The organism is Klebsiella michiganensis (assembly GCF_002925905.1).
In the GTDB taxonomy this organism is placed as follows: Bacteria; Pseudomonadota; Gammaproteobacteria; order Enterobacterales; family Enterobacteriaceae; genus Klebsiella; species Klebsiella michiganensis.
Genome location: NZ_PRDB01000003.1, coordinates 1 through 45606, shown reverse-complemented (window position 1 = coordinate 45606; position 45606 = coordinate 1). Strand labels below are relative to the sequence as shown.

37 protein-coding genes and 5 pseudogenes are annotated in these 45606 nt (G+C 52.5%); 9 read left to right on the top strand and 33 right to left on the bottom strand.

Annotated features, from left to right (window positions below; translation table 11 throughout):
• Both CDA56_RS10820 and CDA56_RS10815 read left to right on the top strand, forming a co-directional pair.
• Positions 1 to 581 (top strand): fimbrial protein (locus CDA56_RS10820; RefSeq protein ID WP_139536119.1); only part of this gene is annotated, 581 nt, incomplete at its 5' end.
• Between the two features lie 45 nt (positions 582 to 626).
• Entirely contained in the window at positions 627 to 1154 is a 528-nt protein-coding gene (locus tag CDA56_RS10815) for a fimbrial protein (protein ID WP_104011360.1), read from the top strand.
• 37 nt (positions 1155 to 1191) lie between these two features.
• Here the strand turns inward: CDA56_RS10815 and CDA56_RS10810 are convergent, their stop codons facing one another.
• Positions 1192 to 1743 carry a tyrosine-type DNA invertase gene (locus CDA56_RS10810; RefSeq protein WP_014838689.1) on the bottom strand — a complete coding sequence of 184 codons (552 nt, stop codon included), beginning with the start codon at positions 1741 to 1743 and terminating at the stop codon, positions 1192 to 1194.
• Between the two features lie 404 nt (positions 1744 to 2147).
• Here CDA56_RS10810 and CDA56_RS10805 point away from each other — a divergent pair, with 404 nt between their 5' ends.
• Positions 2148 to 2819, top strand: coding sequence for a helix-turn-helix domain-containing protein (locus tag CDA56_RS10805; protein WP_102803303.1), 672 nt, complete (start codon positions 2148 to 2150; stop codon positions 2817 to 2819).
• A gap of 115 nt (positions 2820 to 2934) precedes the next feature.
• Here the strand turns inward: CDA56_RS10805 and CDA56_RS10800 are convergent, their stop codons facing one another.
• Positions 2935 to 3843, bottom strand: a complete 909-nt coding sequence (locus CDA56_RS10800) for a DUF535 family protein (protein ID WP_025105876.1) — start codon at positions 3841 to 3843, stop codon at positions 2935 to 2937.
• A gap of 315 nt (positions 3844 to 4158) precedes the next feature.
• On the opposite strand from CDA56_RS10800, the gene CDA56_RS10795 reads away from it, so the two are divergent.
• Entirely contained in the window at positions 4159 to 4299 is a 141-nt protein-coding gene (locus tag CDA56_RS10795; protein ID WP_004851627.1) for a hypothetical protein, read from the top strand.
• A gap of 121 nt (positions 4300 to 4420) precedes the next feature.
• Here CDA56_RS10795 and CDA56_RS10790 read toward each other — a convergent pair whose 3' ends face one another.
• Positions 4421 to 5839, bottom strand: a complete 1419-nt coding sequence (locus tag CDA56_RS10790) for a Na+/H+ antiporter NhaC family protein (protein ID WP_049083747.1) — start codon at positions 5837 to 5839, stop codon at positions 4421 to 4423.
• Positions 5832 to 7019, bottom strand: a complete 1188-nt coding sequence (locus CDA56_RS10785) for a trans-sulfuration enzyme family protein (RefSeq protein ID WP_064377213.1) — start codon at positions 7017 to 7019, stop codon at positions 5832 to 5834. The genes CDA56_RS10790 and CDA56_RS10785 overlap by 8 nt, the downstream gene beginning before the upstream one ends.
• Positions 7020 to 7483: 464 nt before the next feature.
• Between CDA56_RS10785 and CDA56_RS31240 the strand changes: the two genes are divergently transcribed.
• Positions 7484 to 7654: a YnfU family zinc-binding protein gene (locus CDA56_RS31240; protein ID WP_213220741.1), complete on the top strand. Its 171-nt coding sequence runs from the start codon at positions 7484 to 7486 to the stop codon at positions 7652 to 7654.
• 170 nt (positions 7655 to 7824) lie between these two features.
• Positions 7825 to 8037, top strand: coding sequence for a cold shock-like protein CspF (cspF, locus tag CDA56_RS10780; RefSeq protein WP_004136705.1), 213 nt, complete (start codon positions 7825 to 7827; stop codon positions 8035 to 8037).
• A 28-nt stretch (positions 8038 to 8065) separates the two neighbouring features.
• Here cspF and CDA56_RS10775 read toward each other — a convergent pair whose 3' ends face one another.
• Entirely contained in the window at positions 8066 to 8938 is an 873-nt protein-coding gene (locus CDA56_RS10775) for a LysR family transcriptional regulator (RefSeq protein ID WP_014229640.1), read from the bottom strand.
• Between the two features lie 106 nt (positions 8939 to 9044).
• On the opposite strand from CDA56_RS10775, the gene budA reads away from it, so the two are divergent.
• The 3 genes from budA to CDA56_RS10760 are packed head-to-tail and all read left to right on the top strand — an operon-like array spanning position 9045 to position 12308.
• Positions 9045 to 9824, top strand: a complete 780-nt coding sequence (gene budA / locus CDA56_RS10770; protein WP_004851637.1) for an acetolactate decarboxylase — start codon at positions 9045 to 9047, stop codon at positions 9822 to 9824.
• A 10-nt stretch (positions 9825 to 9834) separates the two neighbouring features.
• Positions 9835 to 11514 (top strand): acetolactate synthase AlsS, encoded by a 1680-nt coding sequence (gene alsS, locus CDA56_RS10765; protein ID WP_014838692.1) that lies wholly within the window; start codon positions 9835 to 9837, stop codon positions 11512 to 11514.
• 23 nt (positions 11515 to 11537) lie between these two features.
• Positions 11538 to 12308, top strand: coding sequence for a (S)-acetoin forming diacetyl reductase (locus CDA56_RS10760; protein WP_102803304.1), 771 nt, complete (start codon positions 11538 to 11540; stop codon positions 12306 to 12308).
• A gap of 56 nt (positions 12309 to 12364) precedes the next feature.
• Here the strand turns inward: CDA56_RS10760 and CDA56_RS10755 are convergent, their stop codons facing one another.
• From CDA56_RS10755 to tssC, 28 genes and pseudogenes are all read right to left on the bottom strand, one after another.
• Positions 12365 to 13435 (bottom strand): ABC transporter ATP-binding protein, encoded by a 1071-nt coding sequence (locus tag CDA56_RS10755; protein ID WP_032692928.1) that lies wholly within the window; start codon positions 13433 to 13435, stop codon positions 12365 to 12367.
• Positions 13428 to 15196, bottom strand: a pseudogene (locus tag CDA56_RS10750) (ABC transporter permease). The gene CDA56_RS10755 and the pseudogene CDA56_RS10750 overlap by 8 nt, the downstream one beginning before the upstream one ends.
• Positions 15197 to 15267: 71 nt before the next feature.
• Entirely contained in the window at positions 15268 to 16356 is a 1089-nt protein-coding gene (locus CDA56_RS10745) for an ABC transporter substrate-binding protein (protein ID WP_004851647.1), read from the bottom strand.
• Positions 16357 to 16858: 502 nt separating this feature from the next.
• Complete coding sequence (gene tssJ / locus CDA56_RS10740; RefSeq protein ID WP_032749789.1) at positions 16859 to 17404, bottom strand: type VI secretion system lipoprotein TssJ; 546 nt, start codon at positions 17402 to 17404, stop codon at positions 16859 to 16861.
• Complete coding sequence (gene tssG, locus CDA56_RS10735; RefSeq protein WP_102803305.1) at positions 17382 to 18467, bottom strand: type VI secretion system baseplate subunit TssG; 1086 nt, start codon at positions 18465 to 18467, stop codon at positions 17382 to 17384. Before tssG ends, tssJ begins: the two co-directional genes overlap by 23 nt.
• Entirely contained in the window at positions 18431 to 20185 is a 1755-nt protein-coding gene (gene tssF, locus CDA56_RS10730) for a type VI secretion system baseplate subunit TssF (protein ID WP_047723689.1), read from the bottom strand. The genes tssG and tssF overlap by 37 nt, the downstream gene beginning before the upstream one ends.
• A gap of 469 nt (positions 20186 to 20654) precedes the next feature.
• Entirely contained in the window at positions 20655 to 21038 is a 384-nt protein-coding gene (locus CDA56_RS10725; RefSeq protein ID WP_228148415.1) for a DUF1240 domain-containing protein, read from the bottom strand.
• Between the two features lie 49 nt (positions 21039 to 21087).
• Positions 21088 to 22362, bottom strand: coding sequence for a PAAR domain-containing protein (locus CDA56_RS10720; protein WP_102803306.1), 1275 nt, complete (start codon positions 22360 to 22362; stop codon positions 21088 to 21090).
• Positions 22363 to 22450: 88 nt separating this feature from the next.
• A pseudogene (locus CDA56_RS10715) lies at positions 22451 to 23031 on the bottom strand (type VI secretion system domain-containing protein); the annotation flags it as partial.
• An 84-nt stretch (positions 23032 to 23115) separates the two neighbouring features.
• Complete coding sequence (locus CDA56_RS10710) at positions 23116 to 26103, bottom strand: ImcF-related family protein (RefSeq protein WP_103814356.1); 2988 nt, start codon at positions 26101 to 26103, stop codon at positions 23116 to 23118.
• A pseudogene (locus CDA56_RS10705) lies at positions 26100 to 26612 on the bottom strand (hypothetical protein); the annotation flags it as partial. The pseudogene CDA56_RS10705 and the gene CDA56_RS10710, both read right to left, overlap by 4 nt.
• Before the next feature lie 55 nt (positions 26613 to 26667).
• Positions 26668 to 27636: an IS5 family transposase gene (locus CDA56_RS10700; protein ID WP_023279773.1), complete on the bottom strand. Its 969-nt coding sequence runs from the start codon at positions 27634 to 27636 to the stop codon at positions 26668 to 26670.
• 21 nt (positions 27637 to 27657) lie between these two features.
• Entirely contained in the window at positions 27658 to 28374 is a 717-nt protein-coding gene (locus CDA56_RS10690; protein WP_228276623.1) for a hypothetical protein, read from the bottom strand.
• Between the two features lie 550 nt (positions 28375 to 28924).
• Positions 28925 to 29212 (bottom strand): annotated as a pseudogene (locus CDA56_RS10680) (ISAs1 family transposase); the annotation flags it as partial.
• A gap of 156 nt (positions 29213 to 29368) precedes the next feature.
• Positions 29369 to 29890 carry a sugar ABC transporter permease gene (locus tag CDA56_RS10675; RefSeq protein WP_227633253.1) on the bottom strand — a complete coding sequence of 174 codons (522 nt, stop codon included), beginning with the start codon at positions 29888 to 29890 and terminating at the stop codon, positions 29369 to 29371.
• Between the two features lie 53 nt (positions 29891 to 29943).
• Complete coding sequence (locus CDA56_RS10670) at positions 29944 to 31785, bottom strand: TIGR02594 family protein (protein WP_102803310.1); 1842 nt, start codon at positions 31783 to 31785, stop codon at positions 29944 to 29946.
• 18 nt (positions 31786 to 31803) lie between these two features.
• The gene (locus tag CDA56_RS10665) at positions 31804 to 32220 is read right to left on the bottom strand and encodes a DUF4431 domain-containing protein (protein ID WP_102803311.1); all 417 of its coding nucleotides are present in this window, start codon (positions 32218 to 32220) and stop codon (positions 31804 to 31806) included.
• Between the two features lie 3 nt (positions 32221 to 32223).
• Entirely contained in the window at positions 32224 to 34923 is a 2700-nt protein-coding gene (locus CDA56_RS10660) for a type VI secretion system Vgr family protein (protein ID WP_104011359.1), read from the bottom strand.
• Positions 34924 to 34988: 65 nt separating this feature from the next.
• Entirely contained in the window at positions 34989 to 35378 is a 390-nt protein-coding gene (locus CDA56_RS10655) for a hypothetical protein (protein ID WP_104011358.1), read from the bottom strand.
• Between the two features lie 176 nt (positions 35379 to 35554).
• A complete protein-coding gene (locus CDA56_RS10650; protein ID WP_102804080.1) occupies positions 35555 to 35953 on the bottom strand; it encodes a hypothetical protein in 399 nt (132 codons plus the stop codon).
• A gap of 2 nt (positions 35954 to 35955) precedes the next feature.
• The gene (locus CDA56_RS10645) at positions 35956 to 37170 is read right to left on the bottom strand and encodes a hypothetical protein (protein ID WP_102804081.1); all 1215 of its coding nucleotides are present in this window, start codon (positions 37168 to 37170) and stop codon (positions 35956 to 35958) included.
• On the bottom strand, positions 37163 to 39682 hold the full coding sequence (locus CDA56_RS10640) for a type VI secretion system Vgr family protein (RefSeq protein WP_103815585.1): 2520 nt from the start codon (positions 39680 to 39682) through the stop codon (positions 37163 to 37165). The genes CDA56_RS10645 and CDA56_RS10640 overlap by 8 nt, the downstream gene beginning before the upstream one ends.
• A 32-nt stretch (positions 39683 to 39714) precedes the next feature.
• Positions 39715 to 40044: pseudogene (locus CDA56_RS10635) on the bottom strand (Clp protease); the annotation flags it as partial.
• A 286-nt stretch (positions 40045 to 40330) separates the two neighbouring features.
• Positions 40331 to 40822 (bottom strand): type VI secretion system effector Hcp, encoded by a 492-nt coding sequence (gene hcp, locus CDA56_RS10630; RefSeq protein WP_014839086.1) that lies wholly within the window; start codon positions 40820 to 40822, stop codon positions 40331 to 40333.
• 4 nt (positions 40823 to 40826) lie between these two features.
• The gene (locus tag CDA56_RS10625) at positions 40827 to 42539 is read right to left on the bottom strand and encodes an OmpA family protein (RefSeq protein WP_102804076.1); all 1713 of its coding nucleotides are present in this window, start codon (positions 42537 to 42539) and stop codon (positions 40827 to 40829) included.
• On the bottom strand, positions 42536 to 43228 hold the full coding sequence (tssL, locus tag CDA56_RS10620) for a type VI secretion system protein TssL, short form (RefSeq protein ID WP_103815587.1): 693 nt from the start codon (positions 43226 to 43228) through the stop codon (positions 42536 to 42538). The genes CDA56_RS10625 and tssL overlap by 4 nt, the downstream gene beginning before the upstream one ends.
• Complete coding sequence (gene tssK / locus CDA56_RS10615) at positions 43225 to 44565, bottom strand: type VI secretion system baseplate subunit TssK (protein ID WP_103815589.1); 1341 nt, start codon at positions 44563 to 44565, stop codon at positions 43225 to 43227. Before tssK ends, tssL begins: the two co-directional genes overlap by 4 nt.
• Positions 44566 to 44585: 20 nt before the next feature.
• Positions 44586 to 45606, bottom strand: a 1021-nt coding sequence (gene tssC, locus CDA56_RS10610; protein ID WP_104011357.1) for a type VI secretion system contractile sheath large subunit, incomplete at its 5' end; no start/stop codon positions are given.

Sequence of the window (45606 nt, the reverse complement as noted above, 5' to 3'; positions counted from 1 at the left end):
CCTTTGGATATACGGTCACACTAACGCTGGTAAAAACGGGGGATACGGCAACGAGCGGCACTCTCGATGTCGCGCAAACCAAATTTGGTATGGGGGTCTATGATACCGGTCTGGGCATCGGCAGCCAGGGGCAGCAAAACTATATCGGCTATGCCGGAGATATTGTTTATAAAGCGGTAAGCTGCACCGTCCCCTCGACGTTAACTGTCAACATGGGTGCTGTTCCGGTGGGCCAATTCTCTGGTCCGGGCAGCACCAGCGGCGAGCAGAGTTTGTCAATTCCGGTGCGGTGCGACGATAAGGTCGCCGTGAATACGTCAATAAGCAGTCAAGGTTATCTCTCCCCGACGCTCGGCGTAGTGGCCTTAAGCAATGAAACCGGCGTAGCCCAGGGGGTCGGCGTTCAGGTGCTTTATAACGGCTCGCCCGTCCAGTTCGATCGTTTTTTCCCGGTCGGCACCATCCCTGAGGCTGGCGCATCGATAACCCTGCCGCTCACCTTTCGCTATTACCAGAACACGCCGGAGATCCATCCCGGCCACGCCAACGCGGTGGCTACCTTAACGATGATGTACAACTGAGTTTATCCCGCTCTCGTTTCTCACTGCTTACTTAAGGAGTCGATAATGAGAATTATCGCCAGCCCGGCCGTCATAACGTTATTTACGGCGATTTCGTCGTCATTACCCGCTTATGCTGCGGATGTCACTCTTTATATCAACGCCGATATTGTTGCGTCTTCCTGCACCGTCGAAAACAACGGTATTTATAATATCGATCTCGGACAAAATATTCCCAGCCGCCGGCTTAGCGCGGCCAACTCTTACTCCGAGTGGAAAGAATTTTACGTCACGCTGAGCCACTGCCCTGTAGGAACATCAAGCGTTACCGCTCACTTTACAGGCCCTGTCGACGGAGTTGACCCTGATTTATATGCCAACGTGAGCAGCCCGGACAGTTCACGCAATGTCGCGATAGAACTTCAGCGTATAACCGGTTCAATTAATGCAGGCAGCGGAAAATCTATTGCCGTCGACGTCGATAATAACCGTCAGGCCATATTCGATATGCGCGCGCGCATATTTAGCGTCGCAGGGGGCGCCACCGCGGGTCATATCAGCGCGATGGTCGTTATGAACTTTACCTATAACTAAAGGGTATCTGGCTCTTATCGAGCCAGATACTCCGGCTTCAGAGGGTAATCGAGCTAAAGCGCGCCGGATTGCTCGCCGTATACAAGACGGTATGCTGGATATTGCGATGGCCGAGATAATCCTGAATCAGGCGTGTATCAACGCCCTCCTCCGCAAGCGCATAACCGCAGGCGTGGCGCAGCATATGCGGGTGTACCGGAACGGCAATGCCGGCCTGCACGCCATAATTTCGCATCATAACGTGAATGTGCTGTCGGGAAAGCGGAGTGCCTTTTCGCGACAGGAACAGCCAGGGAAGATCGGCGTTTAAACAGCTCGTGCGCTTAACCAGCCACTGGCTTAACGCCAGCTGTTCACGGGGCTGAAGAGGATGAATGGTTGAAAAGCCATTTTTTAAACGCCGAATGGCGATCCGCTGGCTGGATAAATCAATATCGCTCACTTTTAAAAAACGTAATTCACTTACGCGCAGTCCGTGAATAAAACACATGAGGAGCATGCAATAATCGCGCAGCGAGCCATCCTGCTGCTGCGAAGCATCAATTAATGCCTGCACCTCTTTTTTACTTAAATATTTTCGTTTTTTCATAGCCAACCTGACGGTTTCTTCAATGGAGCCCCTGAGATTCGGCTCCTGTATTGACTCTGCTCATGGCTACTGGCAATCCACTGTCGAGCAATCCTTGATAACTGCAAGTCCTGAACACTGTTAATAGTCATAAACGCTACCGCCCAATAATATCAAATATCAGGAATAGCCCAAATGCCACATCGATAAAATTAAAACCAAATAGATTTAGCTGTTATGTAAATAAGGAGATTTATAAGCTTATGCTATTAATATTTATCTTAAGTCTGATGAGGCGGCAAGTTTTTTTAAGTCTATGTGTAGACTCATTGGGGGTTTATTCGCCCCCTCAGCGTCATCGATAATGTTCTGGCTACAGTTTGCTGTTTTTTGGGAGTTCTCTTTTTTATAAGGAAATCATAAGCATGGAAACAATCCCTCGTGTGCAACATGACACAGATCTGCTCCGAACCATCACCAAACCCATAGACGACATTGATAAACTCATTCGCTGCCTGGCACCCAAATGTAACCAAATGTTAATGAATGGAAGACGAAACATCGGCATAGTAAAAGAAAACCAGCATCAATGCTTGGTTTTGTTCCGTGGCACGATGTCTTTATATCGCAACAACGATGGACTCATCATCAACTCCGAAACGAGTCCATTCATCTTTGGCATGAATAGTCAGCTACGTTATTCTCGGCATATTTACCTGCGCACCCAGGAAACATCTTCTATTGGTCTGATATCAATTAACGAGGCGCATAAGATCATCGCCGAACAGCAATTATGGGAAAATGTCTCACGACTTCTGGAATATTCGTCGGCCAAAGTCTACGCCCACTGCTTTAAGGTTTCTAAACTTTCCTGTTATGAAATTATCGTTCATCAGCTTATAGAATTAAACAATGAACCGGAAGCGATCAAAAATAAAATCACCGCCGCCAATTATATTCTGTCGCGAACCTTTTTGTCGCGCAGTGGGGTCATGAGAACCCTGGCCAAATTAAAACAGCTGGGCGCTATTCAGCTCCATCGAGGGATTCTGGTGACGATGAATCAACTGCCTCCCAGCCTAAAGCTTAGTGAATAACGTCTTTCGCCGAGCGGCCACCGCGATGAAGGCGCCGGCCGCATTCAGCTTGCGTTGACTCCGCCATTGCCGGTGGGCAGCCCCCTGCCCACCGGCAAATGCGAAACGAGGATAATCAGCAGTGACGATCCACGCTAATGTCGCGTAGCGCGGCGGCCATATCCAGCTGGGCCAGCTCTTTCAAGCCTTCTCGCTTGATAAACTGGCTCCGGTGCTTGCTTTTAACCTCTTCCAGGCTTTTCTTTATCTCGTTCGCCGGTAATTTATACCAGCCGCGACGATGCTTCTCACCGCCAATTTCCAGCCAAAGCTCAGAATAGCTGGTTTTTACTCTGTCGCTTTTAACATGGTAATGGCTGTCGATCGCATAGATCTCCTTGATATTGAAATGCGACAAAAAACCGTACAGCAGCGTGATAATTAAGTTCTTAGGTCGGATGCCGTAAAGCTCCTTGGTCAGCGCTTTCACTTCTTCATTATCAATGTCTTTCCCACCCTGGATGCCGCCAATCCAGGCCCGGCCATCTTCGGTGCAGGAAAAACAGATACTGTAGACGCGTTTATCACCCAGGAACATTAATAGCATCAGCTCCCCCTCCTCCTGAAAAGGCGATGCCAGCAGCTTCACATCAATGCAGGTACCGTTTTTCAGCGGAATAGTGATTAGCGAACGACCAAATGCTTTCATATCGTACAGCTGCGGCAACGCCTCGGGAAGAAAGGTTTTCTCTATAAAATTCAAAGCGCCATGAGCAATATTGAGCTTCGCTCTTTTTGACATCTTTTTATTTAAATAGGCCTTAAAGGGTTTATCTTCAAAGTTAACCAGCCCCTCGGTTGCTCCTGTTAGTTTTGCGCAAGCGTAATTTTCACATAACGTCTGATATTCCTTATATTTTCCTCCGATTAAAGATATTTCTCTGCATTTCCGCAATACCTTTTTATAGTTGAGTTTAACGTGACAAATAAATTTATTAGTTTTCCGCCATTCTTTGATAGCGGCTACTGCTGTTGTCGAGACCATTGACCATAATCCATAGATACATCCATAAGCCGGTCAATATTAGCATATTTTATACAAGTCAATGTCTAACCCAGCGCTCGTTGTCGATTCGTTTAATAAATAATTTGATCGCGACTATAATAATCACCGGCAGGTTATAAAACATGCTTTCAACTATTATTATTAGTAGGATCCCGACCCGCGCTCGCTCCCGACAGCACGCAATAACACACCCGCACTTATCGCTATGTGCTACACGGGTTCACACCGGGTGCATCCCCCCGGCGTTTTGCCTATACTTGCTCACGGTCAAAACTGAACTTAAGTGGGTAACGCATGGAAATTGATCTCGATAACCTCGTCTTTAGCGGGCTGGAAGAAGCGCAAGAGCGCAACGCTGAGCGCCTTGAAGAGGCCGATAAAAAAGCGCAGGCCGTTGTTGCCGACGATGACTGCGGCGACGCCTGTAAGATCTAACGACGAAACCGGCAGCTCTGCCGGTTTTTTTACCTGCCTCTCTCCAGGGACGGATATAAAAACGCCTTCAACGCGCCCATTTTACCGGTCGGGCGCCGCCCTGCGTCCTTAAATCTGTAGGTTAAAGCGTAAAACCGACAATTAAATAAACAACGAGCGCCAGGCTACCCGTCACCAGCGCATAAGGCATTTGGGTACGAATATGCTCAATATGGTCGCAGCTGGTCGCCATCGAGGCCACGATGGCATCGCTGGAGATAGGGGAAGTCATGTCGCCAAAAATTGAACCGGAAATCGCCGCGCCGATCATAAAGTGCGGGTCGATACCTATTGAGACGCCCAGCTGAACGCCAATCGGAATCATAATGGCGAAGGTCCCCCATGAGGTGCCCGTGGCCAGCGACATCACCGCGGCAATCAGAAAGATAAAGCCGATCGCGAAACCGGATGGAATAACGCCGGAGGTAATGGAGGCGATATACTGCCCGGTATTCAGTTCCGCTGAAATATGCCCCATCAGGAAAGCCAGGATCATGATTGAGCTAATTTTAACCATGCTGGCGTAGCCGATATACAGCTCTTTGAAAAAGTTCTCAACGTTCAGAATACCGCGCGCGCGGAACCAGATAAAAGAGACGACGGTACCAAACATAACGCCGGAGTAGACCGACATCGAGCCGCTGCCTTTTGAGAATTGTCCGTCGCCGGTAATATACAGAACAACCGGAACCATTAACACAGTGGAAAGAATGGGAATAAAGAAGTTCAGCAATGAATTGCAGGCCGGATGGTCAATTACCGAGTCCGCCTCCTCTTCGCCATGCTCTTGTTCTATTTCGGTCTGGATCGTTTCAAACTTCACCTCCGCCTTTTTCATCGGCCCCCAGCTGCAGCCGGAGAGAATATAAAACAGCACCGAGGCTAATGAAAACCAGGCCATCGTGTTCCAGATCATTGAGCTTGCCAGGACTTCAAATGGCCCGCCGGTCAGGTACCCCTGCGCAATCTGTACGCCGATAACGCCCATCATCGCCGCCCCCCAGCCGTTGATCATCACCGATGAGCAGACGGAGACGCAGGATGTCTGGATAATATAGGACATCTTTTCCGGTGAGACTTTATAGCGTCGGGCAAGGTTTTTCGTCGATGCCCCGGCGATCAGCTGGTTTATCGAGCTCTCGATAAAAATCAACGATGTCACCAGCATCGCCAGCAGCTGGACCGATTTTTTATTGGTGACGAAATCGTTTTTTTCCGACAGAAACTGCACCAGTTTCCGCACGCCGCCGGTCACCACAATCAGCCGCATAATACCGCCGATCATCACCATAAAAACAATCGTTCGCGCATTACCGGCGGAAGCGAAGGTTTCGATAATCCCGTTCAGGGTAGCGCCAACGCCCTGGATAATACTGTGGTTAATCACCGCGTAGCCAACGAAAATGCCGGTGAGCAGGGAAAGGATCACCTGGCGAGTCAGGATAGCCAGAATAATGGTGACCAGCGGGGTAATAATCGTCCAGATGCCATAGTCATGCATGATGATTATCCTGTGCGATGCCCATCGCGGCGAAGGCGCTGTCAAGGTCTTGCAGCAAATCATCGATATGTTCAATACCGACGGAGAAACGTAGCGTCGTGTCGTAAATCCCAATAGCCTCCCGCTCTTCTTTTGACATCGACCCGTGGGACATAGAAGCCGAATGGTTGATCATGCTCTCCACCCCGCCAAGCGATTCCGCCAGCACAAAATAGTGCAGACCGCCGATGAAGCGTTTCAGACTCTGGATATCCCCCTTCAGCGTTGCGGTTACCACCGCGCCGCCTGAACGCATTTGCTTTCTGCACAGCGCATGCTGCGGGTGCGACGGCAGGCCGGGATAATAGACGCTGGCAATCGCCGGATGGTTTTCCAGATATTCAGCCACCCGCAGCGCATTGCCGCACTGACGCGCCATGCGTAGATCCAGCGTTTTCATACCGCGCAGGGCAAGATAGGCATCGAATGGCGAGGCAATGGAACCGATGGTGGTTTTAATAAAGTCGAGCTTCGACGCCAGCGTTTCATTATTGGTGATTACCGCGCCGCCAATTAAATCTGAATGTCCGCCGACATATTTACTGGTAGAGAGCATGACCATATCCGCGCCCATTTCAAGCGGCTTATGATTCCAGGCGCTGGCAAAGGTATTATCGACGCAGGTAGTAATGGCGCGTGCTTTAGCAATACGGCACACTTTCGCGATATCGACCAGTTCCAGTAAGGGATTGGTCGGTGTTTCAATCCAGATTAAAGCGGTATTTTCCTGAATAGCGGCCATCAGGCTTTGCTCATCATTCAAATCGATATAGGAAATCGTGGCGCCGGTGGTATGCGTTTTTAATTTTTCGAACAGCCGCCAGGTTCCGCCATAGACGCCTTTCATGGCGATAATATGGGCATCTTTGGGCAAGAGTTCCATCACGATATTGGTGGCCGCCATTCCCGATGCGGTGGCGGTGGCGTAAATGCCGCCTTCCAGCTCGGCAAGCGCCGATTCATAAGCCTGACGCGTTGGATTAGAGACCCGGGAATAACAAAAATCGCCGCCTTCATAAAGGTTAGGTTGAATAAATGAGCTGGCCGTGACGATCGGCGTAAATATAGCGTTAGTTACCGGATCGGATTGATTTCCAGCGTGTACCGCCAGGGTTGCAATATCTTTAGTTTTGGTTTTCATAGAGTACACTCAAATTATTATTAGACATAAAGGTCGTGATTTTTTATTGACGCCTTCGGCGGAGCTGGCGAATAAAACAACAGCCAAAACTCCGTTTAATAGCCAAAAAGGAATAGCTATTTCATCATTAACAGCGTGATTTGCGTCCTTCAATCACTATTAAAATGTATATCAGACGAGGAAGAAAATTTTGCCTATTTTCACTCTATTCCGGGAAAAATGGAGAAAAATGTTCTCTACACGCCAAAATCGATGATCGCTAATTAATTGATATAAATTGATTTTATTTTAAAGAGTGATGTTAATCACAAAAAATAGGGGAAAAATCCTCTCCTGCACGCTTCCGCTGGATCTTTTTTTTCGTCCTGCCGCTCACAGCCTGAACCACCGCTGCGAAGAATGAGTTAGAGCTATTTTCTGTAGAATGCTGTATGGTCATACGCTCTTAAATCAGGAAATATCATATGTCAGAACGCAAAGACGCTAAAACTCGCCGTAATTATCTCGTTAAATGCTCCTGCCCTAACTGCTCCCAGGATTCAGAACACAGCTTCAGCCGAGTCCAAAAAGGTGCGCAACTCATTTGTCCCTACTGCCATAAACTCTTTCAGTCCTCATCACGACCCGCTGCATAATTTTCTCTTGCCAGATGCCGATTGCCGCGCATGGTTGAGCAATAATCAGCCAGCGCCGATCTCTTTTGGCGAAAAAAAGCCCGCCAGCGCGGGTTTTATTTTGATTTGAATAGACTTCCCGCGCGCTTACTGTATAGTCGTGCCGGTTTTCATATTTAAAAGGTATTTCGTTGTTCCAAAAAATGACAGGTATTGTCAAAGCATTTGATAATAAAACAGGCAAAGGCCTGATAATCCCCTCCGATGGTCGTAAAGACGTTCAGGTTCATATTTCCGCATTATCGCCCGGCGAACCCACCACAATCAGCCCAGGAATCCGCGTTGAATTTCGTCGCGTTAACGGACTGCGAGGGCCAACCGCCGCCAATGTCTATCTTTCATAAACACCGGCTCCAGGCGCTACCGAGCGGATTAAAACATGGCCAGAAAACGCTTCACCGTGCGCGAGCGCTCGTAGCGTCGCCAGGCGATAGCAATATCGGTTTTTAGCGGCGTGCCCGACAAAGGGTGATAGCTGACGTTAGGCAGCGTGATGCAGGTCATGGACTGCGGCACCAGCGCAAACCCGAATCCGGCCTCCACCATGCTTAACGACGACGATATTTGCGATGACTGATACGTTCGTTGCATATCAATACCGGCGCGCAGATAGCTGTTATACACCAGCTCATACAGCCCCGGAGCCACTTCCCGCGGGAAAAGAATCGGCGCCACGTCCGTTAACTGCTCCAGCGTCAGCTCGCTATGGGACGACAGCGGATGCGAACGCGCCAGCGCAATCACCATCGGCTCCTGGTCGATAATTCGCAGGTTGAACGCTTTACTGCTTTCACAGGGCAGGCGCACAAAAGCGATATCCAGCTCCGCTTCGCCAAGCGCCCCCATCAGCGTCGCCATATTGCCCTCGACCTGATGTAACGTGACTCCCGGGTGACTGTGCTGAAACTGCTGGAGCAGGCTAAAGATCTGCGGATGAAAGGCATCAGAACTGGTAATGCCCAGCGAGAGTCGGCCGTTCAACCCGCGGGCGATCCCCTTGGTCTTTTCCAGCGCCGCGTCGCTTAATGCCAGGATCTGGCAGGCATCCTCATAGAAAGACTCCCCCGCTTCCGTCAGCTCGACGCCGCGGGTTAAACGGCGGAAAAGCGGCGTGCCAATTTCCCGTTCAAGTCTCTGTATTTGCTGGCTTAATGGCGGCTGGGAGATGCCAAGTTCTTTTGCCGCTTTAGTGAAGTGTCGCGCCTCAGCGACGGCGACGAAGTAGCGCAGATAACGAAGTTCCATATCGAAAACGTCTCAAACAATCATAGATTCTATATTGGAACTGTGAGCTGAATCGCGTCAACATTTATTTAACCTTTCTGATATTCGTTGAACGAGGAAGCGGGTAATGAACCATTCTGCTGAATGCTCTTGCGAAGAGAGCCTGTGTGAAACTCTACGAGGATTTTCCGCGCAACATCCCGATAGCGTCATCTACCAGACTTCTCTGATGAGCGCGCTGTTGAGCGGCGTTTATGAGGGCAATACCACCATCGCCGATTTGCTCACCCACGGCGATTTCGGCCTGGGCACCTTTAATGAACTGGACGGCGAGCTGATCGCGTTTAGCAGCGAGGTTTACCAGCTGCGCGCCGACGGCAGCGCCCGCAAAGCCCGCATGGAGCAGCGTACGCCCTTCGCGGTGATGACCTGGTTTCAGCCGCAGTACCGCAAAACGTTTGATAAACCGGTCAGCCGCGAACAGCTGCACGACATTATCGACCGGCAAATCCCCTCCGATAATCTGTTCTGCGCCCTGCGTATCAACGGCCATTTTCGCCACGCCCATACCCGCACCGTACCGCGCCAGACGCCGCCCTACCGGGCGATGACCGACGTGCTCGACGACCAGCCCGTTTTCCGCTTCAACCAGCGCGAAGGGGTACTGGTGGGGTTTCGCACGCCGCAGCATATGCAGGGCATTAACGTTGCCGGCTACCACGAACACTTCATCACCGATGACCGCCAGGGCGGCGGCCATCTGCTCGATTATCAGCTCGACCACGGCGTGCTGACCTTTGGTGAGATCCACAAATTGATGATTGACCTTCCTGCCGATAGCGCCTTCCTGCAGGCGGATCTGCATCCTGACAATCTTGATGCCGCCATTCGCTCAGTCGAAAACTAAGGAGATTCTCGTGGATAATCAACATCAACCGCGCCAGTGGGCGCACGGCGCCGACCTTATCGTCAGCCAGCTTGAGGCGCAGGGCGTACAACAGGTGTTCGGCATTCCAGGGGCCAAAATCGATAAAGTCTTCGATTCGCTGCTGGACTCCTCCATTCGCATTATTCCGGTACGCCACGAAGCCAACGCCGCGTTTATGGCCGCCGCGGTTGGCCGCATCACCGGGAAAGCGGGCGTCGCGCTGGTCACGTCCGGCCCCGGCTGCTCCAACCTGATTACCGGCATGGCCACCGCAAACAGCGAAGGCGACCCGGTGGTGGCGCTGGGCGGTGCGGTAAAACGCGCCGACAAGGCCAAACAGGTGCACCAGAGTATGGATACGGTGGCGATGTTTAGTCCGGTAACCAAATACTCGGTGGAAGTCACCGCCGCGGAAGCGCTGGCGGAAGTGGTTTCCAACGCGTTTCGCGCCGCCGAGCAGGGACGTCCCGGCAGCGCCTTCGTCAGCCTGCCGCAGGACGTGGTCGACGGGCCGGTCCACGCCAGGGTTCTGCCCGCCAGCGATGCGCCGCAGACCGGCGCGGCGCCGGACGAAGCCATTGAGCGAGTCGCGAAGATGATTGCCGGCGCTAAAAATCCAATATTCCTGCTCGGCCTGATGGCCAGCCAGGCGGAAAACAGCGCGGCGCTGCGTGAATTGCTGAAAAAAAGCCATATCCCGGTTACCAGCACCTATCAGGCCGCCGGCGCGGTGAATCAGGACCACTTTACCCGCTTCGCCGGGCGGGTTGGGCTGTTCAATAACCAGGCGGGGGATCGACTCCTGCATCTCGCCGACCTGGTCATCTGCATCGGCTATAGCCCGGTGGAGTACGAACCGGCCATGTGGAATAACGGCAACGCCACGCTGGTGCATATCGACGTGCTGCCGGCTTACGAAGAGCGCAACTATACCCCGGACATCGAGCTGGTCGGCAATATTGCCGCCACTCTAAACAAACTCTCTCAGCGTATCGACCACCAGCTGGTGCTGTCGCCGCAGGCCGCCGAGATCCTGGTTGACCGCCAGCATCAGCGGGAGCTGCTCGACCGCCGCGGCGCGCAGCTGAACCAGTTTGCCCTTCATCCGCTGCGCATCGTTCGCGCCATGCAGGACATCGTCAACAGCGACGTAACGCTGACCGTCGATATGGGGAGCTTTCACATCTGGATCGCCCGCTATCTCTACAGCTTCCGCGCCCGTCAGGTCATGATTTCCAACGGCCAGCAGACCATGGGGGTGGCGCTGCCGTGGGCGATTGGCGCCTGGCTGGTGAACCCGCAGCGCAAAGTGGTTTCGGTTTCCGGCGACGGCGGCTTCCTGCAATCCAGTATGGAGCTGGAGACCGCCGTACGGCTAAAAGCTAACGTCCTGCATATCATCTGGGTCGATAACGGCTACAACATGGTGGCGATTCAGGAAGAGAAAAAATACCAGCGGCTCTCCGGCGTTGAGTTCGGTCCGGTGGACTTTAAAGCCTACGCCGAAGCCTTCGGCGCCAAAGGGTTTGCGGTAGAGAGCGCTGCCGCCCTTGAGCCGACGCTGCGGGCGGCGATGGACGTCGACGGCCCCGCCGTGGTCGCCATCCCCGTTGATTACAGCGACAACCCGCTGCTGATGGGCCAGCTTCATCTCAGTCAAATACTTTGAGTTACTACAGAAGGAATCCAGCAATGAAAAAAGTCGCACTCGTGACCGGCGCGGGCCAGGGCATCGGGAAAGCTATCGCCCTTCGCCTGGTTAAAGATGGTTTTGCCGTGGCTATCGCCGATTACAATGACGCCACCGCACAGGCGGTCGCCGATGAAATTAACCGCGGCGGCGGTCAGGCGCTGGCGGTGAAGGTGGATGTCTCTAAACGCGACCAGGTTTTTGCCGCCGTAGAACAGGCGCGGAAGGGCCTGGGCGGTTTTGACGTGATTGTGAACAACGCCGGGGTGGCCCCCTCCACGCCTATCGAAGAGATTCGCGAGGACGTGATCGATAAAGTCTATAATATCAACGTCAAAGGCGTTATCTGGGGTATCCAGGCCGCGGTAGAGGCGTTTAAAAAAGAGGGCCACGGCGGCAAAATCATCAACGCCTGCTCCCAGGCGGGCCACGTGGGTAACCCGGAACTGGCGGTCTATAGCTCAAGTAAGTTTGCCGTGCGCGGCCTGACGCAAACCGCCGCCCGCGATCTGGCGCATCTGGGAATTACCGTTAACGGCTACTGCCCGGGGATCGTTAAAACCCCAATGTGGGCGGAAATCGACCGTCAGGTTTCCGAAGCGGCGGGTAAACCGCTGGGCTACGGGACCCAGGAGTTTGCCAAACGCATTACCCTTGGACGGCTTTCCGAGCCGGAAGACGTCGCGGCCTGCGTCTCTTATCTCGCCAGTCCGGACTCCAACTATATGACCGGCCAATCGCTGCTGATCGATGGCGGCATGGTATTTAGCTAATAATAAATAAGCTCTGACATGGTTTGCCCCGGCTTCAGCGCCGGGGCTTTTTTATCTCACCCTTTAGGGAAGATCCACAGGTCGCTGACGGGCAAGGCCAGATGGCAGCGCTCGGCATCGCGCAGCGCGCTGCCGTAGGCGCGAATGGCGAAATCATCGCCCTCGGTGCGAAACAGGTACTCCCAGCGGTCGCCGAGATACATACTGGTCAGCAGCGGCAATGCCAGCATATTCTCCTCAGGCGCTGAGGCGATGCGCAGGCGTTCAACGCGGATCACCGCCGTCGCCTCTTCCCCCACCTTGACCCCCTCCCCGACCATCCCCCACAGCGCCCAGCTGGCGCCCTCAATTCGCGCCCGACCATTATCCAGAGCGGTGACGGTGCCATGCAGCCGGTTATTGCTGCCCATAAACTCGGCGGCAAATAGCGTTCTCGGGCTACCGTACATCTCCTGCGGCGTTCCCTGCTGCTCGATCACCCCGTTATTGAGCAGCAGAATGCGATCGGAAATCGCCATCGCCTCGTTCTGATCGTGCGTGACCATCAGCGCCGACAGCCCCAGCTTGACGATCAGCTCGCGCAAAAAGACCCGCGCCTCTTCCCGCAGCTTGGCGTCAAGGTTCGACAGCGGCTCATCCAGCAGAATTACCGGCGGGTTGTAAACCAGCGCCCGGCCGATGGCCACGCGCTGCTGCTGCCCTCCGGAGAGCTGGTGCGGATGGCGATTGCCAAGATGCCCCAGACCCAGCTGTTCAAGCACGGTCTGCACCCGCTGCTTGATCTCCGCGGCGGCAACCTTACGCAGCTTCAGCGGATACGCCACGTTTTCAAACACCGTTTTATGCGGCCACAGCGCGTAGGACTGAAATACCAGCCCCAGGTTGCGCGCCTCCGCCGGGATTTCGCTACGCGGGTTGCCGTCATAAACGCGGGTTTTACCAATGGTGATAATGCCGCTGGTCGGCTTCTCCAGCCCGGCGACCGCCCGCAGCAGCGTGGTTTTTCCGCTGCCCGATGGCCCGAGCAGCGAGACCACCTCACCCCGCTTCAGTTCCATTGACACGCCCTTGAGCACCGGATTATCACCGTAGGTCAGATGCAGGTTTTCTACCGATAATTCAATCATGTAATTTCACTCCAAAGCGCAGGGCGATACCCAGGCCCACGACCACCAGCAGAATATTAATAAAGGAGAGCGCGGCAACGATATCGATAGCCCCGCCGCCCACAGCGACACCAGCATCGAACCGATGGTTTCGGTGCCCGGAGAGAGCAGATAAACCCCGGTGGAATATTCGCGCTCGAAGATAAGAAACATCAGCAGCCAGGAGCCGATTAAGCCGTAGCGCGACAGCGGAACCGTGACGTGGCGGGTGATCTGCCCGCGCGATGCGCCGGTACTGCGTGCGGCCTCCTCCAGCTCCGGCGCTACCTGCAGCAGCGTCGAGGAGATGAGCCGCAGCCCGTAAGCCATCCATACGACGGTATAGGCCAGCCAGACGCTAAAAATGGTGTTACGCAGCGCGCGCAGCTGAACGATCAGATGTTCACGCAGCCAGTCTGCCACCGGCAGCGCCGAGAGCCAGCCGTTTTTCAGCGACTGATCGAGCCACATCGGCAGAAACAGAAATACCCACAGAAACGCCAGCCCGGCCAGCAGCCCGGGCACCGCGCGCGGCACCAGCACGCTATAGTCCAGAAAGCGCGTGACGTTATCCGGTTTGCGGTGCATCGCGATGCCCACGAACAGATAGCAGACCACCGCCAGCGCGCCGCCAATCACCCCAATCGCCATGGAGTTAACGATGGCGCGCAGCAGATTCGGCTGCTGCCAGATGTTACGGAACGTCGCCAGCGAGAGTTCATCCCACAGCGAAACGCCCACGCCCCAGTTTGAAATAAAGGCCCGCAGCGCCACGCCGATCAGCGGCACCCCAATGGTGACCGTCAGCCATGCCACCACCACAATCCCGGCGACCCAGCGCCATTTCCCCAGCGGCAGCGCGCGGGCCTGGGACGCTTTTCCCTTCATGGTGACAAAGCGGTTGGCGGTGCGCATCAGGCGGCGCTGGAGCATCACCAGCGGAACGGTGATGCAGATCAGGACCACCGCCACCGCCGCCATCAGGTGATAAGAAGGCGTACCGAGCTTGTTGGTGAGCTTATAGAGATAGGTCGCCAGCACCATGTTGCCTTCCGGATCGCCCAGCACCAGCATCAGGCCAAATACCTCCAGGCCGAGGAAAAACAGCAGTACGCAGGCGTAGAGTATCGACGGTCGCACCATCGGCAGGCTCACCGAGGTCATCACCTGCAGCGGCGATGCGCCCACCGTCCGCGCGGCCTCCTCGACATCCGATCCGACGCTGCGCAGCGCGGAAGAGATATAGAGATAGGCATGCGGAACGTGCGTCAGCCCGGCAATTACCACGATGCTGAACATCGAGTAAATATTCCACGGCACGAAGCCGATCAGCTGCTCGGCCCACTGCGAAAAGAAGCCCACCGGCCCGGCCGCCACCACGTAACCAAAGCCCAGTACCATCGGCGAAACGAAAATCGGTACCAGAATCAGCGGCTCGATAAACCGCCGCCCGGGTAAATCGGTACGTACCATTAAAAAGGCGAGGATCCCGCCGAGGGGGATGGCAATCGCCACCAGACCAAACGCCAGAATAAACCCGGACTTGAGCGCCAGATAAAAATCCGGGTCGCTAAAGATGAAGGCGAAGGCTTCGAGGCTGAACGATTTCGTGCGGGCAAAAAAAGGCGCCGAGAGAAAGCTCTGCACCACGATAAATAACAGCGGGACATAAATCGCCAGCGCCGTCATCACGACGACGATACCGCGCGGCAAACCCTGCCATTTTCGACGTAAGACATTCATAAGCGATCCCTTTAAACCTGGCGGGCGTTAAGCGGGCTGCGCATCCTGAAATGATGCGCAGCGCCGGAGGGTTATTTCGCCGCGGCGGTGCGCCACTGTTTGATAAACTCCAGTCGTTGTTTCGGCTCAAGATACGCCAGCAGCGTTTCATCGACCGGAATAGGCTTCAGCGCGCTACCGAGCATTTTGGTCATACCGTCGATATCATTTTTACCTTCGATATCATTGCGCAGGGAGGGAATATCGGCCTGGTTCGCCAGGATGCTTTGTCCCTTTTCCGACAGCACGTAATCAAACCACAGCTTCGCGGCATTAAGGTGCTCGGCTTCTGCGGTAATAAAAGAGACCCGCGAGAGCACCAGTACATAATCTTTCGGATAGGAGATGCCGAGCGAAGGATCGTTTTTGGCCCGCGCCTCCGCGTAGGATCCGAGAATATTGTAGCCAATCAGGTTTTCCCCGGAGGAGACGCGCTCCATCATCGTACCGGTGGACGATTGCACGGTCAGGCCGCCTTTCGCTATGCCCGCCAGATCGTCAAAGTAGCTGGCATCGGCTTTGCTGTCCTGTACCGCCAGCATAAAACCCAGACCCGATTTTTCAATGTCATAAGTCGTGACCTTACCTTTGAATTTATCGGCCTGGCCGGCGATCAGCTTCGCCAGCGCGGTATGCGAGTCCGGTACTTCGCCCTGAGGGATCAGCCGCTTATTGTAGATAAAGACCACCGGCTCGTAGGTCGTGCCGTAGGCTTTCTGTTGCCAGACCGCCCATTTTGGCAGCTTATCCCGCTCCGGCGAGGCGTACTCTTCGGCGTAATCGGTGGCGAGCTTCAGCGCCGTATCCATGGAAGAGCTCCAGACCACGTCGCCGCTGCCGCCGCCCGCCGCCTGTTCGCTGATATAGCGGTTGTACAATTCGGTGCTGTTCATATCGTTATATTCAACTTTAATGCCGGGATATTGCGCTTCAAACCCTTTAATTAACGGGCCTGCGGCCTTGGTATCGGTCGTTGAATAGATAACCACTTTGCCTTCTTTAATCCCGGCATCCACCACCTTTTGATAATCCGCCGGATAGCCCTGAGGAACTGCGGCAAGGACCTGTCCGGAGATAGCTGCCGTCAGTGAAATCACTAACCCACTAATTTTCATATACATAAAATCAACCTTTAGATATCAATTATTAAACTTAAATTTAACATATAGCGGGACGCCAGAGCCTTGCAACGCCGGGGTTTGTTTTTTTACGGCTTTTGTGACGCTGGCGTAATTTAAAGGAAGATTCGTGGGGCGCGGCTAAAGAGATAAAGGTTGTTGGGCGGAAATATTAAGAAAAGATTAAGTTTTTCTGTTTCTTACCCCCTCAGTATTGCGTTTTCTTACACACAAAAATAACACCCGCTGGCACCGGGCGAACATCAATCGCGCTTATGGATATTGCCATCAGGGTAAATTTTGCGATCGGCCTTACAATTGAGCTGTTAAATAACGTAATGAAAAGGCATTTCATCAAATGAACTCGCCATTCTCCTGAATTTAAAATGGAACCAGGCCTATGTAGCCAGAAAGCTATCTCCGCTATGTCCTTGACGTCATTGCTGACTGGCGGGATTACCACTTAGCATTTCATACAGCGAGGGTGTGTTGTGTCCCTGTGGCATTAGTCCTCCTTCAGCGGCTGTAATGCAAGGTGGTTATTTCCAGCTTCCAGAACACGGGGTTTATCCGGATCGAGATCTTCACGTCTGAGAACCTGCTTCCAGGTATTGTTGACCATATCCGGATGGCGGAACAGTCCGGCCACCGCAACAAACTGCGCGCCTTCTTTCATTGGCATATCAAGATTCGCATCCCCACCCGGCTTTATCACCACATCGCGGGTCGCCAGCAGGTCGGCTTGCAGGATCGTGTCGCCGTTCTTGAGGAGTTGCTGATAAACCGTTTTGTCGAAGGTTTTGCGGTCTTTCAACTGGTAGACACGAACCACCACCGGCTCGGAGAGTGAGTTACTCTCGCGGGAATCCGTATTCAGTGCTTCACGGGCTGTAAAATCCAGATGCAGCACCTTAATCTTCTTATAAAACACCGCCGTATACACCGATTTGGTGCCATCCGTGATACTCTGCGTCACCCCACAGCCCACCAGGCTGAACGCCAGTAGAGCAGGTAGCCAGCACGCGGGCTTAATCAAATTTGTACTTAGCACGTCGATTTCCTTGTTGTGGTTTCGCAGGCACCAGCCCGGTGTAGTAACCCAGTTCTGTCGTAAAGCTCAGCGGGATATCGTCCGCAAACGCCCCCTCCTCCGCTCCCAGCACGCCGTTCATGCCGAGCCAGAAAGGTTCTTCGCCGAGCGGCGGGACGGCCAGCAGTTGGGTCCGGGTGGTCAGGGTGATCCTGGCCTTAAAACGCCAGCCGAGATAAACACGCAGCATCACCAGAAAATCCTGATACAGCAGACCATCCGGTTTCCAGCCCTGCGCTTCCTGTTCGTTATCCGTCCTGAGCGCAACCAGCAGCTGACTGCCCGCATCCATCGCTTCTTCCCCCAGCGGCGTATTGCCGTCCAGCAGAAAATCGTCATCGCCGTAAAAACCCAGCGGCTGGCCGATCTCCACCGGCCGCAGGCAGTACGGACTTACCTGCACCGTAGTATCCGGGGCCAGCAGTCTCACCAGCGCCTGCATCCCCTCCTGGGTTTTGCCGGGTTGGCGCAGCACACCGAGCAGCGCCAGAAAGCGGGATACCGGTGTGGCGATATGGTTTGCGGTTCCCGGTATGCCCAGCCCCACCAGACCCAGCAGCGACTGCGAAATGCAGTCAGTTCCCCCTGCCTCAAACGTGGCCGGATAAGAGTATTTCCGCCAGATGCGGTAAAACTGCGTCAGGATACGGTGGCTGAAAATATCCAGAAAGCCCTGCAGCGCGTCATGCCCTTCACGGCACTGAGTGATGTCATCGAGATAGGCTGTCGGCAGGGGTGAGTCGACACCGTACATCCCCATAAAGGTTGTGCGGATGCGAGGTGGCCTGCTGTCATCATCCTTGTCATATTCGACGGCTTTCAGTTCGCTGCCCGGAAACCCCATCCCCGGATGCGGCGCAAACCGCACCGGGTCATCAGCAGGGTGGCTGGTTGACCCCATCAGCGGCCTGTCCGGATTACGCTTCTCCAGAAGCTGACAGAAGCGATAAAAATTCATGCGGTGCAGGTCGGCTGCGAGCCGCGGGCTCAGCCAGGAATGCGGCGGTTGTGCTTCTCTTCCCATTCCAGGCGCTCTCCGGTCGGTTGCAGAATAATAATCAGGCGGTTAAACAGATAGATGTCGGTGTAAAGCGCGAAGAAGCGACTCAGCATCTCGCCGAACAGGCAGATGTCGCCGCGACCGGCAAAGCCGTGGCTGTCAAGGGTCACCTCAATCTGCACGCCGCGTACCAGGTAGCCCTGCTCAAATCGCCCGGTCTCACTGTGCTTCACGTCAATAATGGCTTCCAGGCGACGGCGGTTCATCTCGCTGTCGGTCCATTCATACAGCGCCAGGGTGCCGCGCAGCACGTCGGCATTATCCATCATCGACAGAAACCCGCTGCCGAGGTGGCTCAGCACGCGCCAGTGAAAACGGTCCTGTGCCGGGGGATAGCAGGGCAGCGTCGGCGCACACAGGTTACGCACGGCGACGCTGGCCGAGGTGCTTTTCATCACCGTATCCAGCACGGTGCTTTGTAATGCGCGTCGCGGCAGCTGGCCATTGGTACCGGTGAGCGTGAGGGACAGGCTTTCGTTTTCCGGCACCGTGTGATTATCAAAGGCTTCGCCGCCGAGGATAAGCCACGTGTTATACAGTCCTGACGGACCACGGCGCACGCGGGTGTGGTAGTAATACTCCGGCGCTTCATGGCGCATCATGCCGCCTTTGTGGCGGAAACTGGAGAACGGTACATAGGTATACTGGCTTGAGGATATCACCGAATCGACAGCATAAATCTCGGTATGGCCATCCTGCACGCGCATCGGGCGCAGCATGTATTCGGTCTGCAGTGAATTCAGCGTCAGCGGGTCAGATTCCAGCGGAAACAGGTTAATCACCGGCACACAGTTCAGGCGCAGATGTTTTTCGGTAAAGCTGAAGTCATGCTCCCAGCGTTCCGCCAGCACCACGTCGATTTCAAACCACGGAAGCTCAGCCGGAAAGACCACGGTCTCCAGCCCGCGCAGGCCCGTGAACATGAACTTTTCGCGGAAGGTGAAGTACTCCAGCAAAAGCTGATAACCGCTAAAGCTGCTGCTGTCCTTCGGCCACAGCCCGTCATCATCGCCGAATCCCAGCGCGGTGAAATACCCGTCGAGTGGCTTTCTGTCCGTATCACCCGGCATTCGCAGCCAGAGACGCGCCGTGTTCATGGTAAAGGCTTCATGCATGGCGCAGGCCAGCGGTGCGTCAGCATTGAAGTAGAACGGGATCTGGCTGAGATCGGCACGGCTCCAGTCGGCGAGATGGCTACAGTTAAAGCGCAGGTTGATGACCGAACGCCCGTCAGGGTCAGTCGACAGACGGGCATGCTCCAGCGACAGCGGCTGAAGGGTGATTTCTTTGGTGGTGGTGTATCGGCAGCGGGTAGCCTTCTCGCCGATCGGCTGCGAATTGACCTCGAAACCTTTGACGATACGCATCTTCTCTTTCATCTCGCGCCAGTCGGGCGTGAACTCCACCACCGACATCGACGGAATGGTGCGCAGGTATTGCGGCCACAGCAGGCTGACCAGCCCTTCGGTCAGTTCCGGCAGGTCGTCATCGAGTTTCTCGCGAAGACGCCCCATCAGGAAGGCAAAGCCCTCAAACAGGCGCTCCACGTACGGGTCGCGCGCGCCCGCTTTATCGAGATTGAGCATTGCCGCCTGCTCGGGGTGAGCGCGGGCAAACTCTTCGCCGGCTTCCAGCAGGTAGCGCATTTCGGCGTCGTAATAACGCAGGGTTAAGTCGTCCATAGATAACCAATATAATTGAGTGTCTTACTGTGTTCAGGAATAAAGCGAAGCCATGACAGCTTACAACTTAATGAAATGAGATAGTACCGACTAACATTTTTTACTTAATCACTTAAAAACCAGAAAAAATACGATATAAATAACAAAAAATGCAATATTCGACGTACAAAAGAACAACCAAGCCATGGAATAGGTTTCGTCAACCAGATAATCCAGGCGTGTTCCAGTTAACACAGGTTCATACGTGTATTTGATATCTATAAATGAAAGGGAAAGAACTGCTGTACTTACCAGTAAAAATAAAGCTACGGGCGCACAAAAAAGCACACTAAATAATAAGATTCCCAATAAATCTGCGTTTTGGACTCATAGCCCCATCACCTGAGATATAAGATCGTCACTATATTTTCAATAAATTGCATTATCTCACACTCGATGTCCAGTCGGCTTTTCGGGTAATATTTTGATATTACTGACGGCAATTCCGGGGATCTTTTACATATCTTGTTGCCATGCCAGGCATCCAACCTTTAGGGATGTCTGGACAGGCAACGTATCCTTTATCTTCAAGTTTATTTGAGAAATAAACCTTAAATCCAATCTGAATGACGACCGTAACAATGAACAATACAATCATGTACTTAGTTACATATTTTTGTATCTGAATCGAAACTCTGCGCCCTAGAAAAATAGGCCATAATGAAAAAAATGCGACAGGGGACAAGATAAATACAGCAGAAAACCCATAAACAAAAAAAGATGAGAATGATAATTCAGATGGAAATGTTAAATATTCTTTAAGCGTATTAAAGGAAAATACCCCCCCCCTAAGATCAAGGGTACATAAAGACACAGCATCCCCAAAAACATTCCAATTCTACGTTTAAATGAAAAAGCCCCCATTAAAACCACTCCTTTTCAAAACTGTCTAATGTTTGTCTTAAGTATTTTTTCACCTCATATTCAACAACCTCTTTCCCACGGGAAAGCATACCATCAACATACATTGCGCCCAAATCCCACAAGCCTTTCTCCATTTCTTTTGCTTTCTCAACAAACTCCTGCTGCGCCGATTCAATGAGAGAAACGACTTTGTCTGTAATTTTAAACTCATCATCTAATTTATTGAGTGCCCATGCGGATAATGCACCAGCAACCAGCACAACAACTAATGGGGCGGCAATTGTTGAGAATACCCCTACAGCGTAAGCACCAGCCCCCCAGGTTATCGCTGAAGAAATACCGACTTTAAGCACATCAACAGCCCACTTCCCTATGAATTTCGCTAATGTAGTCTCATCATTTAAGATAAAGCCAACGGAATCAGCCACAGATACATAAATCAGACCGAAAAGAAAACCATCTTTTATAGCGTTATTTAGTCCGTAACTTCCTATTCCATACTTGATGATCTGTGGATTTTTTGCGGCAAACACAGGTGCATTTAATATTTTCCGGACCCCTGCATAACCACTTATTTTTATTAACTCTGTTCCCTTGTGGTTAACATATACTGTTGCAGTTATGCCAAGGTTACCTAGCTGATATAATACCTTCGAAGTGGAGTATGCGTCTTTTATACTTGTACCGTAGTTAACAACAAATTCACCGGGTTTGCTTTGGGAAACGAAGGACCACCCTGATTTATAGAATCCCATAGATGTCAAATACTCAAAAACCTCCCCAAGCGTAAGTAGCATGACGTTGTGGTTATTGGCATTCAACATTACCCTCAAATTACCATCGGGGAAATTATGAGTATTTCGTAAAACTGGATAATCGGATACAAATCCTGCCTGCTTTTGTTCACCGGTCAGATAACCAGGCAGCTCAGGAGAAATCTGAGTCGGGGCGGCCGTAAAGCCTGCTGCTGATTCTGCAACGGAAGCACCACTGCTCTTCTCATACGTATCATTCATCATCGATGGAATGAACTTTGCCTTACACGGACAGGTACTGTAGCTGTCGAGTGTTCCGGCCATTCGCCTGCCGTGTATGGTATCATTGTCGATGCCACCGGCTATCCTGTAAATCCCGGGATGATGACCGCAGGTTACGCTGTCCTGTTCCCGGGCAACCGGTTTACCAAACAGCGTGTGATCCTCTGCCCCGGTAGTTATTCTCCCGCCGCAGGTGGTTTTGTCGCCCTGCACCAGATAAAAGCCTTTTGCTGGCATACATTTTCCTTTTAGCTGAATTCAGTCCCGATTACCCACAAAGCACCGCACTGCTTGCCGGATCGAGCGCAATCAGACCAGCCAGAAGCTAGCCCATTTCAGGCTGAAACCGTGACTTATCGGTTTCACTGCGGGTGGCTTTCATGCGCAGCAGTCTGAGGCGACGCGATTTGACCTCAAATAACAGTACCGGTGTCCACTGCGTCAGGGTGATTGTCTATGCAGCGCTATCCAGCGCGCCCAGCAAATGCAGGGCCAGTTCATTTTTGCCTTCTACTTGGCCACGCGAGCCATCAGCAGACGCAGCAACCATTTATCTGTTGTAGAATCGGTGTCCGGCCGGGTCTGCAGCCAGTGAAATGTGGCATCCAGGCCGTCAGTGTCCGTTTTCTCCTGCGCTTCCGGCACAAGGGCCACAATATCGTTGTCCGTCTCACTGACAGCACTAGCCGGCTCTTCCCGCCTGCCGGACATCTCGTCCAGCACACTTTGATTTATCCCGTTCAGCGTGACCTCATCGGCAAACGGCGTCCCGTTATTAAAGGCCAGGGTTTCAAGTCCGGTAAGGCGGCGCAGCAACCCTTTCAGGTCTGCAGTGATGATGCCGGACAGCACCTCCTGGCCCGACCTCGCCAAGGACTGAAAAGTGTACCACTGCAGGTCAAGCCAGGGCTGCCAGCTTTCCGTGCGTGCCTGCGCCTGCTGTCGCAGCAGATTTTCATTCGCCTGACAGCAGATCCTGCAGAGTGTCCATCATTCAGTTCCGTCGATATCACTGTCTTCCGTTTTGGTCATCAGCGCCTGAGCCGTAGCCGCGCTGTCGACGCTGAATATCTGATCCGGCAACGTGAAGCCGCGCAGCGCCAGTAACGCCAGCGGCCCGCTGCCGAGCTGTGAGCGCAGCACCCACTGCAGGGTGCGGCCATCCGGTGCGGTGAAACTCATCATCCACTGGCTGCGGTCAAGCTGCTGACGCTTACCCAGGTCAAGCCAGCGAATAAAGCCCCAGGTCCCGCTGTAATCACCAAACAGACGCGCACCGGCATTGACGGTGGTCCATGTCAGCATGGTTCCTGGTTTGTAAGTGTCGCCAGGCCAGCGAATGGACTGCCAGTCAGCCATCTGGTTAAAGTAGTGCAGCTTTTGCCCATCAATGGTCAGCTGCGTTTCCACCACCTGCGGCACAGGACGCGCCTGCAGCTCAAAGGTAATGCTCTGATTGCCATCGGTAAACAGAATGTCCGACAGCTGGCTCAGCTGATTAATGGCCCGCAGGAAGGCCGGGTTGAAGCTCAGCCCCTGGCTGTTGACCTTATCCGGCACCCACTGGCTGCCCTCCTTGTGCAGCACACCGCTGAGCTCCGTCGTCAGGAAGCGCTCAATGCGCCCGCTGTCCTTGCGCACAAACTCCGCCAGCATCGGCAGGGAGGCATCACTTTTGCTGGCGGCAAACGGGAAACGACCGTCAAAGGCAGTTTGCCAGTTCGCGACAACCGAGCGGCTCCATTTATCATTCAGGCTGGCTGCCGACGGCTGAAGCACGGTCTCCCAGGCCTGGGTCAGCGGCTGCACAAACATTGTGCTGCCAAATCCGCTCCACTCCTCGCCAAGGCTTGCCGAAATCAGGCTACCGTACTGCCAGGTGTCGGTAAGGTCCACGCTTTTGCCCTGGAACACGGTCTGCGCCAGGGTCTGCATCATCGCCTGCGGGTCAGAAGCGCTGGCCACCTGTTGCAGGCGCAGCCGCACGCGGGTGATACGGGTCAGGTACGTCTGCAGGCTCAGCGTGTTATCCGCCGACATCACGTTGCTGCCTTTGTTTTTGCCCAGCAGTTGAAGCAGCGGGCCAAAGGTTTCATCCAGCGGCCCCTGCGGGCCTGAGGCAGACTGGTCAATCATCGGTTTGTCCTTTCTGCCTACGAGGTCTTTGGCCGATTTGATGATGGAGTCCGAAAGACCTTCGCTTTGCTGGCCGGCCTGTCCCTGCCAGGCGAGCGTATTCATCAGGGCAATCAGCGGCGACTGGCGGACGTCACTCATCAGCGTCAGCTGGTCGGTAACGTCTGCAATATTGTTCGCCGGATTAAGCTGCAGGCTGTTGAGGAAGCTCAGCCAGCTGCCGGCAAAGTCAGTGAAGTAACGTTGTGTCAGACGCGCTTTCAGGGCTTCCGGCGACAGGTCTGAGGAGACGGCTTTTCGGCTGTCGCTGAGCACCCAGTCGATTTCATCCCGGCGGGAGTTCGCCGCCTTTTCGATGGCCTGCTGAATCCCCCCCTCCCAGGCCTGGCGGGTAAACATGCCCGGCACCACCTCCTCGGTGGTAAACAGTCGCCGCGCATCGGTACCGCCAGTCATGTCCTCCAGAGACACATCGGCAAAGTTACGACGCACGGATTTGAGCATGTTCTTATACAGCGTGCTTTCCGCGTTGCGCCGTCCTATCTGCTGCAGCAGGACCTGGCGGCTCTGGCTGATCAGCTGCGCATCCGGCGTGATTACCCACTTTGGCTGCGCAGGCAGTTCGGAAATGTAAAAAGCCCACAAATCCGGCGCCAGGCTCTGCCACAGACCGGTTGAGATACCTGTCCGCGTCGGCTGCACGGTTTTCATGGTCTGTGCGTAGAATGCGCCGTCGGCTTTATCCGGCCGGGCCATCATCAGCCAGGCTTTCAACTGGTCGTAGCCCGGTTTCGCCAGCTGCGCCCGCTGGTCGCTGTTGGGTGCAGAATTTGCCAGCGCGCTGAGCTTTTGCTTAAGCGCCTCATTTGCCGGGTCGCGTATCAGGCGGTTGTTGGCCACGCCGTACCAGGGGAGCATCGCGTCGAGCAACTGCTGGTTATGGTCCAGGCCGAAGCGCTGATACCAGGGGGCGCCCTCCTGAGCATTATGCTGCAGACGCCCGGCATCATTACGCAGAGTATGCAGGGCCGGCAGCATCCGCTCCAACTGGCGGATAATATCGTCTTCTTTTGCGCGCAGGGGAAAGCTTGCCCCTACAGCCTGCTCAGGACGCGTACCCTGCGACCAGTTGCTGTCGCACAGCTGCCACAGCCAGACCGGGGCGGAATAACGCAGCAGTTCGCTGATTTTTTCCAGCCCGCGTAAATCGCTGTCGCTGATTTGCGGGGTCAGGTTAAGTGACGGGGGTATGACACGGACAATCCCGTCCAGCGGGCGTCCGCGGCGCAGTTTGCGTAATGCGGTGTATTTTTCGCGGTCAGGCTCCGATGCCAGGCTACCGCCGTAAATCAGCACGGTGCGGTTGCCTTCGAGCCACTGCTGCTGTTGCAGGCCGGGAACCAGCTGTTCGATTGCGGCTTCATCGCCCGTAATCAGCAACAGGCGGGTTTTCCGACGCCAGTAAAGACCAGTGCGGGAGCGGAGATGCACCCGAATCCTGTCACACATGGCCACCGCAGGGTGAACAGGGGCGTTATCATTTTCCCGTTTCTTTTTCTCATCATCACCACTGGTATTGGCGACAAGCGCATTAAACTCCTTTTTACCGGCACTGAGAGCAGCCCACAGGTGCACAACCAGCATGATAAGTGTGCATCCTGAAATACATCCGCCAGCGATAACCCAGTAAGTTTGCTGCTGACTACCGTCCTGAATCCCGGCAATATCCGGATGCTTCCAGACCATGAACGTCATAACGGCTAACAACAAAAAGAAAATCAATGCGACAGCAAGATAGCGGCCTTCCGTAGTCTTCGGTGCAAAAGCAAAAGGTAGCTTCACGGATCCATCTCCTGTCGGGAAGCAATCGGGGTAATGAGCGTGCTCCACAGCACATTCTGTGTCGTATCACCGCAGATAATCATCTGTGGGGACTGTGTCTGTCGGGTGATTTCAGTGGCGGCCGCGATGGCCAGCCAGGGGGCTGCCGCTCCGGCATGTCCCATAGACCTGTCGAGTGAAATGACGGAGTCGTCCGCTACAGACTGCGCAGGATGTGCATTCTGGCACGCGATCACTTCTGCATGCTGCCCACCCGTCAGCCCGGCAAGCCATAAATTTTTCACGATATTTTCTTTGAGCGGGACGTTCCAGGCGGCCATGTTCATTCCCTCGCTCAGTTCACCTGGAGGGGAAGCATCTGGCCGATGCAGCAACGCGAGAGGTTCGAGTATATCCTGCGTCAGGCGATTACCCAGCAGCAGCGCTACACCGGCCTCAGCTGTGTTGTCAGAAACGGCAGGATTAAACTGGAGCCCCACGATCAATAACATTGCTTTATCTTTAATACGGCTTTGTTGAATAAATCAGATTTCGGGTAAGTCTCCCCCGTAGCGGGTTGTGTTTTCAGGCAATACGCACGCTTTCAGGCATACCTGCTTTCGTCATTTTGTTCAGCGCTCGTACCAGGGCCATAGCCTCCGCAACCTGACCATCGTAGTCACGCAGCGTCAGTGAACCCCCGAACAGCTGTTTTACCCGGTACATCGCCGTTTCCGCTATCGAGCGACGGTTGTAATCTGTTGTCCATTTCCACCGCGCATTACTCCCGGTCATTCGCTGATTAGCCACTGCACGGTTACGGTCTGCATATTCACCGGGCCAGTAACCCGCGCCTTTTCGGGGTGGGATAAGCGCGCTGATTTTCTTACGCCGCAGTTCATCATGACAGAGCCGGGTGTCGTAAGCGCCGTCTGCCGATGCTGCCCTGATTTTTCTGTGAGTCTGCCGGATAAGACCCGGGAAGGCTTCTGAGTCCGTCACATTGTTCAGCGACAGGTCTGCACAGATGATTTCATGTGTGTTGCTGTCAACTGCCAGATGCAACTTTCGCCATATACGACGGCGTTCTTTGCCGTGTTTTTTGACTTTCCATTCGCCTTCACCAAAGACCTTCAGCCCGGTGGAATCAATCACCAGATGCGCGATTTCACCCCGGGTGAACGTTTTGAAACTGACATTAACCGACTTTGCGCGCTTGCTGACACTGGTGTAATCCGGGCAGCGCAACGGAACATTCATCAGTGTAAAAATGGAATCAATAAAACCCTGTGCAGCCCGCAGGGTCAACCTGAACACGCGTTTAATGACCAGAACGGTGGTGATGGCGAGATCAGAATAGCGCTGAGGTCTTCCCCGTGATGAAGGCGTTGCCGACTCATACCAGGCCTGAATAGCTTCATCATCCAGCCAGAAAGTTATGGAGCCACGGTTGATGAGGGCTTTATTGTAGGTGGGCCAGTTGGTGATTTTGAACTTTTGCTTTGCCACGGAACGGTCTGCGTTGTCGGGAAGATGCGTGATCTGATCCTTCAACTCAGCAAAAGTTCGATTTATTCAACAAAGCCCTTTAATACGTATATTCAGCCAGCGGTCAATTAAGCTGAGTCCACTCCCTTCACCGTATTCAACAGGAAGAGTAATATTATTTTTTTGCCAGGCCTCGTCCCAGTAATGGCGAATACTCTCCAGAGGCAGCGATGTTGTTACATCAAAAAATACTACCAGTGGTACTTTGTCAGGGATTTGTGCAAAAGGAATACCAGCAATCAACTGCGAAAAAATATTCGTTATCACGAATTTTAGCGAGTCCTGCGGACTAGAAGAAATTTGGCTCATTCTGGAGCTTTCATTACCATCCCGGTCGACCTGTGAAACAATAATGCTATCGTTATTTTGCATAGCAATAGCTGCCTCTTTCTGAGCAACTGATGAGTGGCCGGTAATAAATGTTGCATTCAGCACCTGCAGTGCACGCCGTGCCTTACGGGTTTCTCTAAGGATCCACTGTTCTCGCTGTTTGTCGAAAGCATTTGCTTTGCTATCCTGCAATGCCCACAGAAGGAGACAAGAAGCGAACAAAACACTCCATAAAGCAATTGGTACACCTAAAGCAAACGTCCAAAAGTACAGGTTTTCAATATAACGCCCAAATATACGCATTAATATAAAACTGAACGAAAGCATGACAACCAGAGCAATAAGCCAACGAAAAAATTTCAGAGGTTTAGGTCTGGGGTAGCATTCAGGCAAATGTTTAAGTGAATATGACATTCATTTCCCCATATTACAGAATAGATAAATTGGTTTAGGATGAAAATGAGAGAAATACGAAACTTGTTATAATTATCATACTATGGAAGGCCACAACCAAATAAAGAACTATTCTTTCAACGCAGGTTTAAGGAGTTAATTTATTTTTGTTATTGAAATAGCTTTCCATTTTTTCAACATGTAATTTAACAGAATCTTATCGTTTTTTAGATTATGTGTATTAGTCGTGACTTGATCTGACACATGGCCTTGAAAGGTTGAGAGTGACCGGTTTTGATATGGGTGTCGAATCCTTATACAAAACACGAGGTAACTCTCATGATTCATACTACCAATCCCGTCATCAAACACAAAGCCGGTTTACTCAATCTGGCTGAAGAACTCAGCAACGTATCAAAAGCAGGGCAAGACTACGAAACCCCGCACCCCGAAAGGACTGACGCGAGGTACTTTCTGTCCATCGCCGCTCTTCTCATCTTTCTTCTCATTCCTGCCTTAAATTCCTTATTCTGCGTCAGAATATTCACAGCTATATGTCTTATCCCTGAAAATCGCGCATCCAGTTGATGAAGCATTCATGAAATTTTTTTAGATTGATACAGGCTACAACTCTGGCAATAGTATCATGAACCGGAATACCGTTATCGAGATCACCATATTGCTTTAAAAAATCAATATGTACTTTCCCGAAGTCTTCTATATCTTCCCAGCCTTCTGCTCCCGAAATAACAGCGCATATTGTCAGAAGTAAGATATCTGATAATTTATGATCCACTTCCTATGATTGTCTGTAACCAAGAATAATTGAAATATGTTTCATTAATTTCTCGAGGTCCATGTCTATTCTCCTTATTTCACTACGAGATATTTGATCACATACACCAGAAAAGTGATAGTTTCTTACATCAATGACAGGTCATTTTTCAAGCAAAACCAGTCGGATTTACAGTACAAAAAATATACTTTTCATGATCTTTCCCTGCCACCACATCCCTCATTCCAACAAGATGTCCTTCTCAATACTCACAATTTTTTGCATCATAAACTCATTTGCACTTGAGCAAGCTAAAGTGCCATCATCCAGCACGACAAATAAAGATGTGAAATCGCTTAACTTAAGAGAGTTACCAATTTTAATGAAGTTTATGAAATACCCATAGGCTCCGTCATCATCACACTGTTCTCGTATCTTTTTAGGAAGAGTAAATGTTACCCGCCAAACACATAATTTTTGTCCAGGAAATTTAAGACTTAAGTGAAAAGGACTACCATCGTTTCTTTTCCGCCCCCATGCATAAGTAATCTCAGAGAGGCTTTTTAATGTAATGCTTTTGTTCTTGAAAACCTCATCATTAATTATATTATGTTTTACTCCATTAGAAGCAAGCGCAATCAGCCCATTTTTATCGTTTGAAATAAATACTTTTTTCAGAAAATCAACATCTGTTTTTGTTATACATTCATTTGCAAAAGCACTAGAACAGAACAATAATAAAACACTAAATAACAATTTCATCGAAATCTCCAATATAGGTTATATTCGTACATTGTAAACCAATCATCTATTACTCACCGAGTTTTAGTATCATCAAGTGTTAGCATGTCAGACCCAAGACTTTTTCTTAACTTATCAATACTTTCAAAGTCTGATGATAAGTCGCCGCCATTTTTAACTATCCTAACCGCATTAGGATGATATGAAGCCGGGACATAATACCCTATAAGCTCATAATTTAATTGTTCAAGATAAACTTTCTTCAGTGGATTTACTGTCACACTATTCGCTTGATTACCGCCTAAAACACCATATTCCCCATTTTTAAACTTGCAATACACAAAGGCAACGTGACCAGTCCACGCCCCTCTTTTACGGAAAACAACTATTGCACCATATATAGGTTGAGGTATTTTTACAAAATTCTTATTTTTCGAGAAGGACTGAGAACTTGCACTACCAGATATTGCATACCCAGACTCTTTGAGGCAATAATTTACAAAAGAAGCACACCACGGATTAGAGTTACCCACCATAGATGACATATTAATGCCAGTTTTCTTATGATAGTTTATTCCGCCATCGCCTTCCCTCACCCGTCCCCATTTCCATCTATTCTTACCCTCTTCAAATGCAACCGCCATCCATGGAGCCTCTCTCTGATCATGAGGGAGTAACGCAATCGGATTGCCAGAATTTTTCCCCCCAACCGATTCCAGCGTTTTTTTATTGGTATTTACTTCTTTATTTTGCAGTGGATTTTTACTCACTGTTTTTGAGATGGGAGGATTAACTGCTGATTTGTCGGTCTCTCTCGCAGTATTACTACCATTTTTGCATATAGAAATTGATTGACCTGGATATATTTTATTAGGATCTGATATATTATTCTGTCGCGCAATATCCTCAACATTTGCACCATTTTTTTCTGCGATTTTCGCCAAAGTGTCACCAGGTGAAACGATATAGATTGAAGGGCCATTAGTATTGACACCATATATCGTCAAATGCTCACCTGGAAAGATCTTACTCACATCTTTTATATTATTGTTTTTGGCTATTTCACCAATGCTTGTCTTATAACGCTCGGCAATTTTTGAGAGAGTGTCACCTGACATGACTGTGTACTCAATCGGTTTTTGAGTGCTCTTCTCACGTGGGGCTTTTGGAGTCTGGGCAAGTGTCTTTGCAGAAAATTGCGAGAAATTTCTCGTAAGTAGTATATTTTTCGTTTCATCTCCAGCAACAGCAGAATAAACAACATCCTCTCTTCCTGCGGAATTAGTATATTTAACAACAATAGCCATTCCTTGTTTCGTATGGATGATTGTCTTGAGTTTGCCGTAAGCATCTGTTTTCCACTCGTAGCTAGTGCTTCCTAGTGTCACTTTAAATGGCACATCAGCAACTGGTCGGGAGCCATCAGAAACAGTCACATTTGTCACATACACCCATTTTTCGGTACCCGGCTTCAAGCCACCTTCCTTTTTGCTAATTGCCTTGATTACCTTACTGAATTTTGTATCGTCAAGATCTCCTACTTTCTCCCCCTGAGTGACCCCACTTTCAGACATGATAAAATCGGCATAAGCTTCAGGGTTATTACCATCATTCCCCGGCGCATATTTTTTCATCATTTCTGGAATAGTATAATCCTTATATTTCCTTTTGAGCAGAGATCGTTTAGCATTATCACCAGCTTTTATGCTGGAAAATATTGCGAATGAATGTTTGTCTGGATTGTAAACAACTCCAACACCGATTTTTCCTTGCTGATTTTTTACAGAAATGAGATTCCCTGGGTTATTGAATCGCCAATTCAGTGACCCACCAGTTTTTAACAATCTTGTGCCACTCGATGACTCATATTCTACCGTTTTCGTCGATGCATGATAAATAGCATTTATAAAGCGCATTTTAATAAATCCTCTCTACTATTTGTCTGCAACTTGAAACTTGGCATCATCTAATAAAACTGGCGTCATGTGATATCCGGTCTCGGCAAGAAATATTATGCCATCAATACTGACAGTTTTCCCAAGAAGATTTTTATTTACTTTATAGTCATTACTATCACGCATTATCAATTGAATGTCATGATTCCAGCTTTGGTTGTCAGTATCTGCGTCTTTTACACATGTGAGTGGCTGCTTTAAATGCAATATCCATTCATGTAACTTCTCATCATTCGCTTTATCCTCTCCCCAGCCTGGAGGGCCATAGTATAATTTTTCGCTAACAACTCCTGTAAAACTTACTTTATCCCCTTCCTTTAGGCAAGTAGCAAATGCCCTAAAACTAGAAAGCACGATTATAAAGAAAAAAGTGGACTTCCAAATTTTCTTTAACATAGATCACCCTGTCGTAGTTAAATTTAATAGTTTTGCAATCATTGATTCCGTTAATGCAGAAGTATGACCTTCAGCTGACTCGGTATCATCCGAATCAATATCAGGCTCCAGTGATTCTATATCTTCCGCACTGTCTGCCTCAGCCTCTGCTACTGATGTCGGAAGATCTTCTTTAACCCAGGTTTCTCGCCCAATGATTAAGTTTAATGTATCGCTTTCAGGAAGAACTATTTTCGGGAAGCGGCCTGAACTGTCTACCGTGCCAGTCGCCAGGATCTTCCTATTACTGTCAGTAATGTTGTACGGCTGATTTGTCATCCAGTCCATACTTTGGCTGACACTATCGGCACCAGGGAAAGCAAAGCGTAAACTTTGTTCGCCAGGTTCCATTACAGGAAATACAGGCAGCGTGACCTTTTCTGATGCGCTTGCTTTACGCTCATAGTGCCCTGCTTTCGTACGATATTCACCTGCAGTAGCAGATTCAATCGCACTTGCATCAATTCGGATATAGCTCCCACCACCATTCAGAGTCAGCTTCTTCTTCGCGATGATTTTGATTTCATCTTCCGTGCTGACAATGCTGATTTCTTTTCGTGCCAGTAACTCCATCATGTCGTTCTGAGCCTGTACCATTACTGGTCCCTGGTTGGCAATTAGCTTCATCCCGAGTTTGCGTACAAACACGCTCAGGGCATTGCCCACCCCGATGAACAGATTTTTCACCACGCTGACGTCAGCATTTTTTCCGGCCGTGGCAATCAGGTTCTGCCCGGCAGACACCTGCAGGTGTTGTCCGCTGGTCAGCGCCATTCCGTCCGGTGCGCTCATCAACAGCACTGATTTTTTGAGGTCCCTCAGCTGCTGTTCCAGCAGTTTAATCTGCGCCTGCAGGTCGGCCGGGTTCGCGGTTGCCTTCTGCGCATCATCCGAGATGGATGTCATCTGCTCCCGGGCATCGCCGAGGTTGCTGACCGCCGGCTCCATATCAAGAACCTGGCCCTGCGCCTTCGCCTGCCCGTCAGCACTGATAAAAATCCCTTTCTGCGCCCGGATAGCCCCCCAGCTGTCCGTCCTGAGCTCAAAGCCTTCACCGCGCTTCTGCTTATCGGCATCCACTAAATGCCCGAGATTCAGCTGGCTCTTGCCGCCGTACTCCGTGCTGACCTTGATATGCTCTTTCCCGCGCTCATCGTCGAGGCGGATTTTGTTGTTTGCCGGCGTGCGCAGGACGTTACGTTTGTAGTTACGGATGGTGACGTGGTCGCCGTGCGCCGAGTCATGCAGCACCCCGGCGATGTACGGCCGGTCCGGGTTACCGTCCTCAAAACCAATCGCCACCTCGGTGCCCGCGAGCAGCGGCAGATGCAGACCATAAGTGTCCCCGGCATACGGCCGGGACTGACGAACCCACAGGCTCTCGAACCCGGTTTCCCAGCTGTCACGGTCAAACAGCATCTTGACGCGGTAGCGGCCGTCCTTATCGATATGCCCGTAGGTGTCATTTTCAGTGGTACTGGTGACGCGGGCCGGTAAGGTGCCGGCCATCACCGGGCGGCTGCCGGGCGCCGGGCGGAAACTAAAATCCGGGCTGTCCGGGATACCGTCAAACCTGATGCCAAAGTCTTCATCACGCCGCGCATGGCTGTGCATCGCCGTGATGACCACACCTCGGGCAAACACGTCTGCCACTTCATACCCGCCGGTGACTTTCAGCAGCATCCCCGGAGAGAGGGTCGGACAGCTGGTGAAGGCCCGGGTCTTCGTCTGGCCATTCAGGTAACGCTCGTGACGAATGCGGGCGTAAAACGCCCCGGACTCCGGCGCCGGATTGCGGTCATGGGACGTTCCCGCCGTCAGGTAGTTATCCGCCCAGTGATAGGCCTCTCCGTAAGTGGTGGCATCCCCGCGGGTCGCATCGACAAGGGTGTTCATGTCCTCCGTGGCCTGGCGGTAGTTGTAATCACGGGTGCTGACCTGCTTCTGCACCACGCTATGATGACTCTCCATCTCCCACACCGAGTCCACACCCTGCGAATGCTGCCCGGACGGCGGCACCGACGGCAGCGTCAGGCCTGTTTCATACCCCTGCTGGCTGTCGTAAAATTCCACCACGTCGATGTTCAGGCGCGTGTCGGTGGTGAAGCGGAACCAGATACCCACTTCACCCAGCAGGCGGGTGATAAAGTGCAGGTCGTTCTCACCGTACTGCATCACCTGCTCACGGCGCGGATACTCTCTGGTGAGCGAGAACAGAAAATCCTGACCGCGCATGTTGTGACGCTCGCGCAGGATTTTCTCCACAATCTGCGGGACGGACATATCCTGGTAAATGGCGTTCTGGTGCGAACGGTCAAGCAGCGCCAGGCGCGGCTCAAGCGTCAGGGCGTAGCGGGTTTCATCCTTTGAAGTGCCAAGGCGTTCAAAACCCGTCACCACTCCCTGAATCACCCGCACCGGCTGCTGCATTTTGATGCCGTAGCCCTGGTCAACCGGGGCCTGCAGCGTCAGAGAGCCCACCTTCAGCAGCATCATCTCTTTGCTGATGGTATGGTCAGCGCTGGTGAACTCAATACGGTAGCGGAACGGCGTACTCAGGGCTTCATCGCCCTCAAACGCCAGCACGTCAAGCCCTGCGTCACAGCCCTTCACCGAAAGCAGATGATGGCTGTGGCTGAACCTGATCGGGGGATTGATGCTCATTGTACTCCTTCACATTGGCAGAAAAATTATGTCCTGAAAAAACAGACATGTACTAAGTGAATTAGCTACTGTTTGATCTTTATCGTATATCGCTTATAAAGATCTTGACCGGAACGCATTGTGCCAAGAATAAACCCAGAAATAGTTACGCTATAATCACCTGGTTTTTTCGGGATACCAGATATGATGATACGATGGTAATATTTGTTTACTCCATCGTATCCATCAAAAGCGTATTTTACTTCTTCCGGATTCCATACCAACCCTGAATCGTTCGGGGTTATACTTACCGACATGCTGGATTCATTAACAACTCCACCTTTTATTTCGATGACATCCCGGTATTTGTAATTAACTGTTGCAATTGTGAGCTCATTTTTCTCAGGCAAAACTGTTAGGCGAGAAGCGGTGCAGTCGGACACAATGAGAATTAAAACACAAATTAAATATTTCATTTAGCTCAGTGGTTTGAAAACCACGCCTCCAAAAGCGTGCTTATGGCCATATCTTAGGTATTTATTTAATTTAATTTTTACATTGCCCTATCTAAATAATCATCTTGCTATTGGATAAACTTACAATGTTTATTGTATATTTTCTTTCAAAGCCTTAGCCTGCGCTTGCAAACGATTCAATTCTTGACCGCTTTTACTTTTATTACATACATCTTATCAATTTTACTTCCTGGAGCCGTTGTTCCCATAGAGTATCCATTAATATGGACTAGTACTTCCCCTACCTCTTTCGGTTTTCCACTAATTCTTATGTAATGATAATCTTCATCTACTCTTTCTGCCCCCCCTCTTTTCAACTTGGTTACCTTTGGATTCCATTTTAAGCCTGAATTCGGTGGGGATATGTTCACTCCAACATTCTCTTTAAATAAAATAACATTAGTTATTTCAATCTCAGTTAAATAGTCCTGACCAACAATTCCGTCAGGGAGATTATTTCCTCCGGGTAAGAAATTTGGCGCAGTACTGCCACAAGCAGAAATCAAGAAGATGATAAAAGGAATAATCTTCTTCATAGTTATTTTATTGGTTTAAAAACCAACCCTCCAAAAACATGCTTAGCGAAGTAGCTGAGAGTACTACTATTTTTTGTTTGCCAATCAACCCTTCCCCAAGAGAAAAGCTTCAGTTCAATTAATTCATCACTATCTTTGGGAGTAATATCTCCACCATTAACCTTGCAAACAGCGTCATCCCAAACAATCCAGTGATTCTTTGACGATGAGTCACCAGAACCCCACCCCTTTAACATTCCTGCAGATATCAGAGTTACAACTCTGTATCCTTGTTTCATATATGAATTAAGCTTTACTATATCTGCCTCATTGGCATGTGAAAGACTTATATTATCGAATATTTTCTCATAACCTGCTTTTTCGAACCATTCCGTCAACTTCCCCCACATTGTAATACCAGCAACCTGATCACCCACTTCATCGTAACTCATGATGGAGTTTTCAGAATCCCTCAGGCTAGCCAATGTGATCCAGTCCAGACCTGATACGGCTTCCCTACCGTAGTCATCATAAAAACTTCCTTTGGGATGCCTACATCCGCCTCCTGGTAAGATCTCCAATAAACCTATTTTTGTTTTCCCATGCAACCAAAGTTCAATAGCCGCTTGTTTATAAACTTCCGGCCTGTCCATTTGCAGGCAATAAAAAAAAGATGCCGGACCACATAAACTAGTCCCCCCTTGGTTAGGATAAGTGGCATGATTCATTCTTGATGCAATCTGACTCTCGATCTTTCTTCTATCGAATGGATCATCGGAACTACCAATGGGATATTTTTGTGCAATAAACGCTCTCTCCATACAAGTTATCTGCACATTATGTGTGTTATCCTCACCATTATCATTAACCGGTTTTGTCTGGGCTTTAGTCTCAAAATAGCAGACGTTTTCGCGTTTATTTTTAGAGTACGCTTGCCCTGATGCCATTTCACCAAGTGTGTACATTTTTTTCGCAGGCGATGAAAGAACAGAAACCAACTTACCGCCATGCTTGCGATACAAATTAATTTCCATGATGTAGATTACAGACAGATCATCCTCTGTCTCATTCGTTTCATGGGACTGCGTTTGATAATTGGGAGTTACTGGTTGCTGCACCACTGACAATAACATATGTTTTTTATTATTGGCGTCAGTTCTATACACATTGAGATCATAAAAAAGGTCGACTGCTGAAACATTCGATTCAATCTTTGTATAAATATTATACTTAGGCATTGATAGCCTCCGGCATCATATGTAGCAGAACATCCTGAGTTTGTGCAGACGTAAATAACTTCGTATATCCCTCACTATCACTAATACCCTCAAATACTGAACCATCAGCCAGAAATGCTTTGTAAGGAGTATTAAACATTGGTATTCCATTATCATCTGTACACAAATAGCGAATATTATGGCTACTATCATCTATGGCATTGGCTGAAGGCGAAATCTCAGGCTTATGCTGTGCTCGCGTCTGTCTCGCGTAATGCCCTGCTCTTGTCCTGAAATCCCCCGCGGTCGCTGATTCAATAGCATTAACATCCAGTGCGATGTAACTCCCACCACCATTCAGCGTGATCTTCTTCTTCGCAATGACTTTGATTTCATCTTCCGTGCTGACGATGCTGATTTCCTTGCGGGCCAGTAGCCCCATCAGGTCGTTCTGCGCCTGTACCTGCACCGGCCCCTGGTTCGCAATGAGCCTGATCCCCAGCTTACGCGCAAACACGCTCAGCTGTGCACCGACACCTACAAACAACTTTTTCACCACGCTGACGTCCGCATTTTTTCCGGCCGTGGCAATCAGGTTCTGCCCGGCAGACACCTGCAGGTGTTGTCCGCTGGTCAGCGCCATTCCGTCCGGTGCGCTCATCAACAGCACCGATTTTTTGAGGTCCGTCAGCTGCTGTTCCAGCAGTTTAATCTGCGCCTGCAGGTCGGCCGGGTTCGCGGTTGCCTTCTGCGCATCATCCGAGATGGATGTCATCTGCTCCCGGGCATCGCCGAGGTTGCTGACCGCCGGCTCCATATCAAGAACCTGGCCCTGCGCCTTCGCCTGCCCGTCAGCACTGATAAAAATCCCTTTCTGCGCCCGGATAGCCCCCCAGCTGTCCGTCCTGAGCTCAAAGCCTTCACCGCGCTTCTGCTTATCGGCATCCACTAAATGCCCGAGATTCAGCTGGCTTTTGCCGCCGTACTCCGTGCTGACCTTGATATGCTCTTTCCCGCGCTCATCGTCGAGGCGGATTTTGTTGTTTGCCGGCGTGCGCAGGACGTTACGTTTGTAGTTACGGATGGTGACGTGGTCGCCGTGCGCCGAGTCATGCAGCACCCCGGCGATGTACGGCCGGTCCGGGTTACCGTCCTCAAAACCAATCGCCACCTCGGTGCCCGCGAGCAGCGGCAGATGCAGACCATAAGTGTCCCCGGCATACGGCCGGGACTGACGAACCCACAGGCTCTCGAACCCGGTCTCCCAGCTGTCCCGGTCAAACAGCATGTTGACGCGGTAGCGGCCGTCCTTATCGATATGCCCGTAGGTGTCATTTTCGGTGGTACTGGTGACGCGGGCCGGTAAGGTGCCGGCCATCACCGGACGACTGCCTGGCTCAGGGCGGAAACTAAAATCCGGGCTGTCCGGGATACCGTCAAACCGGACGCCAAAGTCTTCATCACGCCGGGCATGGCTGTGCATCGCCGTGATGACCACGCCCTGCGCAAATACCTCAGCCACTTCGTACCCGCCGGTGACTTTCAGCAGCATCCCCGGAGAGAGGGTCGGGCAGCTGGTGACGGCCCGGGTCTGCGTCTGGCCATTCAGGTAGCGTTCGTGACGAATGCGGGCATAGAACGCCCCGGACTCCGGTGCCGGATTACGGTCATGGGAGTTTCCCGCCGTCAGGTAGTTATCCGCCCAGTGATAGGCCTCTCCGTAAGTGGTGGTATCTCCCCTGGTCGCATCAACGAGGGTGTTCATGTCTTCCGTGGCCTGGCGGTAGTTGTAATCGCGGGTGCTGACCTGCTTCTGCACCACGTGATGATGGTTCTCCATCTCCCACACCGAGTCCACACCCTGCGAATGCTGCCCGGACGGCGGCACCGACGGCAGCGTCAGGCCTTTCTCATACCCCTGCTGGCTGTCGTAAAACTCCACCACGTCGATGTTCAGGCGCGTGTCGGTGGTGAAGCGGAACCAGATACCCACTTCGCCCAGCAGGCGGGTGATAAAGTGCAGGTCGTTCTCACCGTACTGCATCACCTGTTCACGGCGCGGATACTCTCTGGTGAGCGAAAACAGAAAATCCTGGCCGCGCATGCCGTGGCGCTCGCGCAGGATTTTCTCCACAATCTGCGGGACGGACATATCCTGGTAAATGGCGTTCTGGTGCGAACGGTCAAGCAGCGCCAGGCGCGGCTCAAGCGTCAGGGCGTAGCGGGTTTCATCCTTTGAGGTGCCAAGGCGTTCAAAACCCGTCACCACTCCCTGAATCACCCGCACCGGCTGCTGGATTTTGATGCCGTAGCCCTGGTCAACCGGGGCCTGCAGCGTCAGGGAAGCCGCTTTCATCAGCATCATCTCTTTGCTGATGGTATGGTCAGCGCTGGTGAACTCAATACGGTAGCGGAAGGGTTTGCTCAGGGCTTCATCGCCTTCAAACGCCAGTACATCGGGCTCGGCGTCACAGCCTTTCACCGAAAGCAGATGATGGCTGTGGCTGAATCTTAACGGAGGATTATTGCTCATGCGTGCACTCCTTCTGTGAGGTCAAACTCCAGTCCGATACCCTGAGCCAGTTCGATTTCCGGCTGCAGATCCGGCCGCTCGTCAGATTGCGCATCCAGTAACGGGCGCAGGCGCTCCAGTTGGCTCTGGCCAAGCGTCAGTAAGGGCCACAGCCCATCACAGCGAGCCAGGTTAGGTTTCCCGCCCAGCGCCATCAGTAGATGAACGCTGCGGATGCTCTGCTCTCCGGCAAGCGAGGCCAGCAGCCAGTGTTCCGGCAAAATTTTCGCATGGGTGCGGGTTTGGCAGAGCGAAGCCACCCCTTCCATCGCACGGGCACAGTAAGGGTTCAGACATCGCAACAGGCTGGCTGGATTTTCCATGAATCTCTCTCTTTGTCAGTTCCTGGACACGCTACCGCCCCTCGCTGTTCACCAAAGCGCATAAGGTCAGGCAGACAGATTGTATTTTTCTTTGCTGAGTGCCCGCATATCAGGCTCTCAGCAAAAAACTGTGGACAGGAAACCCCGCCCGCATCAGACGATTGCCCTAAATAATTCGTGTTGCAGGCAGGCGGCAAGTTCGTGAATCCCCGGGAGCATAGATAACTATGCAACCGGGGTGAGCGGACGTAGCCAACGCACCTGCGGCGCGAAGTATGACGGGCAATTACGCGGTGGCGCGTTCGTTCCAGCTATCGGAATGAATGATGTTGCCGTCTTTGTAGGTCCAGGTGATTTTTTCGTAACGCAGTTCTACGCGCTCAAGATGGTTGTGCTTCTCTTTAGAAGGATCCTTGATGTCGTACATTTCAGGGCTCACTTTCACCACCTTCACGTTTTCGAGTTTGGTGTTGAAGTACTCCACTTCCTGGCCCGCGTCGTTGATCTTGTACCACTTGAATTCCGCAGACTTGAGGGTCTGACCGGTGGTCACCGCCTTGTACAGATACGGGCTGGACGAGTCGATTTCCTTGGTGAACAGGAACGGCGTGTGGATACGGGTGCCGGTCAGTTTGCCGGTGTTGTTATCGGTCGGGATGTACAGGTTATGCTCCTGAGCGACAACTTCGATGCTGCCCTCGCGATCCTGAACGTCCACAGATCCTTTAATGTCCGCACCGCCGTCGTCTTTCAGCCAAAGATAAACAGGAATTGCCATGGAATTACTCTCCATTGTGTTGTGATGCGCCATCATCCTGCGATGACGCCGGGTATTTGCCGGGTATCTGACAGGCATTGGCCTGCGGTACCAGACTGATTTCGACACGGCGGTTGAGCGTACGCCCTTCCGGAGTGTCGTTGGTTGCGACAGGACGGCTTTCGCCATAGCCCTGCACCGCAAAACAGCTTTCCGGCACGTCGCCGGTGTCACGCATCCAGTCACGCACCGCTTCGGCACGTTTCTGAGAAAGCGTCTGGTTCAGTTGCGGATTGCCGGTGTTATCGGTATGCCCGGACACGACAATCAGCCAGCCCGGTCTGGCCTTAACGCCCACCAGTGAATTGATCAGCATTTTGGTGGAGCCTGGCTTGAGGTCGTACTTGCCCGAGTCGAACAGCGACATGCTGTCGAGGCGGATAATTTTCGCTACCGGTTTGGGTTTCGGCTGTGGTTCAGGCGGCAGTGGTGGCGGCACATACGAGCGGATCGCTTCCAGCACCGGCATGCGCAGACGCCCGCCCTGATACAAACCCAGGCTCAGCCGGGCCGGTACGCCGTTACGTGCATGGTCGTCCAGCAATGCCGCATCCTCGCGCAGGGCCGCAACGGCGTCGGCTTTCGGGCCGTAGTCATCCATAGAGATGCGGTCGTAACGGGTAATATCGAAGCTCACGCGTTGCAGCTGCTGGCGATTGTTCCAGCCACTGCTGAGCAGCGCAGCGATAGTCGCCAGCGTGAAGATCCCGAGCGCACAGCGGAAGGCTTTGTCATGCGGCGTCAGGCCTCGCCCTTCCGGCAGCAATGGCAGGACAAAATCCGGCAACGGGGAAATAACCGTACTGTCCGTTCCCACCGGCTGCCAGCCGGTCACCTGTTGCATCGCGGTATGATGGGACAACCACGCCGTCCAGGCCGATGTGGTCAGGCTTCCGGCAAGTATTGGTCTCATGCCCCACAGCACTGCGGCAGGGGCAATGACCGGCACATCGGGGTTCTCATCCATAAAAACAGCCAGGACGTGCTGATGGAACCAGCTCATCAGGCTATTCATCAACACCTGCTGCTGCATCGCAGGCGTTCCGCCGACGGTGACCCATGCAGCGACAGAGCCCGGAACTGAAGACTCACGCCAGACCCTCACCCCTTCACCCGGGAGAGCCATCTGCCAGAACAGGTCATTCGTCATCGCGCTGCCGACCTGACCATTCAGAATCAGTGACACAGAATGACCCGTTTCTTTACGCAGCTGGCTGATGCGCCAGCGCAGGGTCAGCAGACGACTGGTCAGGGCTTCGCTGTCCGGGTGTTGCTGCGGACAGACACAAACCATTACCGACAGCTGACGCCCCCAGTCAGGGCGCAGCCACAGTATCTGGCGGGCTACCTGCTCCAGATCCTGATGATCCTCCACACGGATCCAGCATCCCTGCGGGACGATGAGTACCGGTGATTGATGCGGCCAGGCCAGCGGCAGATCGCCGCAGACCAGCACCACGGGCTGACGGTAAGTGGCTTCCGGTAGGTTATCCAGTTGCAGGGTGACGTCATGCCGCGCGCGGCGACTGGCGACATACCAGCACGCTATGATAAGCCCCAGAACGGTAAGCAGAACGAGTACTGACACCAGTCGGGTGACCGACAGAAAACCCAGGCAGACCACGGTACTTAGCAAGGCGCCCCACAGCGCAAGTCCGCGCTGTTGCGCAGGGCTCATTTCACCGCTCCCGGCAACAGGGTCTGCAGCATCTGATCCAGCCAGCGATCCAGTCCCCACCAGAGTACGGCAACCACCACCACCACGCTCAGGCCAATACGTACAGGCCATGATGCCAGCCAGCCGCCCATTTCCCGTCCGGCACGGCTTTCCACCAGGACTGGATGGGTTTGTGGACAGCTGAACGGCGTGACATATTCACCAAGTGCATTAATGAGTTTCTGGCGTTCAGGGTCGTTCAGAGAGCGGAAATTGCCGAGGAAACCCAGCATCATGACTCGCTGGAAGCAGGTCACAACAGCGTGGTCAGGAGCCGGTTCACGCAGCACATCGCGCATCCGATCGCACAGCGTGTCACCGGCGTCCATAGTGCCAAGGAAGTGCCCCTGCAGGGGAATGTCATACCACTGCACGCAGGCATCGTCCTCCACACCGCGACCTTTGACCGCCTCATCGAGCAGCGCACACTGTGCCGTGAGAATATGCTGACAGCTGGCTTCATCAAGTTCGCTCGCTTTCAGCTCACGCTGGACTCGTTCGACATCAGTAATGCAGCGTTCCCAAAGCGTGCGACCTTCCCCGTCCTGGAATATCGGACCGTGACGCAGGCTGATCACCTGCAGCCAGGTATCCTGAAGCAGGGCATCTATATCAATGGACGCGGCGCCGCCGCGTTTACGCTCACTCATGTTCTCAGTACCGCAAAAAGTTCAAGTTCAGGCTCGCCGAGCATTCCCGGAACGTAAAACATACATGTGCCGCTCTGGAGCATTTCGGTGGTCAGGGGGTGAGAGACATCAAGGCTGAAGTACTGGTTTTCCAGACGCAGTGGAATGGCTGCCGGAACATGACGCAGTGGCGCAAGAGGTACGCCCACCCGCGATGAGTTGACGATACTTCTGACATGATCGGGACTGCCGACCTTGCACTGGCGCGGGAACTGCTCCTGCAGCTGTGCCGCCGACATCCGTGAACGCACGGACAGGTAGTAATCCGCCCCTTCACGCAGACGCGGGTCATGCAGACGGGCCTGCCAGAAGTGCAGCCGGGCATCGTGCTCAAGTTCAATCGCCACCACCCGCGACGGCAGGCTGGCTTCCAGCAGGTCACCCAGTAAATCAAACAGCGGCGGGAAAACGTTATTCAGTTGCTCATGCTGCCAGACCGGGATCGCACTCACCTGGTGCTCCAGCGAGAAGGTCAGCAGGCTGCCCGCCAGACGGGCCAGCTCCGGATACAGACGCTCCGGCGGGTTTTGCGGATGGCGCTGAAACTCTGCGAGCACGGGCTCAGCGCTGTTCAGAGCATTGAGCAACCAGAACAGGGACACATCGGCCACGGCAAAATCCGCCATCCGTTCGTTGCTTTCCCTGCGCATATCCATCAGGCGGCTCAGGCGGGTACGCAACTGGGTCATCAGTTGCTCCAGTTGGGTCATCAGCCAGCGGCTACCCTGGATGGCCAGGAGCGGGGGAAGAAACGTCTCATCAAGTTGCCACGCCCTCTGCGAATCCTGCTGCAGGCGGGCGATCGGACAGGTCAGGTAATCGCTGTTATTCTGATGGGCGAAACGCAGCGTCAGCTCCGGGCGCATCACCGCAATCTGGCGGGTATCTTCCCCAAAGGCGTTGCGGACATCCCGCCAGCGCTGCCGATAGCGAACAGGACGCTCAGCCACCTCATCGGGTTTCAGGCAGTTGCCGCCGTTCGCCCGCAGCAGCGGAAGGGCCAGTACCACCACCACGTGCTGCGATTCATTCTCAAGCGCCAGTACCGGTGGCAAATCGTCAGCGTTATCCGTATCGATTAATGTCCCGTCGGGGAAACGGATATGCAAATGACGGGCCTGCAGGCGGCCCAGTTTCAGTGCATCCGATTCGAATGTGGCATCGATCATCCCCCAGGGATGAGAAAGCCCGAGTCGGGCGATACATTCCGCAGACCAGGCTGAATACGCGGCCTGCTGCTGGAAGTGCTGGGGAGAGACCATAACGCCCCTGCCCCATAACGGTTGTTCCGTTTTCATTGGCTTCCTGCCTTAGCTTATTATTTCGCCTTCGGCATCTGGCTGACCAGCGACAGGTTCACGTCCATCCCTTCCACCTGGAAATGCGGCACCGCGTACAGCTTCACGCGGAAGAAGCCCGGATTGTCCTCGATATCTTCCACCACCACCTTCGCGTCGCGCAGCGGGTGTGAGGCCTGCAGCTCGTCGCCCGGGTCGGTCATTTCCGTCACCAGACCGCGCACCCAGGTGTTGAGCTCCAGCTCCAGCAGGCGGCGATCCTTGGTGGTACCGATGTTTTCACGCTGAACGAGCTTCAGGTAGTGCGCAATACGCGACAGCAGGAAGATATACGGCAGGCGCGCGTTGATGCGGCTGTTGGCGGTGGCGTCGGCGGTGTCGTACAGCGCCGGCTTCTGGGCCGAGTTGGCCGAGAAGAAGCAGGCGTAGTCGCGGTTTTTGTAGTACGACAGCGGGATAAAGCCGAGGCTGGCGAACTCAAACTCGCGGGTTTCCGGGATCATCACCTCCGACGGGATCTTCACCTGGTTGCCGGTGCCCAGATCGTAGAGGTGGATCGGCAGATCTTTCACCGCTCCGCCCGCCTGCGGGCCACGGATCTGCACGCACCAGCCGTTATTAATAAAGCTTTTCACCATGTTGGACGCGAAAGAGAACGAGGCGCTGGTCCACAGGTATTTCTCGTGGTCCGGGCCTTTCACCTGCTCGACGTAGTTGAAGCTGCGCACCGGCACGGTGTCCGGTCCATACGGCAGGCGGCCCAGCACGCGCGGCATCACCAGGCCGATATAGCGCGCGTCGTCGGTGTCGCGGAAGGATTTCCATTTGATGTACTCGGCGCGGTCGAAGTAGTTGCCGATATCCTTGATGGCGGCAACCTCTTCCATGGACTCTTTCAGAAAGAAGGCCGGACCCACGGCGCCGATAAACGGCATATGCGCCGCGGCGGAGACGCCGGAGATGTTGCGCAGCAGCGCCACGTCCTGCGGGCTGGCGTCGAACTCATACGCGGAGATCACCGAGCCAATCGGCTCGCCGCCC

Bases quoted from the DNA above. Each gene is read 5' to 3' on its own strand.
- CDA56_RS10815 (WP_104011360.1), top strand. From the start codon at position 627: ATGAGAATTATCGCCAGCCCGGCCGTCATAACGTTATTTACGGCGATT.
- CDA56_RS10810 (WP_014838689.1), bottom strand. From the start codon at position 1,743: ATGAAAAAACGAAAATATTTAAGTAAAAAAGAGGTGCAGGCATTAATT.
- CDA56_RS10805 (WP_102803303.1), top strand. From the start codon at position 2,148: ATGGAAACAATCCCTCGTGTGCAACATGACACAGATCTGCTCCGAACC.
- CDA56_RS10800 (WP_025105876.1), bottom strand. From the start codon at position 3,843: ATGGTCTCGACAACAGCAGTAGCCGCTATCAAAGAATGGCGGAAAACT.
- CDA56_RS10795 (WP_004851627.1), top strand. From the start codon at position 4,159: ATGGAAATTGATCTCGATAACCTCGTCTTTAGCGGGCTGGAAGAAGCG.
- CDA56_RS10790 (WP_049083747.1), bottom strand. From the start codon at position 5,839: ATGCATGACTATGGCATCTGGACGATTATTACCCCGCTGGTCACCATT.
- CDA56_RS10785 (WP_064377213.1), bottom strand. From the start codon at position 7,019: ATGAAAACCAAAACTAAAGATATTGCAACCCTGGCGGTACACGCTGGA.
- CDA56_RS31240 (WP_213220741.1), top strand. From the start codon at position 7,484: ATGTCAGAACGCAAAGACGCTAAAACTCGCCGTAATTATCTCGTTAAA.
- CDA56_RS10775 (WP_014229640.1), bottom strand. From the start codon at position 8,938: ATGGAACTTCGTTATCTGCGCTACTTCGTCGCCGTCGCTGAGGCGCGA.
- budA (WP_004851637.1), top strand. From the start codon at position 9,045: ATGAACCATTCTGCTGAATGCTCTTGCGAAGAGAGCCTGTGTGAAACT.
- CDA56_RS10760 (WP_102803304.1), top strand. From the start codon at position 11,538: ATGAAAAAAGTCGCACTCGTGACCGGCGCGGGCCAGGGCATCGGGAAA.
- CDA56_RS10755 (WP_032692928.1), bottom strand. From the start codon at position 13,435: ATGATTGAATTATCGGTAGAAAACCTGCATCTGACCTACGGTGATAAT.
- CDA56_RS10745 (WP_004851647.1), bottom strand. From the start codon at position 16,356: ATGTATATGAAAATTAGTGGGTTAGTGATTTCACTGACGGCAGCTATC.
- tssG (WP_102803305.1), bottom strand. From the start codon at position 18,467: ATGGGAAGAGAAGCACAACCGCCGCATTCCTGGCTGAGCCCGCGGCTC.
- tssF (WP_047723689.1), bottom strand. From the start codon at position 20,185: ATGGACGACTTAACCCTGCGTTATTACGACGCCGAAATGCGCTACCTG.
- CDA56_RS10720 (WP_102803306.1), bottom strand. From the start codon at position 22,362: ATGCCAGCAAAAGGCTTTTATCTGGTGCAGGGCGACAAAACCACCTGC.
- CDA56_RS10690 (WP_228276623.1), bottom strand. From the start codon at position 28,374: ATGTCATATTCACTTAAACATTTGCCTGAATGCTACCCCAGACCTAAA.
- CDA56_RS10675 (WP_227633253.1), bottom strand. From the start codon at position 29,890: ATGAAATTGTTATTTAGTGTTTTATTATTGTTCTGTTCTAGTGCTTTT.
- CDA56_RS10670 (WP_102803310.1), bottom strand. From the start codon at position 31,785: ATGCGCTTTATAAATGCTATTTATCATGCATCGACGAAAACGGTAGAA.
- CDA56_RS10665 (WP_102803311.1), bottom strand. From the start codon at position 32,220: ATGTTAAAGAAAATTTGGAAGTCCACTTTTTTCTTTATAATCGTGCTT.
- CDA56_RS10660 (WP_104011359.1), bottom strand. From the start codon at position 34,923: ATGAGCATCAATCCCCCGATCAGGTTCAGCCACAGCCATCATCTGCTT.
- CDA56_RS10655 (WP_104011358.1), bottom strand. From the start codon at position 35,378: ATGAAATATTTAATTTGTGTTTTAATTCTCATTGTGTCCGACTGCACC.
- CDA56_RS10650 (WP_102804080.1), bottom strand. From the start codon at position 35,953: ATGAAGAAGATTATTCCTTTTATCATCTTCTTGATTTCTGCTTGTGGC.
- CDA56_RS10645 (WP_102804081.1), bottom strand. From the start codon at position 37,170: ATGCCTAAGTATAATATTTATACAAAGATTGAATCGAATGTTTCAGCA.
- CDA56_RS10640 (WP_103815585.1), bottom strand. From the start codon at position 39,682: ATGAGCAATAATCCTCCGTTAAGATTCAGCCACAGCCATCATCTGCTT.
- hcp (WP_014839086.1), bottom strand. From the start codon at position 40,822: ATGGCAATTCCTGTTTATCTTTGGCTGAAAGACGACGGCGGTGCGGAC.
- CDA56_RS10625 (WP_102804076.1), bottom strand. From the start codon at position 42,539: ATGAGCCCTGCGCAACAGCGCGGACTTGCGCTGTGGGGCGCCTTGCTA.
- tssL (WP_103815587.1), bottom strand. From the start codon at position 43,228: ATGAGTGAGCGTAAACGCGGCGGCGCCGCGTCCATTGATATAGATGCC.
- tssK (WP_103815589.1), bottom strand. From the start codon at position 44,565: ATGAAAACGGAACAACCGTTATGGGGCAGGGGCGTTATGGTCTCTCCC.